Raw genomic sequence first — 55,772 nt, forward strand, 5'->3', positions numbered from 1 at the left:
CGTCAGATGTTTATAAGAGACAGGTCATCCCCGGGCCGCCCGTCGAGCCCCAGCCTCCGCCGGAGCGCCTCCAGTGGGCGGAGCGGGGCGCGCCCGCGTTCGTGGACGTCAACGGGGATGGGACGGAGGACATCGTCGGCCACGTGAGCCGCCACGAGGGAGGCTCCAACTACCGGCACGTCATCGCCGCGTTCGACGGGCGGACGTTCCAGAAGCTCTGGGAGTCATTGCCCTCGGAAGGTCCGGACGCCTCCAGCCGCACGAAGGTCATCGCCCAGGCCGGCCGGCTGGTGATGAGCGAGCAGCGCGCGGTGGACCTGCTGGAGCTTGAAACGGGCAAGCGGCTGGGGCGCGTGCCGCTGACGGACTCGCCGCGCCGGCTCTGCATTCCTCCGGGGGACACGACGTCCGTCTGGGTGGAGGTGGTGGACCACCAGCACGTGCTCTTCGACACGCGCACGGCCACCGCGAAGCCCGCGCCCCGGGCCCCGAAGGGCTGCGCCACGCCGCCCCTGAGCCCCCAGACCTGCGACATGAGCCGGCCGGCCGAGCACCCCACCACCTGCGAGCGCTCCAGCTACCCGCCCTCCGACATCCGCGGCTTCTCCACGAAGTACCTCTACCGTGCGAACGGCTACACCCTGTCGCTGGGCACGCGATGGCCTGGGACGCAGGTGCCCCTGGTGGGGCTGTACGCGCCGGGCAACCGCAAGCCGCTGTGGCATGGCGTCGTGGCGGAGAGGGATCCACTCGAGCTGCGGGACACCGCGCCGGAGGTAGGGGAAATCACCCAGGACGCCGTGTACGTCGTCTACGGCCTGGAGAAGGGAGGCACGCACCTCATCCGTCGCGACCTGCGCACCGGCGCTGTCACCTGGGACGTGGCCCTGCCCGAGTCCCATTTCAGCTCCGTGGCGCCCACCCTCTGGCCCCGGGACGGCCGGGTGTACGTGTCGCAGTGGGGCGGCCTTCACGTGCTGGACGCCGCGACGGGCAGCCGCATCGGCGGCGTTGGAGGGGAATGAGTCAGTAGATGGAGATGAGGTGGATCCGCACGCGGGGGTTGCCCAGGTACTCCTCCAACCGCCAGCGGGTCCGCATCCCGTCCTCGCGGATGCCCACGCCGTCCGCCTTGGGCGCGTCCGCGCTGGCGAGCGCATCGCGCAGGTGGGCCACCGCCCAGGTGTCGAACTTCGGATCCCCGGAGCCCTCCAGCACCTGGAGGTCGAGCAGGCTGCCATCGCGCGCCTGCCGCACCTCCACGATGGCGACGAGCGCGAGGATGGGGGCCGTGACGTCGACCATGTACATGTCCGCCGCGCGCCCGGCCTCCACCGCCGCGCGCAGCCGGTCGGACGTTTCGCGACGGACGTCGCGCTCCTTGGGCGCGAAGGGCGTGCCCGTCTTGCCGAACCGCTCGATGGCCTCCAGCTGCTCGCGCTTGAGCCGGCCGAGGACCACCTGCTTGTCGGGAGGGGGCGGGTTCACGAGGCGCTCGGCGAAGCCCTGGCGCAGCTTCGCGAAGTAGGGAGGCGTCGCGCCCGAGGCCCGCGCGGACGCGGTCGCGTCCTTGGCCCAGCCATCCACCCGCTGACGCGCCTCCTCCGCCTCACGGGCCGCCAGCGCCTTGGGGTCCGGCTCGGCCCCCGGCACGTTGCGAAGCGTCCGCCCCGTCGACGGAGGACCCTTCAGCAGCCCACCGCCCAGCAGCCCGGGCGGTTCCAGTTGGAGCGGGACGTCCCGGACCGGGGGTGACGTGCGCTCGGGTGCTTCCGCGAGGGGCGCCGGAGCAGCGCTCCCGGTGGGTGCGGGCGCCTCGGCGGGCGCTTCGTCCTTCGCCCGCGTGGAGGGCTCGCGCTCCGCCAGGGCTTCATCCTTCGCCTGCGCGCTGGTGGAGGCGTCACGCTCCGCCTTGCGCGCCGGGGCTTCATCCTTCTTTCGCGCGCTCGTGGAGGGTTCGCGCTCGGGCGAGCGAGGGGGCCGAGGCTCCGCTTCGGGCTCGGACGGCGCGGGGCGTGCGTCGCGGGTGACGACCTCCATCTCGATGATCCGCGGCGGCTCGGGATGCCGGACGCGGCCGGACGGGCTCCGCGACAGCGCCACGAGGAGCGCCACGTGCAGGAGCACGGACACCCCGAGCAGCAGGAGCAGCTGTGAGCGGCGGGACACGAGGTCAGCTTGCTCCGTCCCGCCCCACGGGAGAAGTGGCGCGGAGCGTGGGCGTCGCGCCCAGACGCTCCCCTGCCCTCCCGTCGCCCGCTACGGCGCCGCCGGTGTCCTGAATTCCGGGATGAGCTCGCCCGTGAGGCGGATGCTCTTCAGGACCTTGTCGTGCGCCAGCGCGCCCACCTGGTGGAAGGACATGAGCGCGTCGATGCCCAGCGCCTGGTAGCGCTTGAGCCCCGCGCGCACCTGGTCCTGCGTCCCCACGATGAGCGAGTCCTGCGCGCTCAGCACCTCCCAGACCTGCTCATCCGGCACGGTCTCACCGGACATGATGCGGCCCAGGAGCCGCTGCGCCTGGGACTGCGGCGCGTTCGGATCCTTCTTGCGCAGGTACTGACCCGTGAGGCCTCCGCCCGCCGGGTCCTTCGCCAGCGCCTCCAGCTCCGCGGCCGTCTTCACGAAGGCGTCCTTCGCCTCGAAGAAGGTGAACGACCCGCTCGTGTACCAGGCGGCGGCCTTCGCGGCGCCGTTCTCCATGGCCTCGCGCTCGCTGTCCGCGCAGTGCACGAAGGTGAAGAAGGCGACCTGGTTGTTGACGAACCCGCCCACCGGCTCGCAGCGCGTGCGCAGGGCCTCGCGGTAGATGTGGATCATCTCCGCCACCTCGTCCGGAGAGGCCCAGAGCGTCACGCCCAGCGCACCCACGCCGTTGCGTCCCGCCTGCTCGAACGACGCGGGGCTGGAGCACGCCTGCCACAGCGGCGGGTGCGGCTTGCGGTACGGCTTGGGGATGACGGTGACGTCCTTGAGCTTCAGGTCCGGCCCGTCCCAGGACACCTTGTCCTGGGTCCACAGCTTCGGGACCAGCTCGAAGGCCTGCTGCATCTGCCCGCGCGTGGAGTCCGGCTCGATGTTGAAGGTGCGCCACTCCGGGATGGTGCTGCGCGCCAGCCCCAGCTGGAAGCGCCCTCCGCTCAGATGGTCGATGAAGGCCGCGCGCTCCGCGATGCGGATGGGATGGTTGAAGCGCGTGGGCGCCAGCACCGACGAGTGTCCGACGTGCAGGTTCTTCGTGCTCCGCGCGATGGCGGTGAGCATGATCTCCGGCGCGGAGCTGTAGCTGAACTCCACCGCGGTGTGGTGCTCCACCTGCCACCAGACGCCGTACCCCATCTCGTCCGCCAGCCGCGCCTGCTCCAGCGTCTCCTGGATGATCTGGTGCTCGTGGTCCGGACCGCTCCAACGCTCCTTCGGGTGCTGCATCTCCGAAAAAATATCGAGCCGCATGATGTCCCCCTCAAATCAGTCTGAGCTGATTTTACATCGAATGCGGACTCCCGCGCCGTCCGGAGCGAAACGTCCTCCGGACGGCGGGGGTCAGCCGGCTACTCCACCCAGTGGACCTTGCCCAGGCCGGCGGGGATGAGGTCGCAGACGTAGAAGATGTCGTCGTACGGGTAGTTGTCGTAGACGCCGCGCGCGGGGATGCAGCGCGCCTGGTTGGGGTACGGCGCGTTGAACTCCGCGGCCAGCTGCTGGCAGTAGGCGTTGTCGCCCTCGCCGCCGCACTCCTCGGTGCACTGGTCCGCGCGGATCCAGTACGGGTTGTAGAGGGGATACGAGTCCGACTCCGTCCAGCACAGGCCCGTCGAGCACTGGGTGTCCGCCGAACAGCCCTGGCCCACCGCGTTGAGCCCCTGCTCCTGCTGCGTGGGCGCGGGGGTCTGCTGCTCGGGGGCCGCGCCGCCGCCACAGGCGAGCATCGCGAACGAGAAGAGGGCCACGGGGACGGCGAAGAGGTTTCTCATCGGGGGGGAGGACTTTTCCGGGAAAAGGGTGAGTCCGGAGAGAACCATTTCAGCCCCGCCGAGCCAAGTGACGTTCTCGCGGTGCGCTACGCTGGTATTTCTTCACGCAAAGGAAGCCGCCCATGTGCCGCAGCATCAAGACGCTGTTCAACTTCGAGCCCCCCGCGTCCGACGCGGAGGTGCGGGCGGCGGCCCTGCAGTTCGTGCGGAAGCTCAGCGGCACCAGCGCCCCCTCCAAGGCGAACGAGGAGGCCTTCAACCGCGCCGTCGAGGACGTCACCGAGGTCGCGCGCCGGCTGATGGACTCGCTGGTGACCACCGCCCCGCCGCGCAACCGCGACATGGAAGCCATGAAGGCGAAGCTGCGGTCCGCGAAGCGCTTCGCCCCGCGCTGACGGCCAGCGCGTTCCCCCAGACGGGACGGGCCCACCGTCCCCGGAGTGCCACCGATGTTCCTCGCCTCGCTGCTGTCCGTGTTCACCGGCGCCTGGCTGTTCGCGGCGGCGCCGTTCACCGTCACGATGAAGTCCGCGGGCTACTCCGCGCGCTCGGATGGCAAGACGGTCACCGTCACCCGGGTCGTGCCCAAGAGCGTCGCCGCCGAGGCGGGCCTTGAGAAGGGCATGAAGGTGACGGGCGTCCCCCAGCCCTTCAGGGCCTTCATCAAGGTGCCCCTGCCCCAGCTCGGCGCCACCGACCTGCAGGACGCGCTGACGCCCCAGCCCGCGGAGGATCTCTGGCTCCGGGTGGAGACGAAGCGGGGCCCCGACCAGCTCATCCTCAAGAGCCGGGAGCCCCTGCCCGACAATCCGTTCCCGGTCATGCCGCTCACGGCCGCGCAGCAGGAGCGCCTGACCCCACTCCAGGCCAACCGCTACCAGGCGCGGATGGTCCAGTCCGCCATGGAGGCCATGCGCCGTCCCCGAGCCGAGCTCCGCCAGAGAACCACCGCCTACGTGGTGAAGGGAAGGCTCACGGGCATCGACGGCGGCGGCGCCACGCCCCTCTGGCTCCATCCCAGCATGGAGCTGCGGACCCCCTGCGGCGACCGCCTGGAGAAGGTGGAGCTGAGCAGCGCCACGGGAGACGTGAACCTCACGCTGCGGCCCGGGGATGCCGGTGCGTCAGGAGGCTCCTTCGAGCTGGCCCCACCCCTCTGGCCGGTGCAGCAGGTCCTCCAATGTAAAGACACCGCCACCGCCCTGGAGCGGACCCTGCACGTCAAGCTGAGCTGCGAGGGACTGCCTCCCGGGGAGCACGACGTCAGCGTGAAGCTGACCGTGCGCTGTGACGATCTCCACTCCCAGCCTGGGCCAGCCCAACCGCCGCTGGTCCTGGAGGAACCCAAGGACTTCCTCGTGGGAGACAAGACCCCGCTCCAGATGAAGGTGTTCGCACACCAGCTCGTCCCCCGCCCCACCGAGGCCACCCTCGTGGAGTTGGACGCCCAGGGCCAGGTGCTCCGGCGGCTGACGCCAGTTCCCCTGGGGAAGAACGCCCACGAACCCGGCCTGCCGCTCCAGGTCACGCTGGACACGACGGCCAGGCGCACCGCGCGGCTGGCGCTGGAGGTGCGCTTCTCCGACGGAAGCACCTGGCTCAGCGAGCCGCAGACGCGGGAGATCCGCACCCCGGCCCAGGTGGAGGCCCTGCGCCGGGAGGCACTCGAGGTCAATGACAGGGCCACCGCCTTCCTGGAGGACCTCCACGACAGGTTCAGCGCGCCCTGCGGCGACGTGCCCACCACGATGAAGTGGATCCTGGCCCATCCCGCCATCGAGGCCGCACACACGGGATATTACAAGCTCTACTACAAGGTGAAGGGCAGCTCCCACTTCTCCGTCTTCATGTGCGGCTACGACTGACTCAGGGGATGTTGATGCGCGAGTGCATGGCCCGCCCGTCGTAGGCAGCCGCGCCGCAGCGCGCATGGGCCCAGTCCCCGTTCACCGCGGAGCAGATGCGGAAGGCCTGGATGTTGGAGACCGGCACGTTGATGCCCGGCGTGTCGCAGCGCCCCTGGTAGGTCCACGCCAGGCTCTTGTTCACCGAATTCACGCCGATGCACGGGCCAATCCACGCGCCCGTGTCCCGCCGCTGCACGTCGATGGAGTACTGCGCCGCCGTCTCCTCCTCGCTCCACTCCAGGTCCACGAAGGGCGTGACGCCGCCGGGCAGTTCCAGCGACACGTCGTCGGAGATGCCGTCATAGGCCCTCTCCACGAAGGGCCCCCAGACGTTGTTGTTGGAATAGAAGATGCGGAACGCGGCGATCTCCCCCTTCGTCACCACGCGGTCCCCCGCGCTGCGGCACACGCCGTCGAACACCGTCTTGTTCGCCTGCCCCAGCAGCGTCACGGACGTGCACGGGCCCACCACCGACCCGTCGCGCAGCACGACGTCCAGCGAGTAGCTGTACCCGGCGAGCCGGTTCCAGCGCACGCTCACCTGGTTGAGCGACGTCATCGCCCCGTCCACCTTGAACGCCACGCGCTGCTTGTACGTGCTGCGCGAGGTGAGGTTGCCCGCGCTGTCGAAGGCACCCACGTGGAAGATGTTGAAGTACTCGCCGCGCCGCTCGACGATGACGTTGTGGCCGTGGGACTGCACCAGCCGGCCCGCGGAGTTCTTCAGCGGCAATGACAGCCGCCGCACCGCCCGCGCCCGCGTGAGCTGGGGGAGGGTGTCCGCCATCACGTAGTACATGGCGTACTGGCTGTTGTACCAACCGCCGCTGAAGAGCAGGTAGTAGCGCCCGTCGCGCTTGAACAGCTCCGGCGCCTCGTTGATGCCCTCCTCGTAGGAAGGCGTCGCGAACACCGCCGGGCCCGCGTGGTTGTAGACGGTACCGGGCGCGGCCAGGTTGAAGGAGGAGATGTTGTTGCCGTTCTGGAACCAGACGTAGAAGAGCCAGCGGTCCACGCCGTCGTTGAACGTCGCCGAGTCGATGCGGATGTTCCGGTTGCACCCCTGCGGCAGGCACGCCGTGCCGGTGGTGGTGCGCGGCCAGGTGGTGTTGGCGTTGATGGGCTGCGGCGCGCCGAAGGCCAGGTTCAGGTCCGGCGCCGTGGCGACGAAGGTCGTCACCTCCTGGCCGGACGGAGGACACGCCGCGCCGTTGGGCACCCGGTGGCCGGAGAAGTGGAGCTGGTAGACGCTGCCCGTCTTGCTCAGGTCCGGCGCCCAGAGGAAGCAGTAGTCGTAGGTCGGATCCGCCGCGGACGGGTTGTAGTCGCGCTTGAAGCGGAACGCCGTGAGGTCGTTGGACTCATACAGCGGCAGCACCACCCCGTTGCCGGTGCCGGTGAGGAAGAACAGGTCGTCGTTCTCCTTGTACACATCCGGATCCGCCAGCCACTGCATCAGCAGCGTGCGCGAGTTGTCCTGCGCATGGGCGGTCCCGGCGAGGGCCGTGGACAGGAGGGACAGCAGCAGGACGGCACGGAGGGGCTTCATGGCACTTCTCCCTGGAAGTCTTGAAATTCAAGCTTCAAGGGAAGACCCGGCGAGCGCAAGGTCGATGGGTTTTGACCGTCCAGCGGCGATCCGCTATATCCGACTTCGATAATGAATATCAATATCACTTGATATCCCCTATCCCTCTGGACGGGCCTTTTCGTGAGCACCACTCCCCGGCGTTTCCCTCTCCTCGTCGCGGCCCTCCTCGGGGTCGCGGTCCTCGGCCTGGCGTTCTTCGGCCTGCGTGCCTCGCGCGAGCCCGCCGTGGAAGCCACGACGCCGGCGGTCCCCGCGCAGGGGCCGGGCCGGACCATCACGCACGCGCAGGGCAGCACCGTCGTGGCCCCGAACCCGAAGCAGGTCCTGGTGTTCGACCTCGCGACGCTGGACACGCTGGACGCGCTGGGGGTGGAGGTGCGGGGCGTGGCGGGTGAGTACTTCCCCGGCCCGCTGGCGAAGTACGCGGACGCGAAGAAGTACCCGCGCTTCGGAACGCTCTTCGAGCCTGACTACGAGGCCGTCCACGCCGCGCGGCCCGACCTGATCATCACCGGCGGCCGGACCAGCGCCCGGTACGCGAAGCTCGCCGCCATGGCGCCCACCATCGACCAGACGACGGACGACGCGGACTTCCTGGACACCGTGGTGGGCAACACGGAGCGGCTGGCCACCGTCTTCGGCAAGGAGGACCCGGCGCGCGCCCTGATTGGAGAGCTGCGCCAGTCCATCGAGACGCTGAAGGCGACCACCGCCACGCGGGGCAAGGGGCTCATCGTCCTGACGTCCGGCGGGCGGATGAGCGCCTACGGCCCGGGCTCGCGCTTCGGCGTGCTGCACGAATCCTTCGGCATCCCGCCCGCGGCCCCGTCGCTCAAGGCGTCGCTGCACGGGGAGGCCATCGGCTCGGAGTTCATCCTGGAGACCAACCCGGACTGGCTGTTCGTCATCGACCGGGACGCGGCCATTGGCGAGGGCGGCGGCGCGCAGCGGCTCCTGGACAACGAGCTGGTGCGCCAGACGACGGCCTGGAAGCAGGGACAGGTCGTGTACCTGGACCCCGCCAACACCTACCTCATCGGCGGCGGCATCCAGTCCCTGCGGCGCCTGGTGGAGCAGCTCTCCGATGCCTACGCGAAGCCCCGACAGCCCCCTGCTCCCTGAGCCTGCCTTCGCGCGACGTGAGCCCGTGGCCTCCCCGCTGCCCGTGCCACGGCCCGTGAGCGACGCGACGCGCGGCCCGCTGCCCCTGCTCGCCCTGGCTGGCCTGGGGGTGCTGGTGCTCGCGGGCGCGAGCCTGTTGATTGGCGTGAGCCACGTGTCGTGGGACGCGCTCCTGGCACCCGCGGAGAACCCGCGCGCCGTGCAGGTGCTGGTCATCAGCCGCGTGCCGCGCACGCTGGCGCTGGTGCTGGCGGGCATGTCCCTGGGCGTGGCGGGCCTCATCATGCAGATGCTCGCGCGCAACCGCTTCGTGGAGCCCTTCACCGCGGGCACGGCGGAGTCCGCGAGCCTGGGCCTGCTCGTCGTCACCCTGCTCGCCCCCGGCATCCCCATCCTCGCGAGGACCGCCGTCGCCGCCGGCTTCTCCATGGCGGGCACGGCGCTGTTCCTGCTCATCCTGCGGCGGATTCCGCTGCGCTCGGCGCTCGTCGTTCCCGTCGTCGGGCTGGTGCTGGGCGCCATCTTCGACGCGGTGACGACGTTCTTCGCCTACCGCTTCTCCCTGCTGCAGTCACTGATGGCCTGGACCACGGGCGACTTCTCCAGCGTGCTGCGCGGCCGGTATGAGCTGCTCTGGGGCGCCTTCGTCCTGACGGTGCTCGCCTACGTGGTCGCGGACCGCTTCACCGTCGCCGGCATGGGCGAGGCCTTCACCACCAACCTGGGATTGAGCCACCCGCGCATCGTGGCGCTGGGGCTGGCCATCGTCGCCATGGTCACCGCGGTGGTGGTGGCCACCGTGGGGATGATTCCCTTCATCGGGCTGGTGGTGCCCAACGTCGTCAGCCTCATCGTGGGCGACAACGCGCGCCGCTCCATTCCGTGGGTGGCGGTGCTGGGCGCGGGCTTCGTGCTCCTGTGCGACCTCGTCGGGCGGGTGGTGCGCCAGCCCTATGAGATTCCCGTGGGCACGGTGGCGGGCGTGGTGGGCAGCCTCGTCTTCCTCCACCTGCTCTTCCGGAGGGACGGCCGTGTCGGCTAGCGCCCCGAGCCTGGAAGGCCATGAGCGGCGGCTGCTCCTGCTGGGGTCCCTGGCCGTCTTCTGCGTTCTGGTGTTCATGACCGTGGACGCGGGCGGCCAGTGGGACTTCGTGCTCCCGTTCCGCGCGCGCAAGGTCGCCACGGTGCTGCTGGTGGGCTACGCCATCGCCGTCTCCACGGTGCTGTTCCAGACCGTGACGGAGAACCGCGTGCTGACGCCCGCCATCATGGGCTTCGACACGCTCTACGTGCTGCTCCAGACGTGCCTGCTCTTCTTCCTGGGCTCGCACATGGTGGCGGCCCTGGACGTCCGGCTGCTGTTCGCGGTGGAGGTCACCGTCATGGTGCTCTTCTCCGCCGTGCTGCACCGCTGGCTGTTCGAGGGCGGCGGGCGGAGCATCCACCTGCTGCTGCTCACGGGCGTGGTGCTGGGCGTGCTGTTCCGCAGCCTGTCCAGCTTCCTCCAGCGCGTCATCGCGCCGGGCGAGTTCGCCTTCCTGGAGGACCGCTTCTTCGCCAGCTTCAACAACCCGGATCCGGACCTGCTGGTGGTTTCGGCATTCATGACCGTAGGCGCGTCCGTCCTGGGCCTGCGCCTGCTGCACGCCTGCGACGTGCTGGGCCTGGGCCGCGACGTGGCCATCAGCCTGGGCGTGGACCACCGCCGCACGGTGTCGCGGCTGCTGGCGGTGGTGGCGGTGCTGGTGTCGGTGTCCACGGCGCTGGTGGGGCCCGTCACCTTCTTCGGCCTCTTGGTGGCGAACCTGGCGCACGGGCTGGTGCGCTCGCACCGGCACGTCCACGTGCTGCCCGCCGCGGTGTTCCTCGCGGTGATTGGTCTGCTGGGTGGTCAGCTCGTGCTGGAGCGCGTCTTCTCCTTTGGCGCCAACCTGCGCGTCATCATCGAGTTCCTGGGCGGCCTCATGTTCATCACCCTGCTCATGCGAGGCGCGCTGCGATGATCGAAGCCCGGAACGTCTCCCGCCGCTACGGCGACACCCTGGTGGTGGACGACGTCACGCTGAAGCTCCCGGAGCAGGGCGTGACGTCCATCATCGGGCCCAACGGCGCGGGCAAGTCCACCCTCCTGTCGATGGTGAGCCGCCTGCTGCCGCTGTCCTCCGGCACGGTGCTGGTGGATGGCATGGACGTGGCCCACACGCCCGGCGACGCGCTGGCGCGCAGGCTGGCCATCCTGCGGCAGGACAACGCCGTCACCTCGCGGCTCACCGTGCGCGACCTGGTGACGTTCGGCCGCTACCCGCACTCCCGGGGCCGCCCGACGGTGGAGGACCGCGCCTTCGTGGAGGGAGCCCTGCACCACCTGGGCCTGGAGTCCATCGCCCACCGCTTCCTGGACGAGCTGTCCGGCGGCCAGCGCCAGCGCGCCTTCGTGGCGATGGTGCTGTGCCAGGACACGCACTACGTCCTCTTGGACGAGCCGCTCAACAGCCTGGACATGAAGCACGCCGTGTCCATGATGAAGGAGCTGCGGCGCGCGGCGGACACGCTGGGCAAGTGCGTGGTGCTGGTGCTGCACGACCTCAACTACGCCTCCTGCTACTCCGACCACGTCATCGCCATGCGCGGCGGGCGAGTCGCCTTCCAGGGGACGCCGGAGGAGCTCATGCGCCCGGCCGTGCTGCGCGACATCTATGACCTGGACATCGACATTCATGTGCTCGACGGGAAGCGCATCGCGGTCCACTACCGCTGACCCCTGGGCCGTGACACATGTGTCGCGATTGGAGTTGACGGAGGGTGTGTCCCGGGAATGTTTCCCTCTGTGAAGTCGTGGCATCGGGCTTGCTCAGTCCGCGCCCACCATGACCCACCACCGTGAATCCTCTCCCAGCTCCCGCCTGCGTCACTGGGCCTCCCGGCTGGCGCTCCTCGTCGCCTGTGCCAGCGTCGTCGCGACGTCGCAGGCCATCTCCGACGACGTGTTCTCCGACCCGTACTCCGGTGCGCCGGCGACCCTCACGACCGAGGCCCCCAAGACCCGCATCCCACTCGTCGTGCTGGCCACGGCCTCGAAGTCGCCCGACAAGATCGTCGAGGCGGAATTGACGGTGCTGGTGACGGCCACATGGAGGCCCGCGGACCCCAGCCAGACAGAGGGCCCCTGGCTCCGCGCCGTGTTGGTCGAGGGCGAGACGGAGTTCTCCGGTCCGGAGGCTGGCATCCTGCTGCTGGCGGGAGCGCCGGTGACGACCGAAGTCCAGACGTACCTCAGCCGCGAATGCAGGCTGGGTTCAACCTGCGAATGGACCGCGAACCTGGACCTGGAGCTGCCACCCGGTGCCCCGGCCGGCAAGGTGGAGTTGGTGTGGACGGCGACGGCCCAGGCGCACGTGGTGGATACCTCCAGCACGCCCAAGGGCTTCAAGGTCATCGTCTCGGAGCCGTGAGCCCCTGGCGCTCCGGTTGTCTGGGGTTGCTCCACGGCCACTGGGAGTGAAAGCCTGCGCATCCCCTCTTGCAGGAAGGCAGCCGCGGATGCGCGAGAAGAACCTGGAGTACACGCTGGATTGGATTGCCATCCAGGAGCTGGTGGCCGAGTACGGGCAGGCCATCGACCACGGCAAGGACACGGGCGACTGGACCCGCTGGGAGCGGGTCTTCGCCCCGGAGGTGACGTCGGACTACTCCCGCTTCATGGGGGTGCCGCCCTCCACCGCGCCGCGCGCCGTGCTGGCGCAGTTCGGCAACAAGGCGCTGGAGTGCTTCACCCGCGTGCAGCACTCCACGGCGAACACGGTGCGCACCGAGTTCACCAGCGACACGCGCGCGACGGCGCACGCCTACGCGGAGGTCTCCCACTTCTTCACGATGGACGGCTACCCCCAGGAGTGGACCCTGGTGGGGCGCTATACCCACGAGGTGGTGAAGACCGCCGCGGAGGGCTGGCGCATCCAGAAGGTCACGCTGGATCCCATCCACCACCGGGGCAACCTGCTGGGCCTGGAGTACGCCCGGGGCAAGCGGCTCGGCACGCCGTGAATCCCTGGCGCGCGGTGGGGTGGGACGCCCTCACCGCGCGCGCTTCTTCCGGGGCCTGGCGGGAGGCTTCGCGAGCGCCTCCGCCTGCGCCCCGATGGTCCGCGCCAGGAAGTCCGCCACCGCGCGCACCCGCGCGTTGTGGGCCAGGTCCTCGTGGAAGACCAGCCACACGGTCCGCTCCAGTTCCGGCAGCGCGTCACGCAGCGGGACCAACTCCGCGTGCAGGTGGCCGAAGTACGCCGGCAGGAGCGCCACGCCCAGCCCCTCGCGCGCGGCCTGGAGCAGCCCCAGGATGGACGTGAGCCGCACCGCGACGGTGGCCTTCGCCGCGTGCACGTCCAGCCACTTCGACTCCGGCCAGCGCCGCGAGTCCTGCGCATAGCCCACCACCGCGTGCCCCTGGAGGCCCGCGTCGAAGCGCACCGGCCCCCGGCGGGCGAGGTACGCCTTCGACGCGAAGGGCACGACCCCAATGGCAGCCACCTTCCGGGCCCGCAGTGACGCCTCCTGTGGCCGGACCAGGCGGATGGCGATGTCCGCCTCGCGGCGCACGAGCGACAGGGCCTCGTAACCAGAGAGCAGCTGCAATTCGATTTCAGGGTGCCGCTCCTGGAAGCCCGCCAGCCACGGCATCACGTTGTGGACCAGGAACGAGTCCGTCGCGGTGACCGTCACCGGCCCGGAAGGGCGCAGGTCCTCACCGCTGGCCAGCCGCTCCACCCGCAGCGCCTCCGCCTCCACGGCCTCCGCGGCGGGCAGGATGCGCAGCGCCACCGCCGTGGGCCGCAGGCCCGTGGGGGTCCGGTCGAAGAGGCGTGCGCCCAGCTCCTTCTCCAGCACGGCCAGCCGCCGCCCCACGGTGGTCTGGTCCACCTTCAACCGCCGCGCCGCCGCGGAGAGGTTGCCCTCCCTCGCGATGGCCAGGAAGTGCCGCAGGTCGCTCCATTCGGGCATGGTCTGCATTCTTGCAGAAGCGGTCTGCGCAAACGGGCATTTTCGCAGACCCGCCTCGCGGTCATCCTCCCTGGCGTTTCCTTCCACCGAGGAGTCCCACCGTGAAGACCCTGCCCAAGCTCGTCGCCGCCGTCGCCGTCGTGTCCGCGTTCACCTTCGCCGCCGCCAAGGGCAAGGAGTCCGCCGCGTTCCAGCAGACCGCCTATGACAAGCTCACCTGGACGGAGATGATGCCCGGCGGCCCGTCCGTGCACGTCCTCTGGGGCGACATGAAGAAGGGCCCGTACGCCCTGCTGATGAAGTTCCCCGCCGGGTTCGACTCCGGGCCGCACACGCACTCCGCCGACTATCACGGCGTGCTGGTGAAAGGCCGCATGACGAACACCAGCGAGGGCGCCGCGGAGGCCGGCGCCGTGGAGGCGGGCAGCACCTGGGACCAGCCCGGCAAGGTGGTGCACCGCAACCAGTGCGCGAAGGACGCCGAGTGCGTGGTGCTCATCGCCCAGGACAAGCCCTTCGACTTCGCGCCCGCCAAGGCGAAGTAGGCTCAGCGCGAGTCGCGGCGCTTCTGCTGCCGGGCGAACTCCGCCCGCAGCGCGCCGCCAATGCGCTTGCCCGTCACCTTCGTGGACTTGCGGATCTTCTCGTAGTCCTTCGTCTGCTGGATGTAGCCACCCCGGTGCTTCTTCGAGGTGGTGTCCTTCGGAGGCTGGAACATCGGCAGGGCTCCCGTGCGGGTGGATGGGCCGCAGCCACCTGAAGATGCATCACGTCCCGGAGGGTTGCCATCTCTCCAGGACGGAGCACGGCCGGGCAGGCGGGCGCGTCAGACCTGGATGCCCACCACCAGGCTGGCCGCGTAGCCGTCCGTGGTGTTGCCCGTCACGGTCGCCAGCTGGGTGGACGCGCCGTCGCTGAACACGTTGTCGCGGGAGAGGGAGATCTGCCCCAGGTTGCGGACGCTCTGCGAATAGCCAGACGTCGCGTAGACCGCGTCGCGGATGTCCTCCGGCAGGGCCAGCTGGGACGTGGCCACCTTGTTGCGCGAGGAGGAGGTCGCCTCCACCGAGGGGTAGATTTCGAAGTGGATGTGCGGCCAGCGGCCGCTGTAGCAGGCGGGGAAGATGCGGGTGAAGGCCATCCAGCGCAGCAGCTCCCGCCGGTCCGTGCGCTTCGCCAGGACCCGCAGGTCCTGCTGGAGTCCGTGGTGGTGATTCCGTTCGTCGTCGCTCATGCGCATACCCCCCTTGGAGTGACGACGACGGTAGGGCAAAGGTCTTAAGCGAATCCCAAGGCCCGGGAGCTGACGCGTTTTTGCAATCCAGGGGCGGGCTCCGGGCGTATGTGTCCGCCCATCCAGCAAGGGAGCAGGCACCCATGACGAAGCGCGCGAACGGCCCTTTCGACGTCAAGCTCACCCCCATGGCACCGGAGGCCGGAGTGGTGGAGGGGGCTCCGGGCCGGATGGCGCTCGACAAGCGCTTTCATGGAGCGCTGGAGGCCACGAGCCAGGGACAGATGCTCGCGGTGCGGACGGCGGTGGAGGGGTCCGCCGGGTACGTCGCGATGGAGCGCGTCAGCGGGACGCTGGACGGCCGCAGCGGCACCTTCGCGCTCCAGCACTTCGGGGTGATGACGCGCGGCGCGCCCCACCTCGTCATCTCCGTGGTGCCGGACTCCGGAACCGGCGAGCTGACGGGGCTCGCCGGATCCATGACCATCGACATCGCCCCGGGCGGGAAGCACTCCTACGACTTCCAGTACACCCTCCCGGACAAGGCGTGACTCAGGGAGCGCAGTAGCGGACCGCCTGGAGGGTGTGCGCCATCGGGCTCTCGGTGGACGTCATCACGAGCGCCCCCATCCAGTTGTCCTGAAGCTCCTCCAGCATGACCCACTGCGCGTACCGGTGCAGGGGCAGCAGGTCGGGCCCGGGCGACAGGTCCTTCGGGACGCCGCCCTGCCCCAGGGCCCAGAACCGTCCCCGCCACCGGAACCAGGAATCGCCGCCCTGCGGATCCGTGGACACGGAGAGCCACGCTGCCTGGAGGCCCCGAGACGTCACCGCGGTTCCGAACCAGGGGGCCTCCCCCGGGGTCGTCACGGCCAGGGCCCTGGAGTTCACTTCCCCGAAGAGGTTGCCCAGGACCTTCAGCACGCGGTCACTGCCCTGCGGACCGCGCAGCACGATGGCCGGCGACTCCAGCGCATCGCCCGCCGCGGCCCCCAGGTCCACGAGCCGGGTCTCCGGGTTCGCATCCGCGGGGAAGGTCTGCTCCTCCCCCACGGGCTGGAGGGCGTTGTCGAAGCGCTGGAGACGCAACAGGCCCTCGGAAGCGCCTTCCTTGATCTCCTGGGCCAGGACCACGAAGCCACCGTCCCGCAGCCCCATCACGTCCACACCGTAGAGAACCTTGTCCTCGGCGAGCGGCCGCATCAGGACACGGGGTGAGACCACGCCCTGACCGTCCAGTCCCGTGAGCGTGCCCCACAGCTCACGGCCACCGAAGACGATCCCGGAGGTGTCCCGCCAGGCCGCGAAGACCTGGGTCCCGTCCGCCGAAACGGCCGCCGCGGTGGCCCTGTCTCCCACCGGCTGGTCGAAGAGGAGCGCGCCGGCCTCGGGCTCGCCCTCCCTGGGCACGCGGTGGCCCTGCTCATCCAGGAGGATGAGGTGTCCCCGGGTATGGTCGTGGCCCGGTCCCGCGGACGAGTAGTACAGCGCGGGCCCCTGGGACGTGCGCAGCAACCGGGTGCTCACCGAGTCCAGCGCGAGCATGTCGTCCATCACCTCGACCGGTACCTCCGTGATGCCCGGTGACGTCAGCGTGGTGTCCAGCCGGATGACCCGGGCCACCGCCTGCCGGTCGAACACCACCGCCAGCATGCCGTCCGTCACCCGGAGGCTGCTGATCCGGCCCGAGTGCGGAGGCAGCCCCAGCGACGCGACCTGCGACCAGGACGGCGGATCCGTCACCCCGTCACAATCATTGTCCAGACCATCGCAGCGCGTCTCCGCGGCCTCGTAGCTGGCGCCGTACGAGCGCGCGGTGCACACCGGCTCGTAGGCCCCATCCACCACGGCGCGCCGGGCGCCCGCGCAGATGCCCTGCGTCCGCTCACAGGGAAGGGGTTCGCCCAGGGAGCCCGCATCCGTGCCGGCATCCACCTGCGTGCCACCGCCGTCCACCTGCGTGCCACCGTCATTCCCTTGCGTGCCACCGTCACCGGAGGTCCCCGCGTCGACGGTCCCTGCATCGACGGTCCCCGCATCCGCAGACGGCTTCGTGGGCGGATCCGAATCCCCACACCCGCCGAGCATCCCGCTGCCCACCGCGAACACCACCGCCCAAAGCCTTGCCTTGCGCATCCGCACTTCCATCATCCCCTCTTTGGCGGAACGACGTTTGGCTCCGCCAGGGCAAGAGCCTAATTCATAAGGCTCTCAAATCATGCATTTCCTTTCACGCGCAGCCATGAAAGGGCTTGAAGGGCCGCGAACCACGCTCCCGCCGCCAGCGCATGGCGCAGGTGGTTCATCCGCGCCCACCGCAGCGCGGTCTCCACGGCGGCCGGAGAGTCCGCGGACTGCATCAGCCGCATCATCGTGGGGATGAAGTACGCGAAGGTCAGCAGCCGGTCCGCGAGCGCCACCAGCGCGGCCCCCAGCCACCAGGCGCGCAGCGGCCCCGTGGCCTGCGTGGCGAAGTAGAGGCTCGCCAGGGTGAGCAGCGTCAGCGGCCCCGTGTTCACGAGCCCCCAGAAGCGCCGGCCCACGTCATCCTGCCGCGCCGCCTCCGCGGACCAGTGCGCGCCCGTGGCGTCCAGCCAGCGGGGAAGCGAGATGCGGTGCTCATAGAGCCCCGCGCCGAACGCGACGCCCAGGTTCAGCACGAAGAGCCACAACAGGATTTCCGCCGCGGAGGGCTTCAGGTTCATCATGGGGACAGCATGCGTCCCGGGCGCGTGAGCGTCTTTCGTGCCCTTGTGCTGTTTTTCTCGTTCTTGCGGTGTTCCCCCATGACTCCCCGGCACTCCCTCCTCGCCCAGATTGGCGCAGACATCGTCCGCTTCCAGGAAGCCTCCGCGGAGTTCGACGCGGCCGTGGGAGAGGTGCTCGCGCTCGGCCGCGCGGAGCTGACGTGCCTGGCGCAGCTGCACTTCGGAGGCCCCGCGCCCCTGAGCGCGGTCGCGCGAGGCGCCGACGTGGAGCGGCTGGAGCTCGCCGGCTACGTCCAGCGGGAAGGCACCGGAAATGGCAGGCGGCTCGCGCTCACCGGGCATGCGCGTGAATGGATTGAAAACCTCTGGGGGCCCGTCCAGGCGGATGCCGTCCAATTGATGTCACCCTTGCCGGACGCGGAGCTGAAGGTCATTGCCCGCTTCCTGAGCGACGCGCGGACGTCGCAGGACCGCCATGCCGCCCGCGTGGCGAAGCTGCTCCAGGAGCCAGGAGGCACGCGGGCCGCGCGGAGGCGAGGGGGCCTCTCCGCCGCCGCGCTCCATCGCGTGCGACTCTTCATCGAAGCGCACCTCGCGCGGAGGATCCGCGTGGGTGAGCTGGCCCAGCGCTCCGGCCTGAGCGTGTTCTATTTCACCCGCGCCTTCCGTCAGTCCATGGGCATGACGCCACATGCCTACGTGCAGCAGCGGAGGGTGGAGCGGGCGCGCGGCCTGTTGAGCCACACGGCCCGCTCCCTCGGAGACATCGCCCTGGAGGTCGGCTTCAGCTCACAGAGTCACTTCACCACGGTGTTCCGCCGGGTGACGGGCCTGACTCCCGCCGTCGTGCGGCGCGGGGGCCGCTGACCGCTACGAGCAGGTCTTCAGGCACCGCGGCGGGTTCGTGTTGGGAGGCGTCGTGTAGGTGCCCCCGCAGATGTAGTACTGCGTCGTGCCGCATCTGGCGTACCACTGCGCGGTGCTGCCGGAGCCGGCCTTGTACTGGGTGCAGTCCCAGTAGCTCCACTTGATGCCCCCGGGACAACTCGCGTCGGAGAAGCCACCCGACGCGAAGTCCAGGCACCCGGCGACCGCCGAGCCCTGCGGACACACGGCCTGCTCGGTGGAGCCGAGCGGCTCCTCCGCTCCGGCCTCGTCCAGCGCGCCACCACAGGCGGAAGCGAGCGCCATCACGGCACCCAGGCACAGCGGACGCACGATGCACTTCAACATGGACTGCCCCCTCGTTCATGCAAGGCCTGCCAACGCGACAGGTGGCGGGCACCCTACGTGTCTCGAAAAGCCGCGGGGATTAAACGCGGTTAAATCCACCGCCGGCCCGCAAGCATTTGCGCTCCAGCGGGAGCCCCCGTGACGGCGGTCTCCCAAGGCGACGAGTCCCCCTGCGGCGCCAATCACGCGTTCCAATGCAAGGACGCGGGCGGGCGGACTGAATCTCCACCCACCCGGTGACACCGCCGGGGGACGCCGGTGTTCCATCCGCCGGCCGGAAAGCGCCGGCCCTTCCCTCACAGGAGATGGAACCCATGGCTGTCCTGCACCGCGGACTGCGGGTTGGTATGGCATTGCTCGCGAGCTTCATGACTCCCGCCTGCGGGCCGGAGGCGCAGGTGGGGACCGGGCTGGAGGTGGGCGAGCTGGGGCTGGAGGTGGATCAGGCGCCCCTGCCGCCCCTGAACCGCGAGGCGCTGCGTCAGGCCATCGCGGGGCTGCCGAACGCGGAGGTGTCCGGCGCCCTGGTCCGGGTGAGCGGCGCGGACGGCCGTTGGCTGGGGACGTCCGGAGTGGCTGACGTCCGCACCGGGGCCCCGGTGCCCGCGGACGCGCACTTCCGCATTGGCAGCATGACGAAGACGTTCACGGCCACCGTCGTGCTGCAGCTGGCCGCGGAGGGCCGCGTGGACCTGGACCGGCCCGTCCAGGACTACCTGCCGCGCCTGCTGCCCGCGGGCGTCTACGCGCCCATTACCGTGCGCCAGCTGCTCAACCACACCCACGGCCTGCCCGGCGTGCCGGTGCCCCAGAAGGACCCGGAGTGGTTCCTCGAGAACCGGTTCCGTCGCTTCAGCCCCCGCGAGCTCGTCTCGCTGTCCCTCCCGCCGGGCCCGCGCTTCGCCCCGGGCACGCGGCAGGAGTACGGCAACATCGGCTACATCGTCGCGGGGCTGCTCATCGAACAGGTGACGGGCCGCCCCTACGGGGACGCGGTGCGGGAGCGCATCCTCCGGCCCCTGCACCTGCGGGACACCTTCGTGCCCGGCAACGACGTGACGATTCCCGGGCGTCATGCGCATGGCTACGAGGAGGTCGCTCCCGAGGACGGGCAGTGCCCGGAGGGCGCCATCCCCTACGGCACGCGCTGCCTGGTGGACGTCACCGAGGCCAGCCAGTCCGTCCCCTGGGCCGCCGGAGAGATGATCTCCACCGCCGAGGACCTGGACCGCTTCCTCGTCGCGCTCTTCCAGGGCCGGCTGTTGCCGCGCAAGCAGCTGGAGGAGCTGTTCACCGTCCCGGCCCTGCCCGGCGCCAGCTACAGCGCGGGCCTCACGCGCTACGACATCCACGGCGTCATCTTCTGGGGCAAGAGCGGCGACCGGCACGGCTACAACAACGGGATGGGCGCCACGCGGGACCTGCGCCGGCGCCTCGTCTACTCGGTCAACACGCTCCACATGGGAGGGGACCAGCCGGCCATCGCCGCGCGCATCATCACGGCGGCCCTGCAGGGGCCCTCCCAGCCTTGAGAGGGCCCTGAAAGGCGCCTACTTCTTCGCGGCGGGCGTCGCCTTCGCCTGCTCCGCCTGCTTCTTCAGGGCGAGCAGCGTCCCGCGGGCCCGCTGCGTGGACTTGCGGCGCAGGCCGGGGTCGTACTCGATGGCCTTGCCCAGGTCCTTCAGCCCTTCGGCCACCTTGCCGCGCCGCAGGAAGATCTCCCCGCGGCCCACCAGGGCGTCCACGTTGGAGCTGTTGAAGCGCAGGGCCTGGTCGTACGCCTCGAAGGCGTCGTCCACCCGGTCCACCGTCATGTACGCGGCGCCCAGCTGCGCGCGGAACACCGTGTCGTGCGGCGCGGCGGCCACCAGGCCCTCGAAGATCTGGAGCGCGACCTTCGTGCGGCCCGCCTGGAGCATCTGGTGCCCCGTGGCGGCGTACTTGTAGAGCCGCTCGTTCGACAGCCCGAGGAACTGGCCCAGCGTGACCTCTCCCCGGATGAGCTCCTCCGTCAGCGGCGGCCCATCCTTCGGCCCGTCCTTGGGAGACTCGGCCTTGCTGCTTGTGGCCTTGCTGCTTGCGGCCTTGCTGCTCACGGGCACCTCACGCCGGGGGGCCTTGTGCAAGCGCCCCCCCGAACACAGCGGGTTACTGTCAGACGAACAGGTTCCGCTTGACGATATCATTCAAGCGGCCGACGTCGTCGAGCGCGCCGAACATGCTCTTCACGCTGTCGAAGGCCTTCTGGATGCCCTCGCGGTGCTCGTCCTTGTTGTACTTGCCCAGGTCGTCGTTGCCCGTGAACGGGTTGAAGCCCAGCGCCTGGGTGTTGCCCAGCGCGTTGAAGGTCTTGGTGACGGCCTCGGTGGCCTTGCTCAGCGCGTTGTCGCGGGTCGCGTCGAAGGTCGCCTTGTTGAACGTGGCGGAGCTCGTCTTGCCGTCCGAGCTGGAGATGGCCTTCTCGCTCAGCGTCATGAAGTCGCCGGTCTTGAACTTGTCCACCGTGCCGTCATTGCCCGTCACCTCGCGGCCGCCGTAGGACCAGGAGGCCGTGGAGTCACCCATGTTCAGGCGGTCGCTGAAGTGCTTGGTGGTGAAGTCCGCGGAGGTCTCCCACCCGTCCTTCGTGATGGGGCCGACCTTGCCCTTGCCCTTGTCCACGTCCGTGACCTGCACGTGGTCGTCGCCGCAGGTGATGTCCAGCTTGCCCGTCACCGTCATGCCGTTGCCGTACGGGACGCAGCCCACGTGGATCTGCGTGCCGTCACCCAGCACGAAGGTGGTGTCGCGCTTGAAGTCGAACTTGCCACCGTCGCTCTCGTCGACGTGCGGGTCGCCCCAGATGCGGGTGCTCTTGCCGTCCGGGCCGGAGATCTTCCACTCCTGCGTGCCCAGCTGCTCGATCTTGTAGCCGCCCGGCGTGGTGATGACGCCGTTGTTGTCCACCTTGAGCTTGTCCGCGGGGCGCATCTGCGCCTCCCACTTCGGCGCCTCCGACGGGAAGGCCCCGTTCGTCGCGGTCTGCTGCGACTCCGCCGAGGGCTGCTGGCTGGTCACGAACGCGCTGCCGTCCGCCGTCTTCGCGGGCGCCGGCTGCGCGGCCGCCTGCTTCAGCTGCGCATCGATGTGCGACAGCGCCTCGTTGGCGGTCGCCTGGATGAGCTTGAGGTTCTTCGCCAGCTCCGCCTCGCTCAGACCGGGAGCGTTGGTGGTGGTCGGGAGGACGCGCGCGTTGTTGCCGGTGGAGGTGATGCCCGCCATGTTTTCCCCTCGGTGATGAGCGCGCCCCAGGAGGCGCGGGGTGTCTGAAACGGGATTATCCAGCGGCCCCGATCAGAAGTTGTGCCTACATGGCGAATTCCAGCAGGGCGGGAAGCGGGGCGCCAGTCCCCAGGGCGGGCTGGCGCCATCCCCTCGAAACTACTGGTTATCCAGGGCGATGCGCAGGCCGGTGATGAAGGCGTACTTGATGGCGGTGGCGCCCTGCTTGTCCTTCACCATCTCGTCGGCCTTCTTCATCCAGGCGTTGATTTCCGCCTGGTTGGGGGGCCGGGAGTTGGGCCCCAGGACCTCGCGGAAGGCCTCGGTGAGGAGCCGGGTCAGCGTGGCCCGGTCCGTCTTGTCCAGGCCGTCGCGCACCTCGCGCATCATGGACGGCAGGGTGTTCTTCACGCCCACGGCACTCATCTTCTGGTCGTCCACCAGCTTCTTGGCTTCCTTCTCCCAGTGGGCCAGCTGGTCCTTGTCGGGGGGCTTGTTGAAGATGGCCGTGTAGGCTTCCGTCGCCAGCCGCTTCAGGGTGGCGGCGTCCGTCTTGTCCAGGCCGTCACGCACCTCGCGCATCATGGCGGGCAGCGTGTTCTTCACGCCGACGGCGTTCATCTTGTTCTCGTCCACCAGCTTCTTCGCTTCCTTCTCCCAGCGGGCCAGCTGGTCCTTCTTGGGGGGCTCGCCGAAGATGGCCGTGTAGGCTTCCGTCGCCAGCTTGCTCAAGGTGGCGGCGTCCGTCTTGTCCAGGCCGTCACGCACGTCGCGCATCATGGAAGGCAGCGTGGTCTTCACGCCGGTGGCGCTCATCTTCTCGTCGTCCACCAGCTTCTTGGCCTCCTTTGCCCAGTGGGCCAGTTCCTTGTCGTCGGGCCAGCGGTCGAAGACGGACTTGAAGGTGTCCTTCGCCAGCTTGCTCAGCGCGGCGGGGTCGGTCTTGTCCAGGCCGTCGCGCACCTCGCGCATCATGGACGGCAGGTTGTATTTGATGGAGATGGCGTCCATCCCCTTGTCCGCCAGCTTCTGGGCCTCGTTCGCCCACCGGTTGAGCTCGTCGTCACCCGGAGCCCGGTTGAAGATGGTCTTGAAGGTCTCACCCGCCAGGCTGCGCAGCTCGGAGGCGCTGGGCTTCACGGCGGTGCCGGCCTGGATGTCGCGGAGCTTCGCGATGACGGCGTACTTGATCTCCGTCGCGTTCTTGCCCTTCCCGGCGAGTTCATTCGCGAGGGCGAGCATCTCCCTGCGCTCGTTGCCCGAAGGAACGCGGCCAATCTGCGTGTAGGCCTCCGACACCTTGTCGTTGATGGCCTTCGCGCTGGGGCGGCTGTCAGGCAGCAGCGGGCCCGTGGGCGTGGGGGCTGCCTGCGCCGTGACGTAGCTGGTGCGGGCCACGTCCGCCGTCGGCGCCGCCGCGGGGGTCGCCGCCACCGCCTGCGGGGCGGTCAACTGCTGCAAGCCCTGTAGGAATTGGAGTTCCGTTGCCTGTCCAGACTTCGCGGGCGTCTGGGTCTGGGTATTGGAAGGAACAGCATTGAGCGCGCGCTCGGTAACTTTCACGGAATCTCCTTGGGACCAGCGGGAGTCCTCCCCCGTCTTCGATTATCCAAGGATACCCTGGAAAGTTTCCACAAGCACCAGAACCGGAAATTTCTACAGGAAATGCAAAGAAAATCAGCGTCTGGCTTCTGCCAGCAGGCGACGGCCTCATCGGTCCGTGGTGCAGTAGCCTTCCAAGCCATTTCGTCCCAGGGGCCCTGCATGTCCGCGCTCGACAGACCCGTCCTCATCGGCCGCTCCAGCTCGCACTTCACGCGAATCGCGCGGCTCTTCGCCGCGGAGCTGCGCGTCGACCATTCCTTCCAGGTGCTGAAGGATCTGCTGTCCACCGACCCGGCGGACTACGGCGGCAACCCCGCGCTCCGGATCCCCGTCCTGAAGACCTCCCGAGGCGCCTGGTTCGGCGCGCTCAATGTCTCCCGGGAGCTGTGGCGCCAGTCCAATCCCAGGCTCCGCGTGGTGTGGCCGGAGGACCTGGACGTGCCGCTCCTCGCGAACGTGCAGGAGCTCACCCTGCAAGCCATGGCGACGGAGGTGACGCTGGTCATGGAGAAGATGGCCGGCGGCGGTGAGGGGACGACCCACGCCCTCAAGCTGCGCAAGTCCCTGCTCAACATGATGGCGTGGTTGGAGGAGCACGCGAGCGCCGCGCTCGCCGCCCTCCCGCCCGACCGCGACCTGAGCTACCTGGAGGTCACGCTCTTCTGCCTCGTGACCCACCTGGAGTTCCGGGACGTGTTGCCCACCGCCCCCTATGCCGCGCTGAACCGCTTCTGCCAGCAGTTCGCGCAGCGGCCCTCCGCCAGCGGGACCGCCTTCCGGTTCGACACCTGACGCGGACCGGGAACAGGCCCGCGCTTCAGTCCTTGTTGAGGCCCTTGAACTTGAAGCGCGCGGGCGTGTGCCAGGGGAACAGCGGGCGGTCCAGCGCCACGACCTTGGGGTCCATCAATCCCAGCAGGTAATACATGGAGCGGACGCGGCCAATCTTGGTCTTGACCACGTCGCCATAGGCCTCTTCATCCAGGTCCTTGTTGCGAACCAGGCCCCCTGGCTGACTGCCCCCGAGCGTGGTGCCTGTCGACTGCATGATGACATTGTTGTCATCAAAGGCATCAAACCCGCTTTTGAGCGACAGCTTCTTCCTGGGCTCGCTCTGGGTGTTGAGGGTCAGCTCCGTCAGCCAGGTGCCGCTCTCCCGGCTCTGGTCCACGCCTCCCGTGTTCTTGGTGACGCTGCGGAAGCCCAGCTCGACGGTCGCGCACCAGGGACACGTCTCCTTGGGACGGTTGCTGAACGGGCCCGCGTCACTCAACCCCTCATAGGGGAAGCAGACTTCGACATCGCAGCCGTCACCAAAGTAGGACGACGCGCAGATCAACGCCGCGGGCTCGGCACAGTTGAACGAATGCCAGTAGCAGATCCAGAGGTCGACGCCCTGCGTGGTGCGAGGCTGAAGGAGGGCGGCCTCCAGGTGCTTGCTGTCCTTGCTCTCCCGGAAGGAGACATAGCTCATGAGCGCCTGACGCGAGGGCTTCCGCAAACGCAGCAGCTCGCGGGCCCGGTATTGGATCGCGCAGACGTTGGTCCGCTGGAGCATGGTTTCGTAGTTCGTGACGAGCACCTTCTCGATATCGAACTGGGTCTGCTCCGCCACCCGTCGCACGCCATCGACCTCCATCAGCTCCTTCTTGCGCTTGTCGAGAAGCGCCTTCTCCTTCTTGAGCGCGAGGTACTCCTCGGAGTCCTTCGCGAACTTGTTCATCTCCGTGTTCTTTTCCAGCACTGCCTTGGAGGCCGGCCCGACGTCTTCATGCGCCTTGAACTCGAACTTCTTGGTGTAGGGCTCGAGGGTGAGGCTCGTGGGCAGGCCCAGGTGCCGGCAGGTCTTCTCGAAGAACCCCAGGTTGGGCTTTGCCTCGGTGACCCCCGACAGCCCCAGGACGGGGATGTAGAGGGTCCTGCCATTGCGCTCATGCCGGGTCCACGAGACGCAGATGCAGCCCACCGCGGAGGCCAGGGGGTCCTCCCCCTCCATCCTCTTCTTCTTGGGCATCAACAGGCGGGTCAGCGCCGAAGGGGTGTCCCCCAGCAGCTCGTACTTCTGCATCAATGCGTCCGTGGTCTGCTTCGCGGTCGTGTCGAAGAAGGGGACGCCGGTGCTGTCGACCCAATCCTTCTCGGGGAAGACGGCCCCCAGGGCCGTACCGCGCGGACTGACGATGAAGCCGTGATTCATCAACCTGTTTCGAATGGGCTCGTAATACGCAAGCTTGGCCACTTCCTTGAGCTGGTTCGACGACCCCTTGTCCGAGCTCGTATTGGCCTTGCTCGCCTTGCGGAACTCTTTTGACACCTCGCCCTTGTCCACCGGCCCCTCGTGGTGCCAATCCATCTGCTCACACAGGGAGGCAATGCTTTCCTCGGCGTACTGGAGCTCGTTTGCCCTCATCTGCTCGAGGGTCTTGAGCGTGAACACCAGCACGTCCTCGGAGAGGTCGTGGCCCTGCTTCACCTTCAGGACTTCGTACGCCAGTTTCTTGTCGAGCTTGAGCTCGGACACCCGGACCGCGTACGCCTTCAGGTTCTCGATGGCTTCCTCGATGCTCCTGCAGGTCCGGTAGAAGCGGCTGAAGTCCGCCAGGAATGCGGCTTGCTGAGAGGACTCGTAGGTCTTGTCCCTCCTCTTCAGGAAGTCGCCGAGCCGCTGACCGCTGACGTGCTTGGGAACCTCCTGCGAACCCGTCCGCAGCCAGTCCATCAGCGAATCCGGATCGAGGGCGACGGTGCGGGTTGAGTCCTTGAGTTGAACTGGCATGGGAACAACGCTCGCATGCCCGTCACGAGCCTGTCAAAGCACTGAAATCATTGGACAAACCGTGCCGGACCCATGAGGTCGGGCCCCTGCTCGCGGAGCAGGGGGGCGACGGCTGGGGACCCCCAGCGGGTCTTCCTTAAAGCCATCATCGCGCCATCGCGTCACGCTGCCTGCTCCTCCGGAACTCACCTGGGAGGTAAGCGTTTGCGGCTTCGCGCGCCCGTCGCGCCTGACGCGGCGCCCCGCAGGAGCCGGCGGAAGGTGGGGCATTCCATGTGGCTCGCCGCGGGACAGGCCGCCGCGTGACGGAGGCCGTCGCGCATCGCGCTCAGCTCGCGGATGGTCTTGTCCAACTGCTCCGCCTTCGCTGAGAGCATCCGCCGGTCGATGCGCGGCCGTCCGTCCGGCGCGAACATGCGCGCGATCTCCTCGAGCGAGAAGCCGGCGGCGCGCCCCATCGCGATCAGCGCCAGCCGCTCCAGCACGTCAGCGTCGAACAGGCGGCGCAGGCCCCGCCTGCCCACGGAAGCAATCAACCCCTTCTCTTCATAGAACCGCAGCGTCGAGGCCGGAACGCCGGAGCGCCGCGCCACCTCTGTGATGTCCAGTGCGTTCACCCTCTTGACCTCAAGTCGACTTGAACTGGCACAGTGCGGCCTTCGGTTCTTGAAGGCAAGCAAGCGGAGACGACCATGGATGAGACACGCCAGCCCCAGGATGAGCAGACGACGCTTTGGAACGGGACCGCCGGACGCGCCTGGGTCGACACACAGGAGGTGCTCGATGCGATGTTCAAGCCGATGGAGGACCTGCTCGTCGAAGCGGTCGTCGCCAGCTCCGCGAGCCAGGTGCTCGACGTCGGGTGCGGCACGGGCAGCACCACGCTCGCCTTCGCCCGGCGGACTGGCGAGAAGGGCCGCTGTGTCGGCATCGACATCTCGGAGCCGATGCTCGCCGCCGCCCGGGCCCGCGCTGAACGGGAGGGCATTCCGGCAAGCTTCATCCGCGCGGACGCGCAGCTCCACGCCTTCGAGCCCGCGAGCTTCGACATCATCCTGTCGCGCTTCGGCGTCATGTTCTTCGAAGACCCCGTCCAGGCCTTCGCGAACCTGCGGCGTGCCGCGAAGGATGACGCCGGACTCCGGTTCATCGCCTGGCGGAGTCCTTCGGACAATCCATTCATGACGACGGCCGAGCGCGCCGCGGCACCGTTCCTGAAACTCCCCGCCCGCCGGCCGGACGCGCCGGGGCAGTTCGCCTTCGCGGACCCGCGCCGGGTCCACCGCATCCTGGAGGAGAGCGGCTGGGCGGACATCGACGTCCAGCCCATCGACTTCGCGTGCACCCTGCCCGAGAAGGAGCTGCTCCGTTACCTGACGCGGCTCGGGCCGCTCAGCCGGTTCCTTCACGAGGTGGACGACCGGACCCGCACCCAGGTCATCGACACGGTCCGCGCCGCCTTCGAGCCCTTCGTGCACGGGGCGGAGGTCCGCTTCACCGCGGCCTGCTGGACGGTCGGTGCCCGAGCCACGCCGAAGGAATCAGCGGGGTCCTGACTGGAGCGGAAGCCTTCGAGGCGGGCTCCGGCCCCAGGCCTCCTCGCCTCCGCTTTCCCCGGTCCGCCTGCCCGCGCGCCGTGTCACTCCAGGGTGGCACGGGCCGTCCGGCCACAGCTCCTTATTCCTTTTGCGTGACGGTGTGCCGTTCTGCCTGCTCTGCGACCAGCGAGCGCGCCCCTCAAGGCAGGCCATGTTCGATTGCATAGCTTCAAGAGCAGTCGTGCAACGGCACACATGAGCCAAATCACGCCAGAGGAGGTTGCGACATGGGCAGCATCATCGAGGAAGAGCGCCTGAGGAACCCCAGCTTCTATAACGAGAGCCAGTCATCGTCCGAAGGTACTAGTGGGCGGGTGGGCCTCAAGCAGGAGGGCAAGGAGCAGGTGAAGCGCATCGGCGGCATCACGCGCCAGCGTGCCTTCTCCCAGGTCGACTCGCGCAAGGGCGTCCTGGTGGAGAGCCTCAACGGCTTCGCGAAGCAGCTCGAGTCCATTTCGGGCCAGGGGGACACGCAGCTGCCCCAGCAGCTCATTGGCAGCGCGGTGGGCTTCGTGCGCAAGGCGTCCGATACCCTTGAGCAGAACTCCACCGAGGAGCTGCTGCGTCAGGCGCAGACCCGGATGCGCGAGCGTCCGGGCGTGGCGCTGGCGGGGTGCGCACTGCTCGGCTTCGTCGCCGCGCGATTCCTCAAGGCGTGAGGGGACTGACCATGGACCCCTATTCCTCACGAACACGCGTTGACCGCATCGGGCTGGATGTGGATGAGACACGGACCGGCCGTCAGGCAGAAGGCTTCAGGGAGGACGGAGGGTTGGGCGAGCAGTCGCTCGGCACCCTGGTCTCCGAGTTCATCGAGCAGGGGCGGCACCTGCTCCGGGCGGAGTTCACCCTGGCGCGCACGGAGATGCGCTCCGAAGCCAAGAAGGCCGCGGCCGGTGGCGGCATGGTCGCCGCGGGTGGCGTGGTGCTCTTCCTCGGCGCCATGGCGCTGGTGGCCTTCCTGGTCATCGCGCTGGCGGAGGTGATGCCCCTGTGGGCCAGCGCGCTGCTGGTGACCGTGCTGCTCCTCGCCGCGGGGGCGGGCATCGCCGCCGTGGGCGCGAAACGACTGAAGGCGGTCCACGCACCGCGCAAAACCATCCAGACCCTCAAGGAGGACAGCCAATGGGCGAGCACGACGATGCGCTCCGCGAAATCGCAGATGCACGGGCACGCATGAGCGTGCTGGCGGATGAGCTGGGCCGCCGCGCGAATCCCGAGTTGTTGAAGGCCCGCGCGAAGGAATTCGCGCTCGAGAAGAAGGAAGAGGTGACGGAGCACGCGAAGCAGCTCGCCGCGGAGAAGCGCGAGGAGCTGAAACAGCAGGCCCGGGACAAGGTGCTCGACTGGAAATCGCAGGCAAAGGAGACGGCGATGCGCAAGACGTACGAATGGACGGATGAGGCCACCCACACCCCACGTGGCCTGGGGCTGCTGGGCGCGCTGCTGGGGGCCGGGGTCGGCTCCATGTTGATGAAGCGGGCCTTCCGCTCCCGTATCGAGGAGCGCGAGCACCGCGAGCGCGACTATCGCGTCCGGGGCTATGAGCGGGTCCCGGTGGGCTACCGCGAGCGCATCCCCCTGCACGAGTCCGAGCGTGAGTACTACGGCGCCTACGGTTCGGGCCGCGACGTCCCCTACCCTGAATACAACACGCGCGCTGAATACGGCGCGGACGTGGGTGGAAGCGCCAACGAGGGCGCGCACCTCAAGGACCGCGCCAGCGAAGCGCTGCACACGGCGAAGGAGTCCGTGGGAGCCACCGCGGAGAACGTGAAGGAACGGGTGAGCGGCGCCGCGGACAGCGTGCGCGGCCACGTCCACGACGCGGCGGACACCGTGCGCAGCCGGGTCCACGACGCGGCGGACACCGTGCGCAGTCAGGCCTCGCACCTGCGTGAGCGCGTGCCGTCGCCCCAGGCGCTCCGTGGCCGCACCTCGCAGTGGTACGACCGGGCCCTCGAGGAGCAGCCCCTGGCGCTCGCGCTGGGCGCGGTGGCGCTGGGCATGCTCACCGCGAGCCTGCTGCCGGTGACCGACAAGGAGCGCCAGCTCCTGGAGCCCGCCAAGCGCCGCGCGCAGGAGGGACTGTCCCAGCTGGGAGACCAGGTGAGCCAGAAGCTCGAGGGCAGTGAGTCGGAGGAGGAATCGGAGACGGCCCTCGCCGGCCCGACCTCGATGGGTGCGAGCGGCGGAATCCCTCCGCTGCCTCCGCTGGATCAGATCGCCCCCAAGGTGCACTGAGCGATTGAAGCGCGGGGCCTTCCCGGGCCTGGGTTGTCTGGCCCGGGAGCCCCCCTCCACCAGAAGCCATTCCGCGCCCGCGCCGCCGGTCACTCCCGGTAGAGCGTGCGCCGCAGGAAGCCGAGCGCCCGGCCCCAGGCGTCATTCCAGTCCTGCTCACGCATGGTGTGGTCCGACTCCGGGTACTCATGGTGCCCGACGTGCGACCCCAGCGCGGGGAACTCCCTCCAGAGCCGCTGCGCGAAGTCCCGGGCCTGATGCGCGGGGACGAGCTGGTCCCTCCCCGCGTTCAGCAGGAGCAGCGGGTTGCGCGCGCAGTCCCAGGGACGGTGCACGGGCGCGTCCTGCATCAATTCACGCAGTTCGTCCGTGACCAGGCCATCCCGGTGCGACCAGTCCGGCGAGCCGAGAAGGGACACCGTCGCCTGCACGCGCGAGTCCCGGGCCGCCACGGCCAGCGCGGTGAACGCGCCGAACGACACGCCCGCGAGCCCGATGGGCCCATGGCCCTCGCCCACCACATGGTCGATGACCCGTGAGACCTGGGGGACGGCCTCGCGGATGAAGGAGAGAAAGCGCGCGTGGGCGTCGGTGGGGCCCAGCGAGTGCATCCCGTCGAGCCAGGCGTCGCGCCGGGCGCCATGATGCGGGGCGTCCACGCCGACCGCGGCCAGGCCCCAGTGTGCGAGCGCCTCCAGTTCCCCGCGCTGGTCGTCGGCCTTCGAGAACAGCCCATGCAGCACGATGACGGCGGGGCCGGGCCGGGGCTCGTCGTGAACCTTGAGGACGGGGATGTGGCCGTCCACGCGGAAGCGGTATTCAGCGGACATGCGAGGAGTCTGCGCGCTCCCGGCGCCGTCTGGCGAGCCCTCCGGGCATCGGCTCCCGGCGGCCGGAGCCTCAGGGGCCGAAGCGCAGCAGGAGTACGTCCTCCTCTCCGATGCTCCAGTATTGGGGCTGGTCGCCGTCCAGCGCGTACCAGCCCTGGATGCTTCCCATCAGCAGCACGCCGCCGCCGGACCAGGCCTGGAGGCTGCTCCCCGCGTACCCGAACTCCGGGCGCAGGCTGCGCGACCACAGGTGGGTGCCGTCCGGAGCGAAGCGCGCCAGCACGTTGCCTCCGGCGAGACTTCCCCCACCCAGGTCCCCTTCGGAGGTCCAGCCGAAGAGCGCGATGCCACCGGAGGCATCGGACACGAGCCGGAAAAGCGAACCGGAGCCACCTCCCGGCTGATCTCTCACCCACAGCAACTCGCCCTGTGCGCTCAGGGCCCCGAACAGGATGTCCGCCCCCTGCACGCTCGCGACGCGGCGCCCGGCGAGGGTGCGGCTCCCCCGGAAGTCCGCGCCAAAGAGCACCGCACCTTGAGCCCCGCGTGCCACGCTCACCACTTCCCCATCCAGCCCCGTGAAGCGGTGCATCCACAGGGGTGTGCCGTCGGGTGAGACGCGGGAGACGAAGGGCGTGCGCGTCCACGTGCGCTCGGCCATGTCGCCCTCGCCCAGCAGGCCTCCGACGAGGACGTGGCCCGAGTCCTCCAGCGCGAGCGTGCCCGCGGTGGTGGCCGCGGCGTCATCTTCGAACACGCGGGACCAGAGGTGCGCTCCGGACGGATCCAGCTTCAGCAGGAAGGCTTCCGTGTAATCGGCGCGGCTGCTGGAGAAGGGGCCGCCCACGAGCACGCCTCCGCCGAAGTCCGCCGTGAGGGAGAGCGCTCCCAACAGCACGGCGTTGCCCGCCGCATCCAGCGCCACGTCCGTCACGCCGGTGTAGCCCTGCACGGGGAACCCCCGGCTCCAGCGCGCGTCTCCCGTGGGGCCGAACCGCGCGACGAAGAGGCCGCGCGACACGGAGGGAAGCGGCCCCGCGCCCAGGGGCCCGGCCCTGAACGCTGTGGGAGGAAGAAGCGCAGGAGCGCCTGACTCCGCTCGGCTCCGCCCACCACCAGGTCGGGCTCACTGCCCCGCGGCTCGGAGGCGTCCGAGGCGAGCGTGGCATCATCGGTGGGCGGCATCACCACGCTCGTCCACTGCGCCGCGCATCCGCTCGAAGGGCCCACCGGGGCCTTCACCGACGGCTCCACCTGGATGCTCAAGCGCGGGCGCAGCGCCGCGTCCGGGTGCTCGCTCTCCGGTTCCGGTGGCGCCGGCGCCCCGCAGCGAGTGAGCAGCAACGCCAACCCCACCGCTCCCAGCACTCGCACCACGCCACCGCGTCGCATAGGCCCTCCGCCCCGGCCGCCAACGTCCGCGTGATGCACGCTGTGCGCCAGGAAGGTTTCGTGCGCTGGTGAATGCAGGGCCCATCCGGAGGGGAAACCTCGTGCCCACTGGACGAAGTCCTTTGCCCAACATGCGCGGAAGGCCCCCGTGGTGCCTGAAACAAGCGACCCATACCTGAGGCAAGCCACGAACACGCGCTGCGTGAAATCACGAGCTCTCGCGGTAGGGAGCGCTGAGACATTGTCGCGTGTTGACAGGTGTTTCCGCACTCGCGAGCTAGGTTCGACTGGCTACAATTTCTTGTTTTATTGGGTTCTACGGTTGGGAAACCCTCTAGACTGCCGGAAGTCCCTCCCGGCGCTGTCGTGCCGGGAACGGGGGCTGGGCTGATCCACGTCAAGAGGAGCAACGAACATGTTCAAGAAGGCTGCTGTCCTCGTGGTGAGCTGTGGCGCATTGCTGACGGCCTGCGGTGGCGATGCGCAGAGCGAGAACGAGGAGATCGTCTCCAACCTGATCGAGGCGGGCTTCCCGGCCAATGACATCATGGTCGTCGACAACGCGGTGTACGTGGGGCGCGACGCTCACGTGAGCCTGGAGTCCTCCCGCGAGATGCTCCAGACCGACGGTCAGCAGGCGGAGCAGTACCGGACGACCAACCTCGTCGGCACCAGCGTGACGAAGATCTGCGTCGTCCCCACCTCCCAGTTCAACAGCTACAGCCGCCTGAGCGCGGGGCTCGACCTGGCCATCGAGAACTACAACAGCCAGGGACTCCGCATCACCTTCGCGCGTGGCTCCGCGTCCGACTGCACCGCGACCATCTCCGCGAAGACCACCAGCGGCGTCGGCGGCTCGTCTGGCTTCCCCAAGGGCGGCAAGCCCTACGGCACCATCAACATCGGCGTCGGGCTGCAGGACTACAGCGTGGACGTGAACGAGCACGTCATCACCCACGAGATTGGCCACACCATCGGCTTCCGCCACACGGACTACTACGACCGCTCCATCAGCTGCGGCACGGGCGGTGACGAGGGCGCGTCCAACGTGGGCGCCATCCACATCCCCGGGACGCCGACCACGGCCACGCGGGGCGGCTCGGTGATGAACTCCTGCTTCAGCTCGAACGAGAGCGGCGAGTGGACCAGCTCCGACCGCACGGCGCTGGACTACCTCTACTGAGCGATGGCCTGACAGCCCCCCGGGTCGCAGCAAGACCCGGCGGGGCGCCGCGGTTCCCTCGTTGACGGGACTTCACCCCGCGCGCGAGTGCATTGCAGCGCCAATCCAGGGATGCTGCCGCACGTCCTGCCCCCGCTGGGACGGACGCCTGGAGTGGGTGCCGCGTTGAGTGAAGAGATCGTCTACCGCCACGCCATCGAGGGGCTCTTCCTGCGCTCCGTGGGCAAGCGCCTCACGCCGGAACTCAAGGACCGGCTGCGCGCCATTGGCCTGGACCTGGACGTGAAGCTGCCGCACCACACGCCCCGCGGCGTCTTCGCCGAGGCCCTGGGCATCACCGCGAGATACCTCTACCCGGAGGTGGACGCGAAGGAAGGCTACCGGCGGCTCGGCATGGGCGTCATCACCGGCCTGGAGGACACGCTGCTGGGCAAGGCGCTCGTGTCCCTGTGGCCCATCTTCGGGCCCGACCGGGTGCTCTCCCGCATGCAGGAGAGCTTCGCCACGGTGAACAACTACCTGAAGACCGAGCTCATCACCCACGGCCGCGCGGACCACACCATCAAGGTCAGCGAGTGCAACGGCAACCCCGGCTACCACATGGGCATCATCGAAGCGGGGCTGACCCGGGCCGGCGCGAAGAACATCCGCGTGGAGCCCTTCGACTTCAACGGCCACGCCTGCTCCTACCGCGTGCGCTGGGACTCATAGGGTCGCGCGCTGTCGCGGCGCTGAGCAAGGGACGCCCGGCCTGACGCACGGACCGGGTCGTCCCATCACGGCCTCCGCTACGTGGCGGCGCCAGGCTGAGCCTGAGGCTCCACGGCTTCGCTGGCGGCCACGGTGCGCGTCTTTGCGATGAGCAGGTAGATGGCCGGCACGAAGTAGAGGGTGAAGAGCGTGCCCAGCGCCATGCCCGTCACCAGCACCAGCCCGATGCTGTTTCGCGCCGCCGCGCCCGGGCCCGACACCAGCACGAGCGGGAAGTGGCCCGCGACCGTGGCCACCGTCGTCATCAGGATGGGACGGAGCCGTTCGGACGCCGCCTCCTTCACCGCCTCGAGCTTCGTCCTGCCCTCCTCCTGGAGGCGGTTGGCGAAGTCCACGATGAGGATGCCGTTCTTCGCGATGAGCCCCACCAGCGTCACCAGCCCCACCTGTGAGTAGATGTTGAGCGTGGTGGTGAAGCTGTCCGTGAAGTACGGCATCGTCGGGTTCGGCATCCGCAGGAACGTCGTCGTCAGCGCGCCAAAGAGCGCCAACGGCACCGACCCGGCGAGGATGATGAGCGGATCCCGGAAGCTGTTGAACTGGGCCGCGAGCACCAGGAAGATGAGCACCACCGCCAGCCCGAACGCCGGGGCGAATGAGTCTCCCTCCAGGCGCAGCTGCCGGGACTCACCCGTGTAGTCGATGCGGTAGCCCGCAGGCAGGATCTTCCCGGCTTCCGTCTCCAGGTAGGTGAGCGCCTCGTCCAGCGGGCGGATGGCCACGCCGCTGAGCTTCACCGCGTTGAGCTGCTGGAAGCGGTTGAGCGACCGGGGCGCCACCTTGTCCTTGAGGGACGCGATGGACGACAGGGCCACGAGCTTGCCGTCAGGGCCGGTGACGTGGATGTCCTTGAGCTGCTCCGGGTTGAGACGGGACGAGCGCAGGACCTGCGGGATGACCTTGTAGCTGCGGCCCGCGATGTTGAACCGGTTGACGTAGTTGCCGCCCACGGCGGAACCCAGGTCCATGCCCACGGTCCCCAGGTTCAGGCCCAGCTGCGCGACCTTCTCACGGTCGACCTCGACCTCCGACTGGGGCTGGTCCAGCTTCACGTCGATGATGGGCGGGAAGGCGAACAACCCGCTCTGCGCCGCCTTCTCCTGGAGCTGCTGCGCGAAGCCCAGGAGCTCATCCGCCTCCGCCGTGGAGGCGATGACGAACTCCACCGGGAAGTTGCCACCGCCCGGCAGCGCGGGGGGCTGGAGGGTGAACGTCTGGACCGCCGGGATGGTGTTCACCCGCTCCTGCGCCTCCGCCAGCACCTGCGCCGTCGTGCGCTTGCGCTCCTTGAACGGCTTCAGCACCAGGCCCCAGAAGCCGTTGCTCGGCTGCACGATCTGGAAGTTGAAGCTGGCCTCCGGCATCGCCATCAGCAACTCGCTCGTCCGGGTCACGGACGGCTTCAGCTGATCCAGGGTGGAGTTGGACGGGGTGCTGACGATGCCGATGACGAAGTCCTGGTCCTCCACGGGCGCCAGCTCCCGGGCTGACTGGTTGAACATCACCAGGGCGAGCACGCTCAGGAAGATCCACGCCGCGTAGACGGGACCGCGGACGAGGAGCGAGCTGTCCAGGGAGCGGGCATACGCGGCCCGCAGGCGCGCGAAGCCGCGGTTGATGACGCCCGCGAACCCCTGGTCCTCGTGGCCCGCCTTCAGGAGCACGGAGGACATCATCGGGGAGAGCGTCAGCGCCACCACGCCCGACAGGGTCACCGCTCCGGCCAGCGTGAGCGCGAACTCGCGGAACAGCGAGCCCGTGAGGCCACCCTGGAAGGCGATGGGCGCGTACACCGCGGCGAGCGTGAGCGTCATCGCGATGATGGGGCCCACCAGCTCCCGCGCGCTCTTGAGGGCAGCGTCCACCGGGCGCAGGCCGTCGCGCAGGTGGCGCTCCACGTTCTCCACCACGACGATGGCGTCGTCCACGACCAGGCCCACCGACAGCACCACCGCGAGCAGGGTGAGCAGGTTCACCGTGAAGCCGAACACCTGCATCAGGAACACCGTGCCGATGAGCGACACCGGGATGGCCACCAGCGGCACCAGGATGGAGCGCACGGAGCCCAGGAACAGGAAGATGACCAGCACGACGATGATGAGCGTCTCGATGAGCGTGCTCACCACCTCGTCGATGGCGTTCTGGATGTAGTCCGTGCCGTCGAAGGCGACGCCGCCGTGGATCTGCTCGGGCAGGTCCTTCTTGAGCGAGTCCATCTCCTTGCGGATGCGCTGCATGACGTCCAGCGAGTTGGCGTTGGGGAGCGACCAGATGCCGACGAAGACCGCCGTCTTCCCGTTGAGCGTCACGTCGGTGTCGTAGTCCTCGGCGCCGAGCACCACGTCCGCGACGTCCGACAGCCGCACCACCGCGCCCCCGTCCTTGCGGACGATGAGCTGCTTGAACTCCTCCACGGAGCGCAGGCCCGTGTTCGCGGTGAGGTTCACCTGGACGAGCGAGCCCTTCGTCTGGCCCACGGCCGCGAGCGCGTTGTTGGTGGTGAGCGCCTGGCGGACCTGGATGGGGCTCACGTTGAGCGCGGCCATCTGGTCCGGCTTCATCCACACCCGCATGGCGAACGTGCGCGCCCCGAGGATGTCCGCGCGCTGCACGCCCTCCACCGAGGACAGCCGGGGCTGCACCACGCGCACCAGGTAGTCGGACAGCTCGTTCTGCTCGAGGAAGTCGGAGGTGAAGTTGAGGTACGCGACGGCGAACTGGCTGTCCGCGGACTCGATGCTCAGCACGGGGACCTGGGATTCGGGCGGAAGGTCGCCGCGCACCTGGTCCACCTTGGCGCTGATCTCACTCAGGGCGCGGTTGGCGTCGTAGTTGAGCTTGAGCCGGGCACGGATGATGGAGACGTTCTGCGAGCTGGTGGACTCGACGTAGTCGATGCCGTCCGCCGCGGCGATGACGCGCTCCAGCGGCGTGGAGATGAAGCCACGGACCAGCTCCGCGTTGGCGCCGACGTAGACCGTGGTGACGGTGATGTCGGCGTTCTCGCTGCGCGGGTACTGCCGCACGTTGAGCGAGCGCAGGGCCTGCAGGCCGGCGATGACGATGATGAGGTTGACCACCAGCGCCACGACGGGGCGCCGGATGAACAAGTCGGTGAAGTTCATGGGTTCGCCTTCCGCAGCCCTACGGGTTCACCGGCTGGGGCGCGGCCTCGACGGGAGGCGCCAGCGAGTTGTTCACGACGACGGCCGCGCCATTCCTCAGCTTGAAGACGCCGCTGCTGACCACGGTCTGCCCGGGCTTGAGGCCGGACGTCACGGCGACGTAGTCGCCCCGGCGCTCACCCAGCCGCACGAACTGCTGTCGCGCCAGCAGGGCCTTCTTCCCCGCGGCGTCCTTGCCCTCGGAGAGGGTGAACACCGAGTCGCCATAGGGCGCGAAGAGGACGGCGGTGGCGGGGATGGCGACCACGGGCTGGCTGGCCTCGGAGAGCACCTCCACGCTGGCGAACATGCCCGGCAGGAGCCGGCCGTCCGCGTTGGGCACGGTGGCGCGCATGCGCACGTTGCGCGAGGACAGCTCCACCTCCGGGTTGATGGTGGTGAGGTCCCCCTCCCAGGACTCGCCCGGGAAGACGTCGACGCGCAGGCGCACCTTCTGGCCCTGCTTCACCTGGGCCAGCGCCTGCTGGGGGAGCTGGAACTCCACGAGCGCGGGGGTGGTGGACTGGAGGGAGGCGATGGGGTTGCCCGGGGAGACGAGCTGCCCCAGCTCCACCTGGCGGATGCCGACGCGGCCATCGAAGGGAGCGCGGATGGTCTTCTTCGCGATGAGGGACTTCAGGTGCGCGACGGTGGCCGCGGCCTGGGTGGCCCGGGCCCGGACGGCATCCAGGTCCGACTGGGTGTTGGCCCCCTGGGCGTTGAGCTTCTCGGCGCGGTCCCGGTTCAGCCGCGAGAGCTCCGCGTCGGCCTCGGCGCCGGCCAGCTGGGCCAGTTCGCTGGAGGTGTCGAGCTGGACGAGCACCTGGCCCTTCTTCACCGACGCGCCGTTCTCGAAGCGGATGTCGTTGACGACGCCCGGCAGCTCCGCGCTCAGGGTCACGCCCCGGAGCGCGATCACCGTGCCGACGGCGCTCCGGGTCCCCTGCCAGCCAAAGGACTCGGCCTGGGCGGACGTGACGGACTCCGGCGGCGGCACGAAGGTTTCACCGGCCTTGATCATCGCGACGATCTGGCCCGCCTTGACCGCGACGAGCCCCGCGAAGACCGCGAGCAACAGCAGCACGCCGACGACCCAGCGTTTGACGCGGCTGGCAGGGCGCGGTGAGGAGAGAGGCACTTCAGGAGCAGGAGCATGCATCGTGGGCACTCGAACCGGCTGGCGGGCGCAGCCGTGTCAGGGAATGCGCCGCGCTGTAGCCGAATCGTTCCGCGTTTGCGCCCTTGAAAATCCGTTCAGGTTGTGACCTCTGCGGTTGGCAACCCGATGCGCTGATTTTCAAGCGAACAGGTGACGAGCCCGTTACGGGCGCCTGCTTGCGGATGCCTTCTCCTGAGTGCCTCCAAGGGGCTGCTCCCCTGGCGCCGGTGCCTGCCAGGGATTGCGCGAGTGCTCAACGTTCTCGCGAGGCGATGCCGCACGGGAAGGCAGGGTCCAGCCCTGCTGGCGCGAGTCCTCGAGGAGGAACCATGGCGCAGACGATGGAACTGGCTCCACGAGAGCGCGGGGAGGGCGCGGCGCTCCTCCAGCGCTCCTGGCAACTGGTGGGGGCGCTGACGCACGAGCTCTCTCCCAAGGACCTGCGCACGGGGCGCTGGTTCACCAAGCTGCTGGCCACCTACCTGCGGCACTACGACGCGCACCGGCTGCACCGGGTCCCCGCCGCGAGGGGGACGGGCGCTGACATCACCGAAGCCATCATCCGGCGCGCCTGCGGGGCCGCCTTCCTCTCCGGCGCGGGGAGCGGCTCGGTGACCTCCGGAATCACCGTGGCCTCAGCGGACGCGGGCGTCCCCGGGCTGGTGGTGGGCATCCCCGCCGCGGGGCTGGTCATCACGACGGAGATGGTCGTGAATGCCCTCATCAACCTGCGGATGGCGTGTGACCTGGCCAGCGCCTTCCACGTGCGCTTCGACCCGGAGGACCCCTCCGACTTCTCGCGCCTCTACGCCATCACCCGCGGCCAGGGAGAACACGGCGAGGACGAAGAGGAGGACTCGCTCGGCCTCGGGCGCGTGGAGCACCTGGCGGAGGCGAAGGCGACCAACCTGGGCGAGGACCTGGGGGCGAAGCTGTTGGGCGAGAGCGTGTCGCGCAACATCGTGCCCCTCCTGAACGTGGTGACGTCCTCCGTGGACAACTGGCGGCGCACCCGGCGGCTGGGCGAGGCCGTGCTGGCGTACGTGCGGCTGCGCCGCGCGCTGGAGGACGCCGACGCCGCCATCCGCCGCGTGGCCCCGGAGGCCGTGAGCCTGCTGCTGGAGAGCGCCTGGTTCCTCTTCGTCTCCGACGGCCGCCTCAGGGAGGAGGAGTCCGCCGTGCTCGCGCACCAGCTCGCCCGGCTCCACCCGTCACGGCGCCAGGAGACCACGGAGCGCTTCGTGGAGGATGCCTCCGCGTGGCTCCATCGCCTGCGCTCGGCGCCGGCCAGGGCGCGCGAGGTCCTCATGTGGTCGCTGAACCAGCTCTCCGCCGCGGACCTCACCGTGCCCGCCCCCGAGCGAGACCTGCTGCGGAGGGCCGCGGAGGCCCTGCACACCTCCATGGACAGCGTGCACCTGGACACGCTGGTGCGGCGCTACCGCACGGAGGGCGTGACACACGCGTTCGCCGCGCCGGCACGGGCCGCCACGCAGCCCGCACGCAAGCCGGCCGGCCGCAAGGGGGCGCGGGCCCCACGGGCGGCGAAGGCCCGGGAGACGCCAGCGCACGTCCACTGAGCCCCCACCCCGTCCCTCCAGGCCCTGCCTCCAGGCCCTGGAGACGGAGCAGGGTGTTGGCGGGTGGAACGGCCGGCGTGCGGGTGTCACCTCCTCACCGTCCCCCTGCGCGCCGGGCCGCCTTGTCCGGACGGGCCGCCATTCCCACCTCTCATGCCAGGTCGGGGTCGGGGGCGGCGAATGCTGGTGTTCTTCATGGACGGACACGCTGCGCCCGCGAGGGTGGTCCGCCACTCGACCACGGCGCGGCGGTTGCGTCTGGAGGTCCCCGGCCTGCAGTGGAACCACGTCCTCGGGGAGCGGCTGGAGCGCACCTTCGCCACCTGGCCCGGCATCCAGGAGGTCCACGCGGAGCCCCGCACCGGCCGCCTGCTGGTGCGCTACGCGCCGGAGGCCCCGCTGCTGGCCCGGCTGCGCCAGCAACCCGACAAGCCGGTCGCCTGGCCCATCCCGCACCAGGCCCGCCCGGTGCTGGGCACGCGGAGCGCTCCTCAGGAGCCGTGGCACGCGATGACGGTGGAGGCGGTGCTGGCCCGGTTGGACAGCACGGACCAGGGACTCACCTCGGAGGAGGCGGCGCGGCGGCTCAAGCACTACGGCCCCAACCTGGTGGTGGCGGAGAAGCCGCGCTCGCGCCTGTCCATGCTGGGCTCGCAACTGGCCACCGTGCCCACGCTGCTCCTGGTGGGCTCGGCGGGGGCCTCGGTGCTGGCCGGAGACACGGTGGAGGCGACCGCCATCCTCACGGTGGTGGGGCTCAACGCGGGCATCGGCTACCGCATCGAGCGCCGCAACCAGGAGCTGCTCTCCTCCTGGCAGAAGCTGGAGGCGGGCGCGGCGCAGGTGCTGCGCGGCGGCGTCCTCCTCACGTTGCCGGTGGCGGAGCTCGTGCCCGGAGACGTGGTGCTGCTGCGCGCGGGGGACGTGCTGCCCGCGGACGTGCGCGTGCTGGACGCGCACCGGCTCACCGCGGACGAGGCGCCCCTCACCGGCGAGAGCGAGCCGCAGGCCAAGCAGGCCGCGCCCGTGGATGCGCGGGCGCCGCTGGCGGAGCGCACGTCCCTGCTGTTCGCGGGCACCGTGGTGGCGTCGGGACATGGGCGCGCCCTGGTGGTGGCCACCGGGGCGGATACGGAGCAGGCACGCGTGCGGGAGCTGGTGGCCCAGGAGTCCGCGCCCCCTACGCCGCTGACGCGCAAGCTGGGCCAGCTCGACCGGCGCGTGGCGGTGGCCTCCGTGGGCGCGGCGGGGCTGTCCGCCCTGGTGGGGCTGGCGCACGGCCGCTCCGGGCCCCAGGTGCTGCGCGGCGCGGTGGCGCTGGGCGTGGCGGCGCTGCCAGAGGGCCTGCCCCTGGTGGCCACCGCGGCGCTGGTGCGCGCCATGCAGCGGCTGCACGCGCGCGGCCTGGTGGTGCGGCGCGTCTCCTCCGCCGAAGCGCTCGGAGGCGTCACCGTCATCTGCACGGACAAGACGGGCACGCTCACCCGCAACGAGATGCGGCTGGAAGTGCTGGACCTGGGGGATGGGGCCCTGGAGCTGTCCTCGCTGCGCCCGAGGCCCGACGCCGTGCTGGACGACCCCGCCACGCTGGCGCTGGCGCTGGCGCTGCTCAACAGCGACGTGGACGTCCACCGCAGCGGCAAGGAGCTGGCGGTGTCCGGCAGCTCGACGGAGAAGGCGCTGGTGGCCGCCGCGCACGCAGCGGGGCTGGACGGGGCCGCGCTGCGTCGCGCCTTCCCTCGCTGCCACCTCCTCGAGCGCTCCGAGGGCATCCACTACGTGGTGAGCGTCCACCGTGCGCCCGGCGGCGGCATGGTGGCCTTCGTCAAGGGGGCTCCCGAGCAGGTGCTGACCCTGTGCGAGCGGGACCTGAAGGGGCCGCTGGACGCGCGCATGCGGGAGCGGCTGGCGCGGCGCAACGACGCGCTGGCGGCGGACGGGCTGCGGGTGCTGGGGCTGGCATGGCGGAGGCTTCCCGCGGACGGCGGACACGCGCCCACGGACGGCTATACCTTCATCGGTTTCGTGGGGTTGAGAGACCCGCTTCGAGAGGGCGCGGCGGAGTCGGTGCGCAAGGCGCGCGGCGCGGGCATCCGCACGGTGATCCTGACGGGAGACCAGCCCCGCACGGCCGAGGCCATCGCCCGGCAGGTGGGGCTGGAGGGCGACACGCTCACGCCGGCGACGCTGGCGCAAATGCTCGAGCTGCCGGCCGCCGAGCTTTCGCGGAGGCTCGAGCGCACGGCGGTGCTGGCGCGCGTGACGCCGGAGAACAAGCGGGACCTGGTGAAGGCGCTGCGCGCGCACGGCGAAACCGTCGCCATGGCGGGGGACGGCATCAACGACGCCCCGGCACTCCAGGCGGCGGACGTAGGCGTGGCGGTGGGCGTGCGCTCCAGCGACATGGCGCGCGCGGTGGCCGACGTGGTGATGGCCAGCGAGGACCTGCGCAGCATCATGTCCGCGGTGGGCGAGGGCCGCATCGTCCAGGACAACCTGCGCCGCGCGCTGCGCTTCCTCTTCGCCACCAACCTCTCGGAGATGACGCTGGTGCTGGGCGCGGGCCTGCTCGGGCTTTCGGAACCGCTCACGCCGCTGCAGCTGCTGTGGATCAACCTCCTCACGGACACGCTGCCGGGAATCGCCCTGGCCATGGAGCCGGGAGACCCGGCCGTCCTCGACCGGCCGCCCGCGCCGCCAGGGATGCCGCTGCTGACGCGCCCGGCGGTGCGGCGCGTGGTGCGGGACGGAGCGCTGATGGCGGGCGTCGGAGGGCTGGGGCTGGCGCTGGGCGGGCCGCCGCTGGCTTTCGGGACGCTCACCGCGGTGCAGCTGGGCTACTCGGCCGTGTGCCGGGCGCCAAGGCAGGCGCGGCGCCATCTCCCCGCGGACGGCGAGTGGCGCCTCCCCGCCTTCATCGGAGGGGCCGCGGCGGTGCACGTGGCGGCGCTCACCCTCCCCCCACTGCGGCGGGTGCTGGGCCTTCCGGCGCCCACGGCCCTGACGTTCGGCGGGCTGGCCGTGGGACTCGTCCTGCCGGCCCTGATGGGCGCGGTGCCCACGTGGAGCGGCCAGGGGCCGCGCCGGGTGCGGCGCCGCGAGCCAGGACCCGTGACTGATGCAACTTCCCCTCCGGAGGCAACACCGTGAAGTTCGACCTTCCATCCTTTCTCATGGGCTATGGCGCGGGAGCCGGCACGATGCTGCTGGGCAAGCACCTGCGTCCCCTCCTCATGGAGGTGGCCACCGCGGCCTACCGTTTCGTCGACAGGGTGGCCGCGCGCGCCGCCATGAAGCAGGAGGACCTCGAGGACCTGCTGGCCGAGGCGAAGGCCCGGGCCCGCGGCAGCGAGCGCACGCGCCCGGTGGGCGAGGCCCAGGCCTAGGGAGCCGACATGCCAAGAGCCATCTACGTCATCCACGCCTCGCCGGGCCGCACGCGCCTGCGGCTGCCGTGGTTGCGGCACGACGCGAAGCAGGCCACGTCCCTGGCGGACGGGCTCATGCGGGTGGAGGGCGTGCGCGAGGTCCAGGTGCGGCCCTACACCGGCAGCGTGCTGTGCATCCACGACCCGCAGGACCTGGGCGTCGAGGGCGTGCTGGAGGAGGTGCGCCGGCGCACCGGCGTGGACGAGGTCCTGCGCCCCGGCGAGGAGCCCCCCGAGGAGGAGCGGGCGCTGCTGCGAGCCCTTTCGGAGGGCAGCGGCGTGGCGCGCGCGGCCAGCCAGTTCTTCAAGGGCGTCAACCTGGACCTGCTGCGTGCCACCGAGGGGCGCATGGACCTGGGCGTGCTGGCGGCCATGGGCTTCGCGGTGGCGGGCGCGGCGGAGGTGGCCGTGACAGGCAGGGTGTCCCGCCCGCCGTGGTTCAACCTGGCCTGGTGGGCCTTCCGCACCTTCGCCACCCTGGAGGATGCGGCCATCCGGAACACCCCCGCCCCGGTGCGCAACAACGGAGGCAACGGGGTCCCGCACGGCCCGGACGCCGCCAGGGCGCCCGGGCACGACGCATGACTTGAATCCCCCGGACCCCTGGGGGACGTCTCCTGGCGACGCGAGGGTCGACTTCAGTCTGGCCAGTTGCCTTCGAGAGGATGGGGGCCGTCGGTGAAGGCGCGCACCAGGTGGGTGCCACCCACGAAGGCGCCCGCCCACGAGCCGCCCTTGCCGCCGAAGGATTCCTCGCGGTCCCCGCGCGAGCGCAGCGCGTTGATGCCGACCTTGAAGGCGTGGAGCCGCGAGGCGATGCGCTGTGCAAGCTCGGGGTCATCCGTCGCCACCGAGGCCACGAGTGCGCCGTTGGAGACGTTGGCCTCCCGCACCAGCTCCTCCTCGGAGTCCACCGACACCAGGACGTCGACGGGTCCGAAGGGCTCGCGCAGGTAGAGCTCGCTGTCGCGCGGGACGCCGAAGAGCAGGACGGGCGGCAGATACGCGCCCCGCTCCTGTCGCGGGGTGAAGGCGTCTTCCGCCAGCTCGCCCTCATGCAGCACCGCCGCGCCCTGCTCCCGCGCTTCGGCGATGAGCGAGCGGAGCTCCTCCGCCTTGCTGGGAGAGATGAGGGGCCCGAAGTCCACGTGCGCGCCCAGGACCGGATTGCCCACGCGCAACGCCGAGACGGTGTCGACATAGGTCCGGACGAACCTGGGGACGAGCGACTTTTCGACGACCCACCGGGTGTAGGCCGTGCAGCGTTGCTTGCCGAAGTCGAAGCCCGCTCGAATCTGTCTTGCGAGCGCGTCCCAGTCCGTGAAGTGCGTGATGGCGTAGGCGTTCACGCCCTCCATCTCCAGCGCGTAGCGCTTGTCCGTTTCGCGCAGGCGGCGGTGGACCTCCGCGCCGTTGGCGCGGCCACCAATGAAGGCGACGCCTCCGATGCGAGGGTGGCCGACGAGCGCCTCGGAGAGGTCCCTGCCCCGCCCGCCGACGAGCGAGACGGGAAGGCCCGCGCGGCGCAGCAGCGCGAAGGCGAGCGTGAGTGAAACACCGCCACCCTGGGTCGGAATCTTCGCGATGACCGAGTTGCCCGCGAGCGTCTGGACGAGCACGTTGAGCAGCAGCACGGAGAAGGGATAGTTCCAGGAGGCGATGTTCGACACGAGGCCGAGCGGCTTCCGGCTGTCGATCATCGTGCCCATCCGCTCCAGGTACCACGCGATGCCCGCGAGACACCGGTCCACGTCGTTGGAGGCCGTGGGCAGCGTCTTGCCAATGTCCCACGCCAGGATTCGCACGAGCAGGTCACGGTGCGCGTGAAGCAGCACCACCGCCTCCGCGACGGTTCGGGCGCGGTCCTCGAGCGGACGGGCCGCCCAGGGACCGAACTCCGCCGCTGCCTGCTCGACGCCCGAGGCCACCTGCGCGGCGCCGAGCAGCGGCAGCTCCGCGATGACGCTGCCGTCGATGGGTGAGCTGGCATTGAACCAGGCAGGCGGCTGGATCCACCGACCCGCGATGGGTGAGAGCAGCCGGCCCTGGGCGTCGAAGGCCTCCGGGACGGCGCGCCGGGCTCCAGCGAGCAGGCGGCGGCTGTCCAGGTGAATCAGGGGTTCGCCAACGGCTTCGGTATTCAGCACGGGTGTCCCTCCTCGCGCAGTGGCTGCGCTCCAGACCAGTTGAAGCCCGGCACATGACGAGCCGCGGCATGAGCGCAATATCGTCATGCGCGTTCCATCTGTCTGGAGAGGCAGGCAAGGCGTCGCGCGCTCCGAGGGACGGGACACGCGTCGTGAAGCGAGGCGTGCGATGGGAGCAACAGCAGGCAGGCGCCTGGAGCGGTCGGGAGCCGAACGCCCCCGACCGCCCCGCGGTGCCTGGAACTCAGCAGTCCAGTGAATACGACTGGGTGTTGCCGTTCGGACCGGTGACCTTGATGCTGTTGGAGCCGTTGAACGTTGAGGTGAACGTCCCATCGGTCGTCTGCGTCGTCACCGTCCCCGCCGAGGGGCACTGGTTGGCGCAGCGCTGGTAGCCCGAGACGTTCGTCGTCGAGTTGAGGCCGTTACGCGTGCCGGTCGACTGACTGTTCAGGGTGAAGCACCCGCTGCCCGCCACCCACGTGACAGTGCTCTGGGACGATCTCGTGTCGAAGCGATCCGGCGAGAAGCTGTTGGAGGTGATGGTCACCTGGCGCTGGTTCCCGTTGGGAGGAGCGCCGGTGATCTGCATGGAGAGGTTGAATGGCGCTCCGTTGATGGAGAGGTTGGACGAGGTGGCGTTCATGGAGAGCTGCCCCTGGTTGTCCGCCAGCACCAACTGCACGTTGCCGGAGATCTGCTGGAGCGCGACCGGCGCCGAGCAGTTGTTGAAGGTGTAGTTCACCGTCGCGCCCGACGCGGTGGCGGTGGCGCACCCGGCGGGTGTGAAGGTGGATGAGGCGTTCGTCGCGAGCTGCGCGGCCGCCGCGTTCACATCGACGGGGGCCTGAGGCAGCCCGCTGCCAGTGGACTGCGGCAGCAACCTGGCAATGCTGTAATACCAATAGCTGTAGACCGGATCGACCCAGGTGTAGCCCCACGCCGCGTCGTACGCTCCGTAGTACGGATCGTAATAGGCGGAGTCGTAGTAGTACGGGTCGTAGTCGTTGTCTTCGCAGCCAGCGACCGCGAGCAGCGACAAGCACCCCAGCGCCCATTTCAGCTTCTTCATCTTGCCCCCATCCAGTTTGTCGTCAGACCGCGTGCTCACCGAACGGTGAGCGTGCAGGACCGACCGCTGCACCCGAGCCCTCTCGGGGGGTCGGAACCGGGACGAAGGTGGAAACCGGGGGGCCGAGGAAGAACTGGCCCGAGGCGCAGCCCGAGTGGGGGCTGGCGGTCATTCGCTTCAAGCGGCCCGGGAGGAGGCGACCAGGCCAGCGGGTGTACGTCAGCCCTCGGCGGTCCTCAGCCCGGGAGGCGGTGGCGCGTACAACCGCAGGCGCTCCCCCGACAGTGGATGGGTGAAGGCGAGCGTCTCCGCGTGAAGCAGATAGCCGCCGTCTCCGGGCAGTCCGGGTGAGTGCTCGCGGGGCAGCCCTCCCGCGGCGAACAGCGGGTCTCCGGCGAGCGGGTGGCCAATGAACGCCAGGTGGATGCGGATCTGCTCGGGACGCCCCGTGTGGATGTGCACCTCGAAGAGCGTCTGGCCGGCACGTCGCTCCAGCACCCGGGCGCTGCTGCTCGATGCCTTGCCCTGGGGGTTCGCCCCGTGCACGGTGCCCAGCAGGGGATGGGGCACCAGCCCGATGGGCGCGCGGATGTCGTAGTGCTCCTGCGCCGCGAGCCCCTCCGAGAGCGCACGGTAGCGCTTCTCCACGTCGCCCTCGCGCCAGTCGCGCGAGAGGCGCGCGGCCGCCTCGCGCGTGCGGGAGAAGAGCACGAGCCCCGAGGTCGCCCGCCCCAGGCGGTGCAGCGCCGAGGCCTCCGGCCAGCGCTTCCTCACGAACGAGAGCAGCGTGTTCTTGAGGAAGCCGCCCGAGGGAATCGTCGGCAACCCGCTCGGTTTGATGACCGCGAGCAGCGTCGCGTCCTCGTGCACCAGCTCGAAGCTGTCCGGCGTCTCCCCCTCCTGCCAGGGCGGACGGTGCCAGCACAGCACCTGGCGGGCACGCAGCACTTCGTCGCCGGTCGCGGTGACGCCATCCAGCTGGACCTCACCGCGCAGGAAGCGGGCGCGCCACTCCGCTTCGGAGGAGTGCCGGTACGTCTCCGTCAGGTAGGCAAGCGCGGTGCGCCCGGCGCCGGCTTCAATCTGCTCGCGGTACACATAGCCGTCGTTCAGGCCGGAGTTGGACGTCACCCGTCCATCCTATCCGGCAGGTCGAGGATCCTCCTCCGGATAACAGCGCCTGACGAATGCGCGGACCGGACTGGCCTGTACGACAGGGCGGCGTTCGAGGGCGTGGAAGAACCCACTGCGCCACCTTCCTGTCCGCGACGACCCCGCATGCGGCACGGGAGCTCACGGCAAAGGCGAGCAGGACATGCGAGGTGGGAAAGACTCTCATTGAGACATCCGTGATGGGTTTGGCCGCCTCATCCTCGACGCGAGCTGCTGACGCTCGATGTCAGACCGCATCTGTAGAAGGTCATCCCGACGATGACTGACAAACACACTTTTCCTGAACAAGAAGCATTTCAGGATCCAATCAAAACACCTGGGCGTCTTCGTCAATCCATGGGGTCCGCGCACGGAACCGCCCTGCTCTCCGCGGAGCGGCTTTCCTTCGCCTTCACCCCGGGGACGCCCGTGCTCCGCGATGCCTCCCTTCACTTGAAGGCGGGAACATCCGTGGGGCTGCTCGGGGCCAACGGCGCGGGCAAGACGACGCTGCTGGGGGCGCTCACCGGCACCGTGCGGGGGACGACGGGAGGCTCGGTGCGGCTGGACGTGGGAGGGCTGCCCGCGCGCCGCGCCGTCGGGTTCGCGACGCAGGCCATCGCGCTCTACCCCGTGCTCACCGTGGAGGAGAACGTCGGGCACCTGGCCCGGCTGTTGTTGGGCCGCGGTGAAGCGAAGGCCGCCATCGCGAGGACCCTGGAGGAGTTCGCGCTGGGTCCCATTGCGCGCACCCGCGTGCATCACCTGTCAGGGGGGCAGCGGCGGCTCGTGCACCTGGCGGCGAGCTTCGTCCATGCGCCGCCCATCCGGCTGTTGGATGAGCCCACCGTCGCGCTCGACTTCGAGGCCCGCCAGCTGGTGGTGCGCCGGGTGCGCGCCTGGCGCGAGGAGGGCGCCGCGGTGCTCGTGACAGCGCACTACCCCGAGGACATCGAGGAGCTGTCCACGGAGCTGGTGCTGCTGCGCGACGGCAAGACGCGCGACCTGGGGGCGCTGGGAGCGGTCCTGTCGAACCAGGCACGCACGCTGTCGCTGCGGGGCGCGCGTCCCGACGCTTCGTGGGAGCTCACGCTCGCCACCAGCAGCCTGGAGGAGGTCCGCTCGAAGCTGGGCGAGGTCCCCTCCGATGTGCACCTGTCCGAGCTGCGCCTGTCCGGCAACCGGCTCCGCGACATCCTGCTGAGGGACCCGTCCCTGAGCGCCTTCGCCCGGGAGGCGGAAGGGTCATGAATCAAGACATTGCTTCCAGTGCCCCCTCCGCGCACAGCGGCGTGGCTGGCTTTGCCAACGTGGTGCGTTGCTACGCGCTGACGGAGTGGCGGGTGCTCGCTCGCGAGCGCACGGCCATGGTGTTCATCTTCATCCTGCCCGCGGTGCTCTCCGCCATCCTGGGCCCGGGGGTGTCCGGGCTCGACGCGGCCCCGGGCGCCATGGGCCGGGCCACCATCGGCTTCGCGGTGATGTTCAGCTACATGGTGGTGACCTACTCCGGTCACGCGTTCTACCGGGACTTCTGGTACCACACCCACGGCCGGCAGGCGTTGATCCGCCCCGCCCGGCTCGCGTTCGCCATGGGCAAGGTGCTGCCCGCGTGCGCGATGTCGTTCGTGCAGCTGCTGCTCTTCACGGGCTTCGCGGCGGTGTTCCTGGGCCTGCCGCTGAACGGCAACGTCCTCCAGGTGGCCCTCACCGGCGCGGCGCTGGTGACCAGCGGTTCGGCGCTGGGCTTCCTCCTCTTCGCCATCACGCGCAGCACCGCCACGCTCTCCAACCTCTCCTACCTGGTGCTGGTGACGTTCAGCGCGGTGGGCGGCGCCATCGTCGCCACCGAAGCCCTGCCGGGTTGGTCGCGCACGCTCGGCTACGCCACGCCGCACTACTGGGCCCTGCGCGCGCTCAACGAAGCCACCTTCGGCTCCGGCCGCTGGAGCGTCGTGCTCCAGAGCACCGCCGTCATCCTCACCTTCACCGCAGTCTGCGCGACCGCCGCGAGCCTGGCGTTCGACTTCAGAGACCAAAAACATGACACGACCTGAACAAGACACGGCGGGCCGCGCTCCGGCGCCCGTCATCCAACGGCTGCTCGGGGACCCGCGCGTGGCGCAGGCCCGGCTGGGCAAGCGCATCGGCCGCCTCCCCTACTTCACGCGGGTGGAGTCGGCCACCGGCCCCATCACCCGCATGGAGGGCCGGGACATCCTCAACTTCGGCTCCAACAACTACCTGGGGCTCGCCAACGACCCGCGCGTCATCGCCGCCGCGCAGGAGGCCTCGGCCCGCTGGGGCGCGGGCGTGACAGGCTCGCGGTTGCTCAACGGCAACCTGGCGCTCCATGAAGAGCTGGAGGACGCCCTGCGGCGCTTCTATGGCCGCACCGGCGCCATGGTGTTCTCCACCGGCTACGGCGCCAACCTGGGCCTGATGAGCTCGCTCCTGGGCCGCAATGACCGCGCCTGGGTGGACGACGAGATGCACGCCTCCGTCCTGGACGGGGTGTGGCTGGCGCGCGCGAACATGAAGCGCTTCAACCACAACGACCCGGAGCACCTGCTCGCCCAGGCGAAGGACGACACCGCCTCCGGCCTCTGCGTCGTGGAGGGCGTCTATTCCATGCGCGGAGACCGGGCCCCGCTGCGCCGGTTCCTGGAGGTGTGCCGCGAGACACGGCTGGCGCTCGTCGTGGACGAGGCGCACGGCCTGGGCACGGTGGGCGAGCGGGGGCTGGGCACCGTGGAGGAGGACGGCGTCGTCCAGGACGCGGACTTCATCACCATCACCTTCTCCAAGAGCCTGGGCTCCTGCGGCGGCGCCATCATCGGGGACAAGGCCCAGATTGAAGCGCTGCGCGTCCTCACGCGGCCCTTCCTCTTCACCGCCGCCAACACGCCGGCCTCCGTGGCCGCGGCGCTGGCCGCCCTGCGCATCCTCCAGGAGGACCCTGGGCTGGTGGCGCAATTGAAGGAGCGGGTGCGCTCGCTGCGCGAGGCGCTGATGGCGCGCGGGCTGCGGCCCCTTCCGTCGGACGGCCCCATCGTCAGCGTGGAGGTGGGCGCGGACTTCGACACGCTCCAGGCGTGGAGGCTGCTGTGGAACCGGGGCATCTACGCCAACCCGGTCATCCACCCGGCCGTCCCGGCGGGCCGCGGCCTGCTGCGCCTGAGCGTGATGCGGACGCATGAGGAGCAGATGGTGCGCACCGTCGCGGACGCGTGCGCGGACGTTTTCTCGGACTTGCAGCTGTCCCATGAGGGACGCGGGAAGGTGGCATCATGAAGCGCACACATCAGCTCTCCAGTGGTCAACCGCTCACCACGCAGACGCTTCGCGCCCACGGCGTGGACGTCGAGCGCATCCTGTCGGAGCTGGTCAGCGACCCCGCCTCGTGCGGCGTGCTGCTGACGGGCTCGCTCGCGGCCGGCAATGGCACTCCCAGCTCGGACGTGGACCTGATGGTGCTGGTGCCGCACCGCACGTCGCTCATCTCGACGAAGGAGGGCGTGCGCTTCAAGAACAGCCGCTTCAGTGAAGCGCTCCAGTACTGCGACGGCGTCGAGGTCAACATCGAGCTCGCGGAGCGCGGCCGCGTCGCGGAGATCATGACGTGGATGACGGCCATCGCGCCGGCGCTCTACAAGCCGTCCGAGCTGAAGTTCATCCCCATCATCGACGGCCCGGAGCTGCGCTTCCTGCACCGGCTGCGCACGGGGCTTCCGCTCCTCAACCCGAGCCTGGTGGCGAGCTGGCGCGACGAGTTCCTGGTGGAGCTGCTGCCCACCTACCTCACCGTGCGGCACTTCATGGAGGTCCACGAGTACCTGGAGGACGCCATCAGCCACCGCGCCGTCAGCGAGGAATCCAGCCGGCACGTGGCGCGCATCGCGGTGGAGGAGGCGCTGGTCTCCATCCTCGCGGCCCTGGGAGTGACGAGCGCGGCGCGCAAGTGGCTGCTCATCGAGTCGCGCAAGGCGATGGCCACCGCGGGCGAGGTGGACCGGGCCCTGCTGGCGGAAGGGCTCTCCATCCACGCGGACTGCGCGACGGGCCCGCTGGGCGAATGCTTCACGCGCATCGAAGCGCTCCACCGGCGCATGGCCCAGCGCATGGCAGCGGAGCCGGAGCTGGCGCGCGCGGTGGAGTTCCTCCAGGGCAGCATCACCTACGTCCTCGAGCACCAGGGATGAGCACGTCCGGGGACATGGCGATTCCCTCCGCGCTGGTGCGGTTGGGGGATGCGCTGGGACAGCTCTACGGGGCGGAGCGCGCGGAGGCGCTCGTCCGGGAGCTGGCCCTGGCGGCGGAGGGCGTCCGCGCGCGCCTGAAGCCCGGGCGCGCGGCGGTGGACGCGCGGCCCGCGGTCATCGCCGTGTACCCGGACCACGTGCTCGATGGAGGGCTGGCTCCGCTCGCGGCGTTGCGGCGCTTCCTTCTTGAAGAAGTGGGCGGCGTGGGGCCGGCCCTGCTGCATGTGCTCCCGCCCTATGTGTCGGACGGGGATGACGGCTTCGCGGTGGTGGACCACCGGGCCGTGCATCCGCGCCTGGGAGGATGGGAGGACCTGGAGCGGCTGTCGGAGGTGAGCGGCGGGCTGATGCTCGACCTGGTGATGAACCATGTGTCCACGTCGCACCCGGCGTTCCGGGACGTGCTGCGCGGGGAGGGCCGGCCCGGAGACTTCCACCTCTTCTCCGAGCCGCGAGCCATCGAATGGGGCACGCGGGTGCGGACCTCCTCCATCCTCCAGCGCTTCGACATGGGGACCCGCGCGGTCTGGGCGTGGTGCACGTATGGGCGCGCGCAGGTGGACCTGAACCACGGCTCGCCGGACGTCTTCCGGTCCATGGCAGGGACCCTGCTGCGGCTGGTGGAGGCGGGCGCGCGGGTCGTGCGCCTGGATGCCATTCCCCACGTGTGGAAGCGCATTCCCGGAGGGCCGCACCAGCCGGAGGCGAAGCTGCTGGTGCGTGCGCTGCGTGCCGTGACGGATTGGGTGGACCCTTCGGTGCGCCTGCTCGCGGAGACGGACCATCGCTCCGGAGAACGGTGCTACCTGGGCGAGGAGCTGGCGCAGCACGACAACCACCTCGCGGTGCCGCTGCTCGTCTTCGCGGCGGCGCTCGCGGGCGAGGGCGGCCCGCTGGTGGACTGGGTGAACGCGTCCGCGTCGGATGCATACGGCCGCGACGGCTACGCCTTCCTCCAGACGCATGACGGCGTGCACCTGCGTCCCATGGATCCGCCGCTCGATGCCCCCACCCTGCGGCGGGTGCTGGAGCGGCTGGAGCGAGCCGGTGTCCGGATGTCCCACGCGGACGTCGGGGGAGAGCCCCGGCCGTACGAGCTCAACAGCTCCCTGCATCGCATCTTCTCCACGGAGGCGGGGCTCGACGTCGAGCGCTACCTGGCCGCGCACGCGCTGCTCTTCGCGCTCCCCGCCACGCCCTGCCTCTACTTCCCCACGCTGTTCGGGCTGCCCGACGCGGTGGGCGTCGAGCCCTCCAACCCCCGCGCCGCGAACCGGCACCGCTACGCGGATGGCGCCCTGCGTGCGTGGGTCCGGCAGCCGGTGCACGCGCGCATCCTGAAGTCCCTGCTGGGCCTCATCCGCCTGCGCGACCGGACGCCGGCGTTGAGGGAGGACCGCGGCTGCGAGGCATGGCAACCAGCGCCCGGAGTCCTGCACCTGGCGCGAGGCCATGGCCGGCAGCCCCTGCACGTCCTGGTGAACTTCGGAGTGGAACCCATGTCCGTCTCCGTGCCGCTACGGGAGTGGAAGGACCTGCTCGGCGGGCGTCAGGGGCAGGGAGACGTCCTGCTCGCGCCCTCCGAGGCGCTGTGGCTCGTGGAAGCCGGAAGTGGAGACCTCACATGAGAAACGCAGCCAGTGTGTCCGACCTCGTGGAGTCCTTCGGCTCGCGGCCGGGGAGCGAGGAGTTCGTCTTCACGTTCTTCGACCCGTACGCCATCGGGCTCGGGCTCGCGGAGGAGGCGCTCGCGTTCCTGGAGGGCGAGGGCTTCCGCGCCGTGGACCGGCGCTTCGTCCAATACACGCAGAGCAGCATCGAGGCGGTCTACAGCCCCAACCGTCCCATCGCGCTCGACAAGACGTGGGCCGTCCCGAGCGAGGTGTACCTGCTGGAGTCCTCCTGCGCGCTCATCCTCCGCACGCCGGGCCGGTCGGCCTGCGCGGCGTTCAAGTCGCTCAAGGGGTCGGCGGATCCGCGCAAGCGCTCACCCCTCCACCTGCGCAGCCGGCTCCAGGCCCCGACGCGCGCGCTGAGCCTCATGCATTCCTCGGACGACACGCGCGCCATGATTGAAGAGGCCACCACGGCCTTCGACCCGCGCGAGCTGCGCATGCTCCTGGAGTCGGAAGGCCGTCCCACCCGGCGCGCGGGCTCCGCCATCCAGCAACTGCCGGGAGCCGTCGTGGGGCGGGCGTGGCGGCCTTCGCCGGTGGAGTTCCTGGTCCACCTCCGCCTGCGCCTCGCGGAGGAGGTGGAACTCGTCGCCCCCTGGCCGGAGGAGCTGATTGCGCCATGGCGCGAGACCGCGGACGAGCTGGCGGGGCTGCGCTCCGACCCTTCGACGTCCCGCGAGGTGTACCTGCGCGTCGTGGCCCGCGAGGCGGCGCTGGTGGACGATGCGGTCCAGGCGGGGCTTTCGCATCCGCGCCGGCCCGGGATGTTCGACTACCGCGTGGAGCCAGCGCTCGCCGCCACGGTGCTGGAGTTGCTCCACCACCCGGCGCTGTACCGCGAGACGGACCTCACGCGGATCATCGGTCCGCTGGGGGCGCTGGTCCGCAACGCCTACGAGCGCGTGCTCCTGCGCAGCGCGCTCCAGGAGTTCGAATGACCCCGTCACCCCGTCAGCGGCACGCGTTCGAGGACCCGGCTCTTGAGGATGAGGTCGTCGTGCGTGCGCAGGATGGAGAGCTCGGTCACGTCGAGTTCCACGATGGTCGTCTCCCGGAAGCGCTGCAGCACGCCGAAGAGCTCGTCCGCTTCGTGCACGTCCAGCTCGGAGTTGAAGCGCAGGTGGTCCATCAACTGGAGACAGCCGATGTAGAAGCCCGGGTGGAGCGAGTGGCCCAGGCGCGTCTGGACCTCGGTGAGGTGGTCCACCGGGTTCGGGCCGTCCGTCAGCTCCGGGTAGACGGGGAAGTAGATGCGGCCGTTCTTCTTGCCCCAGAACCAGCCGCCCTTCACCTGGATGCGGAAGCGGGGGAAGCCCTCCAGCCGCTGCTTCACGAAGGGCACGATGTCCGCGATGGGCATTCGCTCATGCAGCCCGTTGCAGATGGTGAAGTGGTGTCTGTATTTGCGCCGCTCGACGGTCTCCCAGGAGATCTTCCGCGCCGCGGCGGTCATGGCCACGGCGTTCATGAAGCGGTTGAACTGGGGGCTCTGGGCGAAGGCGCCGAAGTCCACGAAGCCCACCAGCGAGACGCGGGGCGCGCGGTAGGTGCCCAGCCAGTCGTAGCCGGCCTTGAGGTCGAACGGCACGACCTCCGGGTGGTCGGGCCGCACCAGCGGCAGCTGCATCAAGCGGTACTCGTAGGAGAGGACATGGTCCTCGGTCGGGCGGGGCTGAAGCTCATTGCCCGGGCGGCGATACGCCAG

At 69.7% G+C, this 55,772-nt stretch carries 54 protein-coding genes (1 of these 54 running past the window's edge); 31 read left to right on the forward strand and 23 right to left on the reverse strand.

Annotated features, from left to right (window positions below; all coding sequences use genetic code 11):
* A partial coding sequence (locus D7W79_RS00835; protein ID WP_120523456.1) for a hypothetical protein occupies positions 1-1,025 on the forward strand: 1,025 nt, incomplete at its 5' end.
* Position 1,026: 1 nt separating this feature from the next.
* On the opposite strand, the gene D7W79_RS00840 is transcribed toward D7W79_RS00835, so the two are convergent.
* From D7W79_RS00840 to D7W79_RS00850, 3 genes are all read right to left on the reverse strand, one after another.
* Complete coding sequence (locus tag D7W79_RS00840; RefSeq protein WP_120523407.1) at positions 1,027-2,169, reverse strand: ferrichrome ABC transporter substrate-binding protein; 1,143 nt, start codon at positions 2,167-2,169, stop codon at positions 1,027-1,029.
* 90 nt (positions 2,170-2,259) lie between these two features.
* Positions 2,260-3,453 (reverse strand): LLM class flavin-dependent oxidoreductase, encoded by a 1,194-nt coding sequence (locus tag D7W79_RS00845; RefSeq protein ID WP_120523408.1) that lies wholly within the window; start codon positions 3,451-3,453, stop codon positions 2,260-2,262.
* Between the two features lie 98 nt (positions 3,454-3,551).
* Positions 3,552-3,974, reverse strand: a complete 423-nt coding sequence (locus tag D7W79_RS00850; protein WP_120523409.1) for a hypothetical protein — start codon at positions 3,972-3,974, stop codon at positions 3,552-3,554.
* A gap of 122 nt (positions 3,975-4,096) precedes the next feature.
* On the opposite strand from D7W79_RS00850, the gene D7W79_RS00855 reads away from it, so the two are divergent.
* Both D7W79_RS00855 and D7W79_RS00860 read left to right on the forward strand, forming a co-directional pair.
* On the forward strand, positions 4,097-4,369 hold the full coding sequence (locus D7W79_RS00855; protein WP_120523410.1) for a DUF2277 domain-containing protein: 273 nt from the start codon (positions 4,097-4,099) through the stop codon (positions 4,367-4,369).
* Between the two features lie 54 nt (positions 4,370-4,423).
* Positions 4,424-5,839 carry a hypothetical protein gene (locus D7W79_RS00860; protein WP_120523411.1) on the forward strand — a complete coding sequence of 472 codons (1,416 nt, stop codon included), beginning with the start codon at positions 4,424-4,426 and terminating at the stop codon, positions 5,837-5,839.
* A 1-nt stretch (position 5,840) separates the two neighbouring features.
* On the opposite strand, the gene D7W79_RS00865 is transcribed toward D7W79_RS00860, so the two are convergent.
* Entirely contained in the window at positions 5,841-7,430 is a 1,590-nt protein-coding gene (locus D7W79_RS00865) for a family 43 glycosylhydrolase (RefSeq protein WP_120523412.1), read from the reverse strand.
* A gap of 162 nt (positions 7,431-7,592) precedes the next feature.
* Between D7W79_RS00865 and D7W79_RS00870 the strand changes: the two genes are divergently transcribed.
* From D7W79_RS00870 to D7W79_RS00895, 6 genes are all read left to right on the forward strand, one after another.
* Positions 7,593-8,594, forward strand: coding sequence for a siderophore ABC transporter substrate-binding protein (locus D7W79_RS00870; protein ID WP_120523413.1), 1,002 nt, complete (start codon positions 7,593-7,595; stop codon positions 8,592-8,594).
* 55 nt (positions 8,595-8,649) lie between these two features.
* On the forward strand, positions 8,650-9,636 hold the full coding sequence (locus tag D7W79_RS00875) for an ABC transporter permease (protein WP_208729605.1): 987 nt from the start codon (positions 8,650-8,652) through the stop codon (positions 9,634-9,636).
* Complete coding sequence (locus tag D7W79_RS00880) at positions 9,626-10,597, forward strand: iron chelate uptake ABC transporter family permease subunit (protein WP_120523414.1); 972 nt, start codon at positions 9,626-9,628, stop codon at positions 10,595-10,597. The genes D7W79_RS00875 and D7W79_RS00880 overlap by 11 nt, the downstream gene beginning before the upstream one ends.
* Positions 10,594-11,352, forward strand: coding sequence for an iron ABC transporter ATP-binding protein (locus D7W79_RS00885; protein WP_120523415.1), 759 nt, complete (start codon positions 10,594-10,596; stop codon positions 11,350-11,352). Before D7W79_RS00880 ends, D7W79_RS00885 begins: the two co-directional genes overlap by 4 nt.
* 109 nt (positions 11,353-11,461) lie before the next feature.
* Positions 11,462-12,046, forward strand: a complete 585-nt coding sequence (locus D7W79_RS00890) for a hypothetical protein (RefSeq protein WP_120523416.1) — start codon at positions 11,462-11,464, stop codon at positions 12,044-12,046.
* A gap of 88 nt (positions 12,047-12,134) precedes the next feature.
* Positions 12,135-12,638 carry a nuclear transport factor 2 family protein gene (locus tag D7W79_RS00895; RefSeq protein WP_120523417.1) on the forward strand — a complete coding sequence of 168 codons (504 nt, stop codon included), beginning with the start codon at positions 12,135-12,137 and terminating at the stop codon, positions 12,636-12,638.
* Positions 12,639-12,668: 30 nt separating this feature from the next.
* Here the strand turns inward: D7W79_RS00895 and D7W79_RS00900 are convergent, their stop codons facing one another.
* Entirely contained in the window at positions 12,669-13,592 is a 924-nt protein-coding gene (locus tag D7W79_RS00900; protein WP_158616850.1) for a LysR family transcriptional regulator, read from the reverse strand.
* 101 nt (positions 13,593-13,693) lie between these two features.
* Between D7W79_RS00900 and D7W79_RS45610 the strand changes: the two genes are divergently transcribed.
* Positions 13,694-14,137, forward strand: coding sequence for a DUF4437 domain-containing protein (locus D7W79_RS45610; protein WP_120523419.1), 444 nt, complete (start codon positions 13,694-13,696; stop codon positions 14,135-14,137).
* Between the two features lie 2 nt (positions 14,138-14,139).
* On the opposite strand, the gene D7W79_RS43450 is transcribed toward D7W79_RS45610, so the two are convergent.
* Together D7W79_RS43450 and D7W79_RS00910 are read right to left on the reverse strand one after the other, a co-directional pair.
* Positions 14,140-14,310, reverse strand: coding sequence for a hypothetical protein (locus tag D7W79_RS43450; protein WP_158616851.1), 171 nt, complete (start codon positions 14,308-14,310; stop codon positions 14,140-14,142).
* 108 nt (positions 14,311-14,418) lie between these two features.
* The gene (locus tag D7W79_RS00910) at positions 14,419-14,826 is read right to left on the reverse strand and encodes a peptidase associated/transthyretin-like domain-containing protein (protein WP_120523458.1); all 408 of its coding nucleotides are present in this window, start codon (positions 14,824-14,826) and stop codon (positions 14,419-14,421) included.
* A 143-nt stretch (positions 14,827-14,969) separates the two neighbouring features.
* Here D7W79_RS00910 and D7W79_RS00915 point away from each other — a divergent pair, with 143 nt between their 5' ends.
* Positions 14,970-15,377: a DUF3224 domain-containing protein gene (locus D7W79_RS00915; protein ID WP_120523420.1), complete on the forward strand. Its 408-nt coding sequence runs from the start codon at positions 14,970-14,972 to the stop codon at positions 15,375-15,377.
* 1 nt (position 15,378) lies between these two features.
* Here D7W79_RS00915 and D7W79_RS00920 read toward each other — a convergent pair whose 3' ends face one another.
* Positions 15,379-16,974: a putative metal-binding motif-containing protein gene (locus D7W79_RS00920; protein WP_208729609.1), complete on the reverse strand. Its 1,596-nt coding sequence runs from the start codon at positions 16,972-16,974 to the stop codon at positions 15,379-15,381.
* A 68-nt stretch (positions 16,975-17,042) separates the two neighbouring features.
* Positions 17,043-17,534, reverse strand: coding sequence for a DUF1772 domain-containing protein (locus D7W79_RS00925; RefSeq protein WP_120523422.1), 492 nt, complete (start codon positions 17,532-17,534; stop codon positions 17,043-17,045).
* Between the two features lie 78 nt (positions 17,535-17,612).
* Here D7W79_RS00925 and D7W79_RS00930 point away from each other — a divergent pair, with 78 nt between their 5' ends.
* On the forward strand, positions 17,613-18,401 hold the full coding sequence (locus tag D7W79_RS00930) for a helix-turn-helix domain-containing protein (RefSeq protein ID WP_120523423.1): 789 nt from the start codon (positions 17,613-17,615) through the stop codon (positions 18,399-18,401).
* A 3-nt stretch (positions 18,402-18,404) separates the two neighbouring features.
* Here the strand turns inward: D7W79_RS00930 and D7W79_RS00935 are convergent, their stop codons facing one another.
* Positions 18,405-18,767, reverse strand: a complete 363-nt coding sequence (locus tag D7W79_RS00935; RefSeq protein WP_120523424.1) for a hypothetical protein — start codon at positions 18,765-18,767, stop codon at positions 18,405-18,407.
* A gap of 368 nt (positions 18,768-19,135) precedes the next feature.
* Here D7W79_RS00935 and D7W79_RS00940 point away from each other — a divergent pair, with 368 nt between their 5' ends.
* On the forward strand, positions 19,136-20,299 hold the full coding sequence (locus tag D7W79_RS00940; protein ID WP_244221536.1) for a serine hydrolase domain-containing protein: 1,164 nt from the start codon (positions 19,136-19,138) through the stop codon (positions 20,297-20,299).
* Between the two features lie 18 nt (positions 20,300-20,317).
* On the opposite strand, the gene D7W79_RS00945 is transcribed toward D7W79_RS00940, so the two are convergent.
* From D7W79_RS00945 to D7W79_RS00955, 3 genes are all read right to left on the reverse strand, one after another.
* Positions 20,318-20,863 (reverse strand): tetratricopeptide repeat protein, encoded by a 546-nt coding sequence (locus D7W79_RS00945; RefSeq protein WP_244221537.1) that lies wholly within the window; start codon positions 20,861-20,863, stop codon positions 20,318-20,320.
* Positions 20,864-20,921: 58 nt separating this feature from the next.
* Complete coding sequence (locus tag D7W79_RS00950) at positions 20,922-22,028, reverse strand: DUF1521 domain-containing protein (protein WP_120523427.1); 1,107 nt, start codon at positions 22,026-22,028, stop codon at positions 20,922-20,924.
* A gap of 159 nt (positions 22,029-22,187) precedes the next feature.
* Positions 22,188-23,489: a hypothetical protein gene (locus D7W79_RS00955; RefSeq protein ID WP_120523428.1), complete on the reverse strand. Its 1,302-nt coding sequence runs from the start codon at positions 23,487-23,489 to the stop codon at positions 22,188-22,190.
* A gap of 303 nt (positions 23,490-23,792) precedes the next feature.
* On the opposite strand from D7W79_RS00955, the gene D7W79_RS00960 reads away from it, so the two are divergent.
* The gene (locus D7W79_RS00960; protein WP_120523429.1) at positions 23,793-24,425 is read left to right on the forward strand and encodes a glutathione S-transferase N-terminal domain-containing protein; all 633 of its coding nucleotides are present in this window, start codon (positions 23,793-23,795) and stop codon (positions 24,423-24,425) included.
* A 25-nt stretch (positions 24,426-24,450) separates the two neighbouring features.
* Here D7W79_RS00960 and D7W79_RS00965 read toward each other — a convergent pair whose 3' ends face one another.
* Complete coding sequence (locus D7W79_RS00965) at positions 24,451-26,409, reverse strand: hypothetical protein (protein ID WP_147441752.1); 1,959 nt, start codon at positions 26,407-26,409, stop codon at positions 24,451-24,453.
* Between the two features lie 185 nt (positions 26,410-26,594).
* Positions 26,595-27,026 (reverse strand): helix-turn-helix domain-containing protein, encoded by a 432-nt coding sequence (locus tag D7W79_RS00970; RefSeq protein WP_120523431.1) that lies wholly within the window; start codon positions 27,024-27,026, stop codon positions 26,595-26,597.
* A gap of 75 nt (positions 27,027-27,101) precedes the next feature.
* On the opposite strand from D7W79_RS00970, the gene D7W79_RS00975 reads away from it, so the two are divergent.
* The 4 genes from D7W79_RS00975 (at position 27,102) to D7W79_RS00990 (ending at position 30,251) form a co-directional block, all read left to right on the forward strand.
* A complete protein-coding gene (locus tag D7W79_RS00975; protein WP_120523432.1) occupies positions 27,102-27,965 on the forward strand; it encodes a class I SAM-dependent methyltransferase in 864 nt (287 codons plus the stop codon).
* A gap of 269 nt (positions 27,966-28,234) precedes the next feature.
* Positions 28,235-28,666, forward strand: coding sequence for a hypothetical protein (locus D7W79_RS00980; RefSeq protein WP_120523433.1), 432 nt, complete (start codon positions 28,235-28,237; stop codon positions 28,664-28,666).
* 11 nt (positions 28,667-28,677) lie between these two features.
* Positions 28,678-29,187: a phage holin family protein gene (locus tag D7W79_RS00985; protein WP_120523434.1), complete on the forward strand. Its 510-nt coding sequence runs from the start codon at positions 28,678-28,680 to the stop codon at positions 29,185-29,187.
* Positions 29,133-30,251 (forward strand): hypothetical protein, encoded by a 1,119-nt coding sequence (locus D7W79_RS00990; RefSeq protein WP_147441753.1) that lies wholly within the window; start codon positions 29,133-29,135, stop codon positions 30,249-30,251. Before D7W79_RS00985 ends, D7W79_RS00990 begins: the two co-directional genes overlap by 55 nt.
* An 89-nt stretch (positions 30,252-30,340) precedes the next feature.
* Here D7W79_RS00990 and D7W79_RS00995 read toward each other — a convergent pair whose 3' ends face one another.
* Both D7W79_RS00995 and D7W79_RS01000 read right to left on the reverse strand, forming a co-directional pair.
* Entirely contained in the window at positions 30,341-31,081 is a 741-nt protein-coding gene (locus D7W79_RS00995) for a dienelactone hydrolase family protein (RefSeq protein WP_120523436.1), read from the reverse strand.
* A gap of 70 nt (positions 31,082-31,151) precedes the next feature.
* Positions 31,152-32,102 (reverse strand): hypothetical protein, encoded by a 951-nt coding sequence (locus tag D7W79_RS01000; RefSeq protein WP_120523437.1) that lies wholly within the window; start codon positions 32,100-32,102, stop codon positions 31,152-31,154.
* Between the two features lie 141 nt (positions 32,103-32,243).
* On the opposite strand from D7W79_RS01000, the gene D7W79_RS44435 reads away from it, so the two are divergent.
* The 3 genes from D7W79_RS44435 (at position 32,244) to D7W79_RS01010 (ending at position 34,367) form a co-directional block, all read left to right on the forward strand.
* On the forward strand, positions 32,244-32,507 hold the full coding sequence (locus D7W79_RS44435; protein WP_208729606.1) for a hypothetical protein: 264 nt from the start codon (positions 32,244-32,246) through the stop codon (positions 32,505-32,507).
* Positions 32,508-32,888: 381 nt separating this feature from the next.
* On the forward strand, positions 32,889-33,656 hold the full coding sequence (locus D7W79_RS01005) for a zinc-dependent metalloprotease (RefSeq protein WP_120523438.1): 768 nt from the start codon (positions 32,889-32,891) through the stop codon (positions 33,654-33,656).
* 165 nt (positions 33,657-33,821) lie between these two features.
* A complete protein-coding gene (locus D7W79_RS01010) occupies positions 33,822-34,367 on the forward strand; it encodes a DUF2378 family protein (RefSeq protein WP_244221538.1) in 546 nt (181 codons plus the stop codon).
* Between the two features lie 77 nt (positions 34,368-34,444).
* On the opposite strand, the gene D7W79_RS01015 is transcribed toward D7W79_RS01010, so the two are convergent.
* Both D7W79_RS01015 and D7W79_RS01020 read right to left on the reverse strand, forming a co-directional pair.
* Complete coding sequence (locus D7W79_RS01015; RefSeq protein ID WP_120523440.1) at positions 34,445-37,552, reverse strand: efflux RND transporter permease subunit; 3,108 nt, start codon at positions 37,550-37,552, stop codon at positions 34,445-34,447.
* Between the two features lie 19 nt (positions 37,553-37,571).
* The gene (locus D7W79_RS01020) at positions 37,572-38,750 is read right to left on the reverse strand and encodes an efflux RND transporter periplasmic adaptor subunit (RefSeq protein ID WP_120523441.1); all 1,179 of its coding nucleotides are present in this window, start codon (positions 38,748-38,750) and stop codon (positions 37,572-37,574) included.
* A gap of 329 nt (positions 38,751-39,079) precedes the next feature.
* Between D7W79_RS01020 and D7W79_RS01025 the strand changes: the two genes are divergently transcribed.
* The 4 genes from D7W79_RS01025 to D7W79_RS01040 all read left to right on the forward strand — a co-directional run bounded on the left by D7W79_RS01025 (position 39,080) and on the right by D7W79_RS01040 (position 44,343).
* Positions 39,080-40,330, forward strand: a complete 1,251-nt coding sequence (locus D7W79_RS01025) for a hypothetical protein (protein ID WP_120523442.1) — start codon at positions 39,080-39,082, stop codon at positions 40,328-40,330.
* Between the two features lie 195 nt (positions 40,331-40,525).
* A complete protein-coding gene (locus D7W79_RS01030; protein WP_244221539.1) occupies positions 40,526-43,480 on the forward strand; it encodes a cation-translocating P-type ATPase in 2,955 nt (984 codons plus the stop codon).
* Complete coding sequence (locus D7W79_RS01035) at positions 43,477-43,716, forward strand: hypothetical protein (protein ID WP_120523444.1); 240 nt, start codon at positions 43,477-43,479, stop codon at positions 43,714-43,716. Before D7W79_RS01030 ends, D7W79_RS01035 begins: the two co-directional genes overlap by 4 nt.
* Before the next feature lie 9 nt (positions 43,717-43,725).
* Entirely contained in the window at positions 43,726-44,343 is a 618-nt protein-coding gene (locus D7W79_RS01040) for an HMA2 domain-containing protein (RefSeq protein WP_120523445.1), read from the forward strand.
* Positions 44,344-44,396: 53 nt separating this feature from the next.
* Here D7W79_RS01040 and D7W79_RS01045 read toward each other — a convergent pair whose 3' ends face one another.
* The 3 genes from D7W79_RS01045 to D7W79_RS01055 all read right to left on the reverse strand — a co-directional run bounded on the left by D7W79_RS01045 (position 44,397) and on the right by D7W79_RS01055 (position 48,108).
* On the reverse strand, positions 44,397-45,905 hold the full coding sequence (locus tag D7W79_RS01045; protein ID WP_120523446.1) for an aldehyde dehydrogenase family protein: 1,509 nt from the start codon (positions 45,903-45,905) through the stop codon (positions 44,397-44,399).
* Positions 45,906-46,149: 244 nt separating this feature from the next.
* Positions 46,150-46,977 carry a hypothetical protein gene (locus D7W79_RS01050; protein WP_120523447.1) on the reverse strand — a complete coding sequence of 276 codons (828 nt, stop codon included), beginning with the start codon at positions 46,975-46,977 and terminating at the stop codon, positions 46,150-46,152.
* Positions 46,978-47,196: 219 nt separating this feature from the next.
* A complete protein-coding gene (locus D7W79_RS01055) occupies positions 47,197-48,108 on the reverse strand; it encodes an RluA family pseudouridine synthase (protein ID WP_208729607.1) in 912 nt (303 codons plus the stop codon).
* A 378-nt stretch (positions 48,109-48,486) separates the two neighbouring features.
* On the opposite strand from D7W79_RS01055, the gene D7W79_RS01060 reads away from it, so the two are divergent.
* The 6 genes from D7W79_RS01060 to D7W79_RS01085 are packed head-to-tail and all read left to right on the forward strand — an operon-like array spanning position 48,487 to position 55,005.
* Complete coding sequence (locus tag D7W79_RS01060) at positions 48,487-49,380, forward strand: ABC transporter ATP-binding protein (protein ID WP_276375035.1); 894 nt, start codon at positions 48,487-48,489, stop codon at positions 49,378-49,380.
* Complete coding sequence (locus D7W79_RS01065; protein WP_120523449.1) at positions 49,377-50,186, forward strand: ABC transporter permease; 810 nt, start codon at positions 49,377-49,379, stop codon at positions 50,184-50,186. Before D7W79_RS01060 ends, D7W79_RS01065 begins: the two co-directional genes overlap by 4 nt.
* Positions 50,173-51,423 (forward strand): aminotransferase class I/II-fold pyridoxal phosphate-dependent enzyme, encoded by a 1,251-nt coding sequence (locus D7W79_RS01070; RefSeq protein WP_120523450.1) that lies wholly within the window; start codon positions 50,173-50,175, stop codon positions 51,421-51,423. Before D7W79_RS01065 ends, D7W79_RS01070 begins: the two co-directional genes overlap by 14 nt.
* Positions 51,420-52,331, forward strand: a complete 912-nt coding sequence (locus D7W79_RS01075; RefSeq protein ID WP_120523451.1) for a nucleotidyltransferase domain-containing protein — start codon at positions 51,420-51,422, stop codon at positions 52,329-52,331. Before D7W79_RS01070 ends, D7W79_RS01075 begins: the two co-directional genes overlap by 4 nt.
* Positions 52,328-54,019 (forward strand): alpha-amylase family glycosyl hydrolase, encoded by a 1,692-nt coding sequence (locus D7W79_RS01080; RefSeq protein WP_158616853.1) that lies wholly within the window; start codon positions 52,328-52,330, stop codon positions 54,017-54,019. The genes D7W79_RS01075 and D7W79_RS01080 overlap by 4 nt, the downstream gene beginning before the upstream one ends.
* A complete protein-coding gene (locus D7W79_RS01085) occupies positions 54,016-55,005 on the forward strand; it encodes a nucleoside-diphosphate kinase (protein WP_120523453.1) in 990 nt (329 codons plus the stop codon). Before D7W79_RS01080 ends, D7W79_RS01085 begins: the two co-directional genes overlap by 4 nt.
* A 5-nt stretch (positions 55,006-55,010) precedes the next feature.
* Here the strand turns inward: D7W79_RS01085 and D7W79_RS01090 are convergent, their stop codons facing one another.
* Positions 55,011-55,772, reverse strand: partial view of a hypothetical protein gene (locus tag D7W79_RS01090; RefSeq protein ID WP_120523454.1) — the 3' portion only. It continues 27 nt past the right edge of the window; only the last 762 of its 789 coding nucleotides appear in the window; the start codon falls outside the window, past its right edge — the gene reads right to left on this strand; the stop codon is at positions 55,011-55,013.

Source organism: Corallococcus exercitus (assembly GCF_003611585.1).
In the GTDB taxonomy this organism is placed as follows: Bacteria; Myxococcota; Myxococcia; order Myxococcales; family Myxococcaceae; genus Corallococcus; species Corallococcus exercitus.

Bases quoted from the DNA above. Each gene is read 5' to 3' on its own strand.
- D7W79_RS00980 (WP_120523433.1), top strand. From the start codon at position 28,235: ATGGGCAGCATCATCGAGGAAGAGCGCCTGAGGAACCCCAGCTTCTAT.
- D7W79_RS00920 (WP_208729609.1), bottom strand. From the start codon at position 16,974: ATGGAAGTGCGGATGCGCAAGGCAAGGCTTTGGGCGGTGGTGTTCGCG.
- D7W79_RS00915 (WP_120523420.1), top strand. From the start codon at position 14,970: ATGACGAAGCGCGCGAACGGCCCTTTCGACGTCAAGCTCACCCCCATG.
- D7W79_RS01070 (WP_120523450.1), top strand. From the start codon at position 50,173: ATGACACGACCTGAACAAGACACGGCGGGCCGCGCTCCGGCGCCCGTC.
- D7W79_RS00935 (WP_120523424.1), bottom strand. From the start codon at position 18,767: ATGTTGAAGTGCATCGTGCGTCCGCTGTGCCTGGGTGCCGTGATGGCG.
- D7W79_RS01080 (WP_158616853.1), top strand. From the start codon at position 52,328: ATGAGCACGTCCGGGGACATGGCGATTCCCTCCGCGCTGGTGCGGTTG.
- D7W79_RS43450 (WP_158616851.1), bottom strand. From the start codon at position 14,310: ATGTTCCAGCCTCCGAAGGACACCACCTCGAAGAAGCACCGGGGTGGC.
- D7W79_RS00985 (WP_120523434.1), top strand. From the start codon at position 28,678: ATGGACCCCTATTCCTCACGAACACGCGTTGACCGCATCGGGCTGGAT.
- D7W79_RS01085 (WP_120523453.1), top strand. From the start codon at position 54,016: ATGAGAAACGCAGCCAGTGTGTCCGACCTCGTGGAGTCCTTCGGCTCG.
- D7W79_RS01025 (WP_120523442.1), top strand. From the start codon at position 39,080: ATGGCGCAGACGATGGAACTGGCTCCACGAGAGCGCGGGGAGGGCGCG.
- D7W79_RS01020 (WP_120523441.1), bottom strand. From the start codon at position 38,750: ATGCATGCTCCTGCTCCTGAAGTGCCTCTCTCCTCACCGCGCCCTGCC.
- D7W79_RS01040 (WP_120523445.1), top strand. From the start codon at position 43,726: ATGCCAAGAGCCATCTACGTCATCCACGCCTCGCCGGGCCGCACGCGC.
- D7W79_RS00975 (WP_120523432.1), top strand. From the start codon at position 27,102: ATGGATGAGACACGCCAGCCCCAGGATGAGCAGACGACGCTTTGGAAC.
- D7W79_RS00900 (WP_158616850.1), bottom strand. From the start codon at position 13,592: ATGCCCGAATGGAGCGACCTGCGGCACTTCCTGGCCATCGCGAGGGAG.
- D7W79_RS01050 (WP_120523447.1), bottom strand. From the start codon at position 46,977: ATGAAGAAGCTGAAATGGGCGCTGGGGTGCTTGTCGCTGCTCGCGGTC.
- D7W79_RS00850 (WP_120523409.1), bottom strand. From the start codon at position 3,974: ATGAGAAACCTCTTCGCCGTCCCCGTGGCCCTCTTCTCGTTCGCGATG.
- D7W79_RS01015 (WP_120523440.1), bottom strand. From the start codon at position 37,552: ATGAACTTCACCGACTTGTTCATCCGGCGCCCCGTCGTGGCGCTGGTG.
- D7W79_RS00885 (WP_120523415.1), top strand. From the start codon at position 10,594: ATGATCGAAGCCCGGAACGTCTCCCGCCGCTACGGCGACACCCTGGTG.
- D7W79_RS00845 (WP_120523408.1), bottom strand. From the start codon at position 3,453: ATGCGGCTCGATATTTTTTCGGAGATGCAGCACCCGAAGGAGCGTTGG.
- D7W79_RS00940 (WP_244221536.1), top strand. From the start codon at position 19,136: ATGACTCCCGCCTGCGGGCCGGAGGCGCAGGTGGGGACCGGGCTGGAG.
- D7W79_RS00925 (WP_120523422.1), bottom strand. From the start codon at position 17,534: ATGATGAACCTGAAGCCCTCCGCGGCGGAAATCCTGTTGTGGCTCTTC.
- D7W79_RS00960 (WP_120523429.1), top strand. From the start codon at position 23,793: ATGTCCGCGCTCGACAGACCCGTCCTCATCGGCCGCTCCAGCTCGCAC.
- D7W79_RS01065 (WP_120523449.1), top strand. From the start codon at position 49,377: ATGAATCAAGACATTGCTTCCAGTGCCCCCTCCGCGCACAGCGGCGTG.
- D7W79_RS00890 (WP_120523416.1), top strand. From the start codon at position 11,462: ATGACCCACCACCGTGAATCCTCTCCCAGCTCCCGCCTGCGTCACTGG.
- D7W79_RS00895 (WP_120523417.1), top strand. From the start codon at position 12,135: ATGCGCGAGAAGAACCTGGAGTACACGCTGGATTGGATTGCCATCCAG.
- D7W79_RS00860 (WP_120523411.1), top strand. From the start codon at position 4,424: ATGTTCCTCGCCTCGCTGCTGTCCGTGTTCACCGGCGCCTGGCTGTTC.
- D7W79_RS00950 (WP_120523427.1), bottom strand. From the start codon at position 22,028: ATGGCGGGCATCACCTCCACCGGCAACAACGCGCGCGTCCTCCCGACC.
- D7W79_RS00990 (WP_147441753.1), top strand. From the start codon at position 29,133: ATGGGCGAGCACGACGATGCGCTCCGCGAAATCGCAGATGCACGGGCA.
- D7W79_RS01005 (WP_120523438.1), top strand. From the start codon at position 32,889: ATGTTCAAGAAGGCTGCTGTCCTCGTGGTGAGCTGTGGCGCATTGCTG.
- D7W79_RS00965 (WP_147441752.1), bottom strand. From the start codon at position 26,409: ATGCCAGTTCAACTCAAGGACTCAACCCGCACCGTCGCCCTCGATCCG.
- D7W79_RS00995 (WP_120523436.1), bottom strand. From the start codon at position 31,081: ATGTCCGCTGAATACCGCTTCCGCGTGGACGGCCACATCCCCGTCCTC.
- D7W79_RS00930 (WP_120523423.1), top strand. From the start codon at position 17,613: ATGACTCCCCGGCACTCCCTCCTCGCCCAGATTGGCGCAGACATCGTC.
- D7W79_RS01075 (WP_120523451.1), top strand. From the start codon at position 51,420: ATGAAGCGCACACATCAGCTCTCCAGTGGTCAACCGCTCACCACGCAG.
- D7W79_RS00855 (WP_120523410.1), top strand. From the start codon at position 4,097: ATGTGCCGCAGCATCAAGACGCTGTTCAACTTCGAGCCCCCCGCGTCC.
- D7W79_RS00910 (WP_120523458.1), bottom strand. From the start codon at position 14,826: ATGAGCGACGACGAACGGAATCACCACCACGGACTCCAGCAGGACCTG.
- D7W79_RS00865 (WP_120523412.1), bottom strand. From the start codon at position 7,430: ATGAAGCCCCTCCGTGCCGTCCTGCTGCTGTCCCTCCTGTCCACGGCC.
- D7W79_RS01060 (WP_276375035.1), top strand. From the start codon at position 48,487: ATGGGGTCCGCGCACGGAACCGCCCTGCTCTCCGCGGAGCGGCTTTCC.
- D7W79_RS01030 (WP_244221539.1), top strand. From the start codon at position 40,526: ATGGACGGACACGCTGCGCCCGCGAGGGTGGTCCGCCACTCGACCACG.